This is a genomic window from Streptomyces sp. NBC_00663, from assembly GCF_036226885.1.
Lineage (GTDB): Bacteria > Actinomycetota > Actinomycetes > Streptomycetales > Streptomycetaceae > Streptomyces.
The window spans coordinates 1,420,373-1,477,209 of the sequence record NZ_CP109027.1; the positions used below are offsets into that span (position 1 = coordinate 1,420,373).

Annotated in this window: 49 protein-coding genes, 1 pseudogene and 1 riboswitch (2 of these 51 running past the window's edge); of the genes and pseudogenes, 12 read left to right on the top strand and 38 right to left on the bottom strand. The window is 70.9% G+C overall.

Features of this window, described 5'->3' with window-relative positions; genetic code table 11:
* Positions 1-208, bottom strand: the beginning of a protein-coding gene (locus tag OG866_RS06490) for a M23 family metallopeptidase (RefSeq protein WP_329332469.1). Its footprint begins 749 nt before the window's first position; the window shows 208 of its 957 coding nt (coding positions 1-208); the start codon lies at positions 206-208; the stop codon falls past the left edge of the window.
* A gap of 2 nt (positions 209-210) precedes the next feature.
* A riboswitch (cyclic di-AMP (ydaO/yuaA leader) is annotated at positions 211-381 on the bottom strand.
* A 306-nt stretch (positions 382-687) separates the two neighbouring features.
* Entirely contained in the window at positions 688-2,760 is a 2,073-nt protein-coding gene (locus OG866_RS06495) for an alpha-galactosidase (protein ID WP_329332470.1), read from the bottom strand.
* Between the two features lie 178 nt (positions 2,761-2,938).
* Here OG866_RS06495 and OG866_RS06500 point away from each other — a divergent pair, with 178 nt between their 5' ends.
* Positions 2,939-3,736 (top strand): tyrosine-protein phosphatase, encoded by a 798-nt coding sequence (locus OG866_RS06500; protein ID WP_329332471.1) that lies wholly within the window; start codon positions 2,939-2,941, stop codon positions 3,734-3,736.
* A 4-nt stretch (positions 3,737-3,740) separates the two neighbouring features.
* Here the strand turns inward: OG866_RS06500 and OG866_RS06505 are convergent, their stop codons facing one another.
* The 20 genes from OG866_RS06505 to OG866_RS06600 all read right to left on the bottom strand — a co-directional run bounded on the left by OG866_RS06505 (position 3,741) and on the right by OG866_RS06600 (position 24,844).
* Positions 3,741-3,863: a DUF6126 family protein gene (locus tag OG866_RS06505; protein ID WP_329332472.1), complete on the bottom strand. Its 123-nt coding sequence runs from the start codon at positions 3,861-3,863 to the stop codon at positions 3,741-3,743.
* Positions 3,860-4,471 (bottom strand): helix-turn-helix domain-containing protein, encoded by a 612-nt coding sequence (locus OG866_RS06510; RefSeq protein WP_329332473.1) that lies wholly within the window; start codon positions 4,469-4,471, stop codon positions 3,860-3,862. The genes OG866_RS06505 and OG866_RS06510 overlap by 4 nt, the downstream gene beginning before the upstream one ends.
* Positions 4,472-4,560: 89 nt before the next feature.
* Positions 4,561-5,946 (bottom strand): aspartate aminotransferase family protein, encoded by a 1,386-nt coding sequence (locus OG866_RS06515; protein WP_329332474.1) that lies wholly within the window; start codon positions 5,944-5,946, stop codon positions 4,561-4,563.
* Positions 5,943-7,931, bottom strand: coding sequence for a 1-deoxy-D-xylulose-5-phosphate synthase (gene dxs, locus OG866_RS06520; RefSeq protein ID WP_329332475.1), 1,989 nt, complete (start codon positions 7,929-7,931; stop codon positions 5,943-5,945). The genes OG866_RS06515 and dxs overlap by 4 nt, the downstream gene beginning before the upstream one ends.
* Before the next feature lie 27 nt (positions 7,932-7,958).
* The gene (ispG, locus tag OG866_RS06525) at positions 7,959-9,116 is read right to left on the bottom strand and encodes a flavodoxin-dependent (E)-4-hydroxy-3-methylbut-2-enyl-diphosphate synthase (RefSeq protein ID WP_329332476.1); all 1,158 of its coding nucleotides are present in this window, start codon (positions 9,114-9,116) and stop codon (positions 7,959-7,961) included.
* Positions 9,117-9,120: 4 nt separating this feature from the next.
* Positions 9,121-10,143 (bottom strand): adenosyl-hopene transferase HpnH, encoded by a 1,023-nt coding sequence (gene hpnH, locus OG866_RS06530; protein ID WP_329332477.1) that lies wholly within the window; start codon positions 10,141-10,143, stop codon positions 9,121-9,123.
* Positions 10,144-10,148: 5 nt separating this feature from the next.
* Positions 10,149-10,790, bottom strand: coding sequence for a phosphorylase family protein (locus OG866_RS06535; protein ID WP_329332478.1), 642 nt, complete (start codon positions 10,788-10,790; stop codon positions 10,149-10,151).
* A gap of 1 nt (position 10,791) precedes the next feature.
* Positions 10,792-12,783 (bottom strand): squalene--hopene cyclase, encoded by a 1,992-nt coding sequence (gene shc, locus OG866_RS06540; protein WP_329332479.1) that lies wholly within the window; start codon positions 12,781-12,783, stop codon positions 10,792-10,794.
* 120 nt (positions 12,784-12,903) lie between these two features.
* Positions 12,904-13,971, bottom strand: coding sequence for a polyprenyl synthetase family protein (locus OG866_RS06545; RefSeq protein ID WP_329332480.1), 1,068 nt, complete (start codon positions 13,969-13,971; stop codon positions 12,904-12,906).
* 62 nt (positions 13,972-14,033) lie between these two features.
* Positions 14,034-15,428 carry a hydroxysqualene dehydroxylase HpnE gene (gene hpnE / locus OG866_RS06550; RefSeq protein ID WP_329332481.1) on the bottom strand — a complete coding sequence of 465 codons (1,395 nt, stop codon included), beginning with the start codon at positions 15,426-15,428 and terminating at the stop codon, positions 14,034-14,036.
* On the bottom strand, positions 15,425-15,565 hold the full coding sequence (locus OG866_RS06555; RefSeq protein WP_329332482.1) for a DUF6380 family protein: 141 nt from the start codon (positions 15,563-15,565) through the stop codon (positions 15,425-15,427). Before OG866_RS06555 ends, hpnE begins: the two co-directional genes overlap by 4 nt.
* Entirely contained in the window at positions 15,565-16,515 is a 951-nt protein-coding gene (gene hpnD, locus OG866_RS06560; RefSeq protein WP_329332483.1) for a presqualene diphosphate synthase HpnD, read from the bottom strand. The genes OG866_RS06555 and hpnD overlap by 1 nt, the downstream gene beginning before the upstream one ends.
* Positions 16,512-17,414: a squalene synthase HpnC gene (hpnC, locus tag OG866_RS06565; protein ID WP_329332484.1), complete on the bottom strand. Its 903-nt coding sequence runs from the start codon at positions 17,412-17,414 to the stop codon at positions 16,512-16,514. The genes hpnD and hpnC overlap by 4 nt, the downstream gene beginning before the upstream one ends.
* A gap of 384 nt (positions 17,415-17,798) precedes the next feature.
* A complete protein-coding gene (locus tag OG866_RS06570) occupies positions 17,799-18,590 on the bottom strand; it encodes an ABC transporter ATP-binding protein (protein ID WP_329332485.1) in 792 nt (263 codons plus the stop codon).
* Entirely contained in the window at positions 18,583-19,518 is a 936-nt protein-coding gene (locus tag OG866_RS06575) for an ABC transporter permease (RefSeq protein ID WP_329332486.1), read from the bottom strand. Before OG866_RS06575 ends, OG866_RS06570 begins: the two co-directional genes overlap by 8 nt.
* A gap of 96 nt (positions 19,519-19,614) precedes the next feature.
* The gene (locus OG866_RS06580) at positions 19,615-20,499 is read right to left on the bottom strand and encodes a glycosyltransferase family 2 protein (protein ID WP_329332487.1); all 885 of its coding nucleotides are present in this window, start codon (positions 20,497-20,499) and stop codon (positions 19,615-19,617) included.
* Positions 20,496-21,275, bottom strand: coding sequence for a CDP-alcohol phosphatidyltransferase family protein (locus OG866_RS06585; RefSeq protein ID WP_329332488.1), 780 nt, complete (start codon positions 21,273-21,275; stop codon positions 20,496-20,498). The genes OG866_RS06580 and OG866_RS06585 overlap by 4 nt, the downstream gene beginning before the upstream one ends.
* The gene (locus tag OG866_RS06590; RefSeq protein WP_329332489.1) at positions 21,253-22,314 is read right to left on the bottom strand and encodes an iron-containing alcohol dehydrogenase family protein; all 1,062 of its coding nucleotides are present in this window, start codon (positions 22,312-22,314) and stop codon (positions 21,253-21,255) included. The genes OG866_RS06585 and OG866_RS06590 overlap by 23 nt, the downstream gene beginning before the upstream one ends.
* On the bottom strand, positions 22,302-23,054 hold the full coding sequence (locus OG866_RS06595; protein ID WP_329332490.1) for a phosphocholine cytidylyltransferase family protein: 753 nt from the start codon (positions 23,052-23,054) through the stop codon (positions 22,302-22,304). The genes OG866_RS06590 and OG866_RS06595 overlap by 13 nt, the downstream gene beginning before the upstream one ends.
* Complete coding sequence (locus OG866_RS06600) at positions 23,051-24,844, bottom strand: DUF5941 domain-containing protein (RefSeq protein ID WP_329332491.1); 1,794 nt, start codon at positions 24,842-24,844, stop codon at positions 23,051-23,053. The genes OG866_RS06595 and OG866_RS06600 overlap by 4 nt, the downstream gene beginning before the upstream one ends.
* Positions 24,845-25,122: 278 nt before the next feature.
* Here OG866_RS06600 and galE point away from each other — a divergent pair, with 278 nt between their 5' ends.
* The 3 genes from galE to idi all read left to right on the top strand — a co-directional run bounded on the left by galE (position 25,123) and on the right by idi (position 27,940).
* Positions 25,123-26,088, top strand: a complete 966-nt coding sequence (gene galE, locus OG866_RS06605) for a UDP-glucose 4-epimerase GalE (protein ID WP_329332492.1) — start codon at positions 25,123-25,125, stop codon at positions 26,086-26,088.
* 133 nt (positions 26,089-26,221) lie between these two features.
* Positions 26,222-27,157, top strand: coding sequence for a cation diffusion facilitator family transporter (locus OG866_RS06610; RefSeq protein WP_329332493.1), 936 nt, complete (start codon positions 26,222-26,224; stop codon positions 27,155-27,157).
* Positions 27,158-27,346: 189 nt separating this feature from the next.
* On the top strand, positions 27,347-27,940 hold the full coding sequence (gene idi / locus OG866_RS06615) for an isopentenyl-diphosphate Delta-isomerase (RefSeq protein WP_329332494.1): 594 nt from the start codon (positions 27,347-27,349) through the stop codon (positions 27,938-27,940).
* Between the two features lie 7 nt (positions 27,941-27,947).
* Here the strand turns inward: idi and OG866_RS06620 are convergent, their stop codons facing one another.
* Positions 27,948-28,436, bottom strand: coding sequence for an ATP-binding protein (locus tag OG866_RS06620; RefSeq protein WP_329343955.1), 489 nt, complete (start codon positions 28,434-28,436; stop codon positions 27,948-27,950).
* A 174-nt stretch (positions 28,437-28,610) separates the two neighbouring features.
* The gene (locus OG866_RS06625) at positions 28,611-29,264 is read right to left on the bottom strand and encodes an HdeD family acid-resistance protein (RefSeq protein ID WP_329343957.1); all 654 of its coding nucleotides are present in this window, start codon (positions 29,262-29,264) and stop codon (positions 28,611-28,613) included.
* A gap of 66 nt (positions 29,265-29,330) precedes the next feature.
* Here OG866_RS06625 and OG866_RS06630 point away from each other — a divergent pair, with 66 nt between their 5' ends.
* A complete protein-coding gene (locus tag OG866_RS06630; RefSeq protein WP_329332495.1) occupies positions 29,331-30,080 on the top strand; it encodes an enoyl-CoA hydratase/isomerase family protein in 750 nt (249 codons plus the stop codon).
* A 20-nt stretch (positions 30,081-30,100) separates the two neighbouring features.
* Here OG866_RS06630 and OG866_RS06635 read toward each other — a convergent pair whose 3' ends face one another.
* Both OG866_RS06635 and OG866_RS06640 read right to left on the bottom strand, forming a co-directional pair.
* Positions 30,101-30,736 carry a DJ-1/PfpI family protein gene (locus OG866_RS06635; RefSeq protein ID WP_329332496.1) on the bottom strand — a complete coding sequence of 212 codons (636 nt, stop codon included), beginning with the start codon at positions 30,734-30,736 and terminating at the stop codon, positions 30,101-30,103.
* Positions 30,737-30,752: 16 nt separating this feature from the next.
* Positions 30,753-31,712 carry a GlxA family transcriptional regulator gene (locus OG866_RS06640; protein WP_329332497.1) on the bottom strand — a complete coding sequence of 320 codons (960 nt, stop codon included), beginning with the start codon at positions 31,710-31,712 and terminating at the stop codon, positions 30,753-30,755.
* 128 nt (positions 31,713-31,840) lie between these two features.
* Between OG866_RS06640 and OG866_RS06645 the strand changes: the two genes are divergently transcribed.
* The 3 genes from OG866_RS06645 (at position 31,841) to OG866_RS06655 (ending at position 35,374) form a co-directional block, all read left to right on the top strand.
* Positions 31,841-32,710 carry an SCO6745 family protein gene (locus OG866_RS06645; protein WP_329332498.1) on the top strand — a complete coding sequence of 290 codons (870 nt, stop codon included), beginning with the start codon at positions 31,841-31,843 and terminating at the stop codon, positions 32,708-32,710.
* Between the two features lie 94 nt (positions 32,711-32,804).
* On the top strand, positions 32,805-32,936 hold the full coding sequence (locus tag OG866_RS06650) for an LPFR motif small protein (RefSeq protein ID WP_329343959.1): 132 nt from the start codon (positions 32,805-32,807) through the stop codon (positions 32,934-32,936).
* Between the two features lie 80 nt (positions 32,937-33,016).
* Positions 33,017-35,374 carry a Tex family protein gene (locus OG866_RS06655; RefSeq protein WP_329332499.1) on the top strand — a complete coding sequence of 786 codons (2,358 nt, stop codon included), beginning with the start codon at positions 33,017-33,019 and terminating at the stop codon, positions 35,372-35,374.
* Positions 35,375-35,430: 56 nt separating this feature from the next.
* Here OG866_RS06655 and OG866_RS06660 read toward each other — a convergent pair whose 3' ends face one another.
* Positions 35,431-37,074, bottom strand: coding sequence for an ABC-F family ATP-binding cassette domain-containing protein (locus OG866_RS06660; protein WP_329332500.1), 1,644 nt, complete (start codon positions 37,072-37,074; stop codon positions 35,431-35,433).
* 48 nt (positions 37,075-37,122) lie between these two features.
* Complete coding sequence (locus tag OG866_RS06665) at positions 37,123-38,169, bottom strand: oxidoreductase (RefSeq protein ID WP_329332501.1); 1,047 nt, start codon at positions 38,167-38,169, stop codon at positions 37,123-37,125.
* 66 nt (positions 38,170-38,235) lie between these two features.
* Between OG866_RS06665 and OG866_RS06670 the strand changes: the two genes are divergently transcribed.
* Positions 38,236-39,186: an FAD-dependent oxidoreductase gene (locus OG866_RS06670; protein ID WP_329332502.1), complete on the top strand. Its 951-nt coding sequence runs from the start codon at positions 38,236-38,238 to the stop codon at positions 39,184-39,186.
* 102 nt (positions 39,187-39,288) lie between these two features.
* On the opposite strand, the gene OG866_RS06675 is transcribed toward OG866_RS06670, so the two are convergent.
* Positions 39,289-41,013: a BCCT family transporter gene (locus OG866_RS06675; protein WP_443063500.1), complete on the bottom strand. Its 1,725-nt coding sequence runs from the start codon at positions 41,011-41,013 to the stop codon at positions 39,289-39,291.
* Between the two features lie 83 nt (positions 41,014-41,096).
* Positions 41,097-43,043, bottom strand: a complete 1,947-nt coding sequence (locus tag OG866_RS06680) for a Xaa-Pro dipeptidyl-peptidase (protein ID WP_329332503.1) — start codon at positions 43,041-43,043, stop codon at positions 41,097-41,099.
* A gap of 182 nt (positions 43,044-43,225) precedes the next feature.
* Between OG866_RS06680 and OG866_RS06685 the strand changes: the two genes are divergently transcribed.
* Entirely contained in the window at positions 43,226-44,719 is a 1,494-nt protein-coding gene (locus tag OG866_RS06685; protein WP_329332504.1) for a M1 family metallopeptidase, read from the top strand.
* Between the two features lie 203 nt (positions 44,720-44,922).
* Positions 44,923-45,828, top strand: a complete 906-nt coding sequence (locus OG866_RS06690) for an arginase family protein (RefSeq protein WP_329332505.1) — start codon at positions 44,923-44,925, stop codon at positions 45,826-45,828.
* Positions 45,829-45,930: 102 nt separating this feature from the next.
* On the opposite strand, the gene OG866_RS06695 is transcribed toward OG866_RS06690, so the two are convergent.
* Together OG866_RS06695 and OG866_RS06700 are read right to left on the bottom strand one after the other, a co-directional pair.
* Positions 45,931-46,410 (bottom strand): macro domain-containing protein, encoded by a 480-nt coding sequence (locus OG866_RS06695; protein WP_329332506.1) that lies wholly within the window; start codon positions 46,408-46,410, stop codon positions 45,931-45,933.
* A gap of 40 nt (positions 46,411-46,450) precedes the next feature.
* Positions 46,451-47,908 (bottom strand): amino acid permease, encoded by a 1,458-nt coding sequence (locus OG866_RS06700; RefSeq protein WP_329332507.1) that lies wholly within the window; start codon positions 47,906-47,908, stop codon positions 46,451-46,453.
* Between the two features lie 225 nt (positions 47,909-48,133).
* Here OG866_RS06700 and OG866_RS06705 point away from each other — a divergent pair, with 225 nt between their 5' ends.
* Positions 48,134-48,865 (top strand): MerR family transcriptional regulator, encoded by a 732-nt coding sequence (locus OG866_RS06705; protein WP_329332508.1) that lies wholly within the window; start codon positions 48,134-48,136, stop codon positions 48,863-48,865.
* Here OG866_RS06705 and OG866_RS06710 read toward each other — a convergent pair.
* The 6 genes and pseudogenes from OG866_RS06710 to OG866_RS06735 all read right to left on the bottom strand — a co-directional run.
* Positions 48,866-49,360: pseudogene (locus OG866_RS06710) on the bottom strand (SDR family oxidoreductase); the annotation flags it as partial.
* 73 nt (positions 49,361-49,433) lie between these two features.
* On the bottom strand, positions 49,434-51,062 hold the full coding sequence (locus OG866_RS06715) for a thiamine pyrophosphate-binding protein (RefSeq protein ID WP_329332510.1): 1,629 nt from the start codon (positions 51,060-51,062) through the stop codon (positions 49,434-49,436).
* Between the two features lie 181 nt (positions 51,063-51,243).
* Positions 51,244-53,421, bottom strand: a complete 2,178-nt coding sequence (locus OG866_RS06720; protein ID WP_329332511.1) for a 3-hydroxyacyl-CoA dehydrogenase NAD-binding domain-containing protein — start codon at positions 53,419-53,421, stop codon at positions 51,244-51,246.
* Positions 53,422-53,464: 43 nt separating this feature from the next.
* On the bottom strand, positions 53,465-54,679 hold the full coding sequence (locus OG866_RS06725; RefSeq protein WP_329332512.1) for an acetyl-CoA C-acetyltransferase: 1,215 nt from the start codon (positions 54,677-54,679) through the stop codon (positions 53,465-53,467).
* Positions 54,680-54,713: 34 nt separating this feature from the next.
* On the bottom strand, positions 54,714-55,856 hold the full coding sequence (locus OG866_RS06730) for an acyl-CoA dehydrogenase family protein (protein WP_329332513.1): 1,143 nt from the start codon (positions 55,854-55,856) through the stop codon (positions 54,714-54,716).
* 124 nt (positions 55,857-55,980) lie between these two features.
* A protein-coding gene (locus OG866_RS06735; protein WP_329332514.1) for a CaiB/BaiF CoA transferase family protein crosses the window boundary here: on the bottom strand, positions 55,981-56,837 show its 3' portion. It continues 283 nt past the right edge of the window; 857 of the gene's 1,140 nt are visible here — the last part of the coding sequence; its start codon lies off the right edge, out of view; it ends in the stop codon at positions 55,981-55,983.

Consider the following 56,837-nt stretch of genomic DNA (forward strand, 5'->3'; position numbering starts at 1 on the left):
CCTTCTCGGTGGCCGTCTTCTCGACCACCGGAAGGGACTGGGCGGCCTTTTCCGAAACCGACTGCGAGACGGACTGCGGGGTGGCCGCGTGGGCGCCGGCGGCACCCATCAGAGGCAGGGCGAGTGCGGCGCCACCGGTACCGGCGACGGCGATCGAGCGGGTGAGGCGCTGGGACCTCGGGCGGCGGTGCTTACCCTTCGCGGGCATGGCGAATTCCTCTCCGGCGCCTACGAGGTGAGCTGTCGGGTGCGGACTGGAGATGCCCGGACGCACCGAGGTGCGCCTTAACCCCAAGCCTGTTCCGGAAGACCGGCCCAGGCATTCGTACCTGTGGGTCCCCCGCTCCTGCCGTTCACGGGTGAGTTGCGCGGATTCCGGGCGGCGGCAGGATTGGGCGTCCGTCCGGATTGGTGGCGAACGTAAGCGAGGAAGACGCAAAGGGACAAGTAAGGGGTTCCAGGACGATTGCATTCCTCTTGATCCGCTGTGAATTTCCCGGTCACCCTCCGTGCATTGGTGCCACTTCCCGAAAGGCAAACCCCAGCATTTGAAGGCGCATTACGTGAACATGACGGACGACGCAGGGTCACCGATATGACGCTCCTCACGTGCCGTTTACACAGCTCCCCTTATTCCAGAGCGAGTTGGAATGAAGGCCACGGAAGACGCCAATTCGGACAGAAAGCTCAGATGCGACGCAGTCGGAGAACTGCCGCATCCAGATCGCCCCGCAATCCCACCCGCAGCCCGTGATGCTGCAATACGGCACCTCTGAGAATTTCGCCCGTTTCACGGCATTCATACGACGCCGTCGGGTCGAGGCCCCGCAGGCGCAGCGCCGGGACGGGTTCGCCGTAGTGCTGCGCCTGAAGCCAGGCGAGGACGACGGTCTCGTCCCCGAGGACGTACTGCACGGCGCTCAGTCCGCCGCTCGGGGCCCGCAGCCGGTACTGCTCGCCGCGTTGCACGAGGGGCCGGATGTCCTTGTAGAGCTCCACCCAGTCGCGGGCCTCGGCGAGCTCCTCCTCGGTCCACTGCGTGAGGTCGCCGCCGACGCCGAGCACACCGGCCATGGCGCTGACGAAGCGGAAGCGCAGCGAGCTGACCCGGCCGTTGAGCATGGCGTTCGGACTGTCGGTGACCCAGGCCGCCATCGCGCGCGCGGGGTGGAGCTGGCTGAAGCCGTGCTGGATCGAGAGCCGGTCGAGGGGGTCGGTGTTGTCGGAGGTCCACACCTGGTCCGTGCGGCTCATCACGCCGAGGTCGATCCGGCCGCCGCCACCTGAGCAGGACTCGAAGGCGACGCCGGGGTGCGCGGCCCGCAGCCGGTCCAACAGGGCGTAGAAGGCGTGCACATGGTCGACCCAGAGCCGCTGCGGGTAGGACTCGCTCGGCCAGCCCGCATCCGTGAAGCAGCGGTTGAAGTCCCACTTCACATAGTCGATCGGGGCGCTGGACAGCAGGGCGTCGAGCTGCCCCCAGAGGTACTCCTGGACGTCCTCGCGCGCGAGGTTGAGGACGAGCTGGTTGCGCAGTTCCGTCCGCTTTCGTCCCGGTTGGAACTGCACCCAGTCCGGGTGTGCCCGGTACAGGTCGCTGTCGGGGTTGACCATCTCGGGCTCGACCCAGATGCCGAACTGCATGCCGAGGGCGTGCACGGATTCGGCGAGGGGCTTCAGGCCGCCCGGGAAGCGGTCGCGGTTGACCGTCCAGTCGCCGAGTCCGGCGCGGTCGCTGGTACGGGCGCCGAACCAGCCGTCGTCGACCACGAACAACTCGACGCCGATGGCCGCGGCCCGCCGCGCGAGGGCTTCCTGCTGCTCCTCCGAGATGTCGAACTCGGTGGCCTCCCAGGAGTTGAACAGCACCGGCCGGTCCTGCTCCGCGTCCGGGATGACGTAGGCCCGCTGGTAGGCGTGCCACGCGCGACTGGCGCCGCCGAACCCGCCCTCGCTCCACAGACCGGCGAAGACGGGCGTGGTGAACGACTCGCCCGCCACGAGGCGCAGCAGCCCCGAGTCGTCGTATCCGGCACCGCCGGTGATCTGCACGCGCGCGTCGGGGAGCTGGGCCACCGCGATCCGCCAGGAGCCGGACCAGCCGAGGGCGCAGCCGTAGACCTCGCCGCGCTCCTCGGTGGCGTCGGAGTCGAGGGCGACCCAGGGCAGGTGCTGGTGGCCGGTGTGGCCGCGGCGGCTGCCGATGACCTTCTCACCGTAGGTGAGGGGGGAGCGTACGAGCCGGGACTCGGCGGCCCAGCGGCCGTGCAGCTGGGAGAGCCGCCAGTCCTCACGGTCGGGCAGGGTCCAGGTGGCGGAGTCCGCGCGGAGCAGCTCCAGGGCGTCCGCTCCCTGGTTCTCCAGGGTCGTCCAGCGCTCCACCACATCGCCGCGCATCCGGTAGTGCAGCGTAATGACGAGCCCACCGTCCCGGAACCGCAGCCGCAGCTCCTCGGCGTCGGTCTCGTACGTCTCGAAGCTCCACTCGGTGCCACGGCCCGCGTCGGTGCGCACCGACAGCGCGGGCCGGACGAAGCGGGGGCCGCCCTCGACCGGGTACTCCTCGCGTCCGTCGAGCGGGGACTCGAAGGGCCAGTAGTCGGGCAGCGGACGGACCGCGAGGGCCTCGGCGTCGGCCAGCGTGATCGCCGGCCCCCAGTGCAGATGCAGCAGCTCGTCGGCCTCGGTGAGGTGGACGGCGTAGCTGCTGGCGGGCCCGGTCAGGAGCCAGGTGCGGCCGTTGGGGGCGATCTCCAGCATGGAACCTCACAGATGCGAACAGGGTCGAACAGTGGTACTCAAGTACCAACATCATCAAGGGCCGGGGGCCCTGGATGCAACGCCTGTGGACAACTCATTGCCCCAGGAACCCATGTCGTATCGTCGGAGGGTGCCCGTCGGCGAGCCGCGGCGACGGCGCCGACTGCGAGGAGCCCCCGTGACGCAGCAGATCCCGTCGACCGAACCCGAGCTGACCGGAGTCCGCAACTTCCGTGACGTGGGCGGTCTGCCGACCGAGGACGGCCGGCGGGTGCGGTACGGGGTGCTGTTCCGCAGCGGCCATCTCGCACACGCCACCGACGAGGACGCCGCGTTCCTGGACTCCCTGGGCCTGCACACGATCTTCGACTTCCGCAACGCGTCGGACCAGAAGCTGGAGGGCCCCGACGTCGAGCTGGCGGGTGTGCGCAATGTGAACCTGCCGCTGAGCGACCCGGCGGACGGCTCCGAGTTCTGGAAGATGGTCCGGGACGGCGAGATCGAGCAGCTGCGCGAGATCCTCGGCGACAACAAGGCGGCGAACCGGATGATCGCCTCCTACCGGAAGATCGTGAAGGAGCGCACCGCCGAGCACGCGCGCGTGCTGCACTCCCTCGCCGAGGACAGCGTGCCCGCGCTGATGCACTGCGCGGCGGGCAAGGACCGCGCGGGCCTGTCGATAGCGGTGACCCTGCTGGCGCTCGGTGTGGAGCGGGAGGCGATCGTCGCCGACTACCTGGAGTCCAACGCCAAGCACCGTCGCTACAAGGTGCACCGCAGCAGCAGCTCGGCCGCCGCGTACTCCCCCGAGGTCATGGAGCTGCTCGCGCCGCTCTTCGACGCGCGCGCCGAATATCTGCGGGCCGCCTTCGAGACCATCGAGGAGACCTGGGGCGACGTCGACACCTATCTGGAGCAGGGTCTCGGCGTCACCCCGGAGATCCGGGAGCGGCTGCGCGAGCGCCTGCTCGACTGACGCTTCACTGCCCGGCGCCCACCTCGAAGAGCAGGTAGACGAAGGCCGCGAACACATGCCCGGCGGCGATGTAGATGATCAGCCGTACCCACAGGGCTCGCGGGAACTTCTCCTCCATGTCGGTCATGGCGTCTCTCCAGGGGTGGGGCCCAGGCACAGGGTGGCCGTGGGGCTCTGCAACAGGGTGTGGACGAACAGCAGCTCGGTCCCGTCGGGGTCCTGGGCCGCGAGGCGGTGCGGGGTGAGCGAGTCGAAGTGCGCGCTGTCGCCCGGGCCGAGAAGGTGCGTCGCGTCCCCGAGGCGGAGCCTGAGTCGGCCGCGCAGGACGTACAGCCACTCCTCGCCGGGATGCACGCGCACGATGTCGCCCTGTGAGCCGTACGGCACCTGCACCCGCAGCGCCTGCATGCCGCGCCCGGCCGCACCGGCCTGCCAGTAGGTCCAGCCGCCCGCGGCGGTCGGTTCCATGTCGGCGGCGCGCACCACGGCGTCCCGCTCGGCGACCGTCTCGCCGAGCAGTTCGGAGACGGTCGTACCGTAGATACGGGCGAGCGCGAGCAGCATCGGCAGCGAGGGCTGGCGCTGCCCGGTCTCCAGCCGGGACAGATGCGCGGGCGAGAGCCCGGCGGCCCGGGCGGCGGCCTCCAGGGTGAGGGAGGCGCGGCGCCGCAGCGCACGCAGTTGCGGTGCGACGGCGGGCAGGGCGTCGGCCGCCTCTGATTCCGGAGAGCTCATGCTCTCCATTCAGCCGGATGCTTGCCTCCAGGGCAATTTTCTTGCCTCAGAGGCAAACCGGCGAGGCAAACCGCTGTCTCCTCCAAGGGCTACCTGTTGGCCACCGCCTGCTTCACCAGCGTCTTGCCGAAATCCCACATCAGCCCGCCCCCACCATGGGCGTCATCCATGATCTCCGTGAAGGCCTCGACGAACCGGTCCACCTCCCGCTCCCCCACGGTCAGCGGCGGGATCAGCTTGATCACCTCCAGGTGGTCGCCGGAGACCTGGGTGAGGATCCGGTGCCGCTGGAGCAGCGGTACGACGACCATCTGGGCGAACAGGCCCTTGCGCGCGGCCTGGAGCATGGTCCAACGGCTGCGCAGCCCGAGCGACTTGGGCCGCCCGAACTCGATGCCGACCATGAGACCCCGGCCGCGGACGTCGGCGAGCAGCTCGTACTTGTCGACGAGCGCCCCGAGCCGGGACTTGAGCAGCTCGCCGGTCACCCGGGCGTTGGCGACGATCTGCTCGTTCTCCATCACGGACAGGACCGCCAGGCCCGCCGCCATGGCCTGCGCGTTGGAGCCGAAGCTCGCCGAGTGGACCAGGACGCGGTCGATCGACGAGTAGACCTTCTTGAAGATCCAGTCCTTGCCGAGCGTGGCGCCCACCGGGACGTACCCGCCGGACAGTGCCTTGGCGACGCACACCAGGTCGGGCTCGACGCCGTCCTCGTGCTGGTAGGCGTAGAAGTCGCCGGTCCGCCCGAGGCCCGTCTGCACCTCGTCCGCGATGAGGAGCGCCTTGTGCCTGTGGAGCAGCTCCTGGGCGGCGCGCAGATAGCCGGGCGGGGTCTCGTGGACGCCCTTGCCCTGGATCGGCTCGACGATCAGGGCGGCGACGTCGCCCTTCTTCAACTCCCTTGCCAGGGCGTCGAGATCACCGAGGGGTACGGCCGTGTCGGGCAGCAGCGGGGCGAAGCCGTCGCGGAAGCCGTCCTCGCCGTTGACCGACAGGGAGCCGGTGGTGAGCCCGTGGAAGGCGTGCTCGCAGTAGAGGACGCGGGGCTTGCCGGTGGCGCGGCGGGCGAACTTCAGGGCGGTCTCCACCGCCTCGGTGCCGCTGTTGCCGAAGAACACCCGGTCCAGATGCGGGCTGTACGCGAGCAGCTTCTCCGCCAGCAGCCCGGGCAGCGGCTGGCAGTCGAAGCGGGTGAGGTCGGCGAGCTGGGCGTCGAGGACGTCGTGCAGCGCCTTGCGGACGACGGGGTGATGGCGGCCCAGGCCCATCACCCCGAACCCGGCGAGCATGTCCAGGTAGTCGTTGCCGTCCGCGTCCCAGAAGTAGGCGCCCTCGGCCCGCTCGTAGACCTTGTCGAAACCGATGGTGTGCAACATGCGCGGGAGCTGGTGGTTCAGGTACTTGGTGTGCAGTTCGTAGCGCTCGGCTCCGCGCTCGGCGAGGAGTCTGCCGAGATCGAACTCGGTGGTCATTCGGGTTTCTCCTTGACTGGGCCGTCGGCCTGTTCGGTACGGGCCAGCGCGTCCTCGGCCTCCTTGACGGCCAGCGCGTCCTCCGCCTCCTTGACCGCCAGCGTCTCCTCGGCCTCCTTGACGGCGAGGCTCGCGCTGATCCGGCCGGCGACCTCGACCGGGGTGAGCCCGATGTCGGCGAGCACCTCGCCCCGTTTGGCGTGCGCGAGGAACTGCTCCGGAATCCCGAACCGCCGTACCGGTACGTCGACTTCGGCGTCCCCCAGCGCCAGCGCGACCGCCGCGCCGACGCCGGCCGCACGGCTGTTGTCCTCGACGACGGCCACCAGACGGTGTCCGGCGGCGAGGCCGGGCAGCGCCGGGTCGACGGGCTTGATCCAACGCGGGTCGACGACCGTGCAGTTGATGCCACGGGCCTCCAGCAGCTCGGCCGCCTGGAGGCAGACGGGTGCCATGACGCCGACGGCGACGAGGAGGACGTCCGGCTCCCCCGCGCCGCGGTGCAGGACGTCCATGCCGCCCACGTGGTCGACCGCCTCGATCGACGGCCCGACGGCCTCCTTCGGGAAGCGCACCAGCGTCGGCGCGTCGTCCACCGCGACGGCCTCCCTGAGCTGCGCCCGCAGCTGGTCGGCGTCGCGCGGCGCGGCGATCCGCAGCCCCGGCACGACCTGGAGGATCGACATGTCCCACATCCCGTTGTGGGAGGCCCCGTCGACACCCGTGACGCCCGCCCGGTCCAGGACGAAGGTCACCCCGCAGCGATGCAGGGCGACATCCATCAGCAACTGGTCGAAGGCACGGTTGAGGAAGGTCGCGTACACGGCGACGACGGGATGCAGTCCGCCGGTCGCGAGCCCGGCCGCCGACACGGCCGCGTGCTGCTCGGCGATGCCGACGTCCCACACCCGGTCCGGGAAGCGTTCGGCGAACTTGCCGAGTCCCACCGGGTGCAGCATGGCCGCCGTGATCGCCACGACGTCCTCCCGCTCCTCCCCGATCCTGACGATCTCGTCGCCGAACACCGAGGTCCAGGACGGCCCGTTGGAGGGGGCGAGGGGCTCGCAGGTGAGTGGGTCCATCACACCGACGGTGTGGAAGTGGTCCTCCTCGTGGGCGAGGGCGGGTTCGTAGCCGCGCCCCTTCTCCGTGAGGCAGTGGATGAGCACCGGCCCGTGGAAGCGTTTCGCCCGCCGCAGTGCCGACTCGACGGCCCCGATGTCGTGTCCGTCGATCGGGCCGACGTACTTGAGGCCCAGGTCCTCGAAGAGCCCCTGCGGCGCGAAGGCGTCCTTGAAGCCCTTCTTCGCGCCGTGGAGTGCCTCGTAGACGGTGGTGCCGATGACAGGGGTGCGCTGGAGGACGTTCTTCCCCCAGGCCAGCACCCGTTCGTAGCTGTCGGTCGTGCGCAGGGTGGCCAGGTGGTTGGCGAGGCCGCCGATGGTCGGCGCGTAGGAGCGCTCGTTGTCGTTGACGACGATGATCAGCGGCCGGTCCTTGGCGGCCGCGATGTTGTTCAGCGCCTCCCAGGCCATACCGCCGGTGAGTGCGCCATCGCCGATGACCGCGACCACGTGGCCCTTCTCGCCCTGCACCTGGCGGGCCTTGGCGAGTCCGTCGGCCCAGCCGAGCGCGGTGGAGGCGTGGCTGTTCTCGACGATGTCGTGCTCGGACTCCTCGCGCGAGGGGTAGCCGGACAGACCGCCCTTGCCGCGCAGCTTGGAGAAGTCCTGACGCCCTGTCAGGATCTTGTGCACATAGCTCTGATGGCCGGTGTCCCACACGATGCGGTCGACCGGCGACTCGAAGACCCGGTGGAGCGCGATGGAGAGTTCCACCACCCCCAGGTTGGGCCCGAGGTGTCCGCCGGTCCTGGCGACCGAGTGCACCAGGAACTCTCTGATCTCTTCGGACAGTTCACCGAGTTCCGCCTCGGACAGCGCCTTAAGGTCGCGTGGTCCCCGGATGTTCTCCAGAATGGTCACGCTCGGGCCCCCTTCGGTCCGTGCTGTTCAACTCACGGTGACGGCCGGCTCCCCCGACGCGACGCCGTCCTGCTCCATCTGTTCGGCGATCTTCATCGCCTCCTCGATGAGGGTCTCCACGATCTTCGACTCGGGCACGGTCTTGATGACCTCGCCCTTCACGAAGATCTGCCCCTTGCCGTTGCCGGAGGCGACCCCGAGGTCGGCCTCCCGCGCCTCGCCGGGACCGTTGACCACACAACCCATCACGGCTACCCGCAGGGGCACTTCCATGCCCTCCAGGCCCGCCGTGACCTCGTCGGCCAGCTTGTAGACGTCGACCTGGGCGCGCCCGCAGGACGGACACGACACGATCTCCAGCCGGCGTTGCCTGAGGTTCAGCGACTCCAGGATCTGGATGCCGACCTTGACCTCCTCGGCGGGCGGCGCGGACAGCGACACCCGGATGGTGTCGCCGATCCCCCGCGACAACAGCGCCCCGAAGGCGACCGCCGACTTGATCGTCCCCTGGAAGGCGGGACCGGCCTCGGTGACCCCGAGATGCAGCGGGTAGTCGCACTGCTCGGCGAGCAGTTGGTACGCCGCCACCATCACCACGGGGTCGTTGTGCTTGACGGAGATCTTGATGTCCCGGAACCCGTGCTCCTCGAAGAGCGACGCCTCCCACAACGCCGATTCGACCAGCGCCTCCGGCGTCGCCCTGCCGTGCTTCTCCAGCAACCGCCGGTCCAGCGAACCGGCGTTGACCCCGATCCGGATCGGCGTGCCGTGATCGCGGGCGGCCCGCGCGATCTCCTTGACCTGGTCGTCGAACTTCTTGATGTTGCCGGGGTTGACCCGTACGGCAGCGCAGCCGGCCTCGATCGCCGCGAACACGTACTTGGGCTGGAAGTGGATGTCGGCGATCACCGGGATCTGCGACTTGCGGGCGATGGTGGCCAGCGCGTCCGCGTCGTCCTGCGTGGGGCAGGCGACGCGGACGATCTGGCAGCCGGACGCGGTGAGTTCGGCGATCTGCTGGAGCGTGGCGCCGATGTCGGAGGTGCGCGTCGTCGTCATGGACTGCACCGACACCGGGGCCCCGCCCCCGACCGCCACCGGCCCGACCTGGATCCGCCGCGACTGGCGTCGCTCGGCGATCGGCCGGACCGGCATCTCGGGGACGCCGAGGGAGACGGCGGTCATGACCTCACTCCCGGTTTCCGGAGACCGTCTCGCGCATGGCGCGCAGCGACTCCTTGAGCGAGCCCATGGTGGCGAGGACGGCGGTGGGCTCGTAGCCGCAGTGCGCCATGCAGTTGGCGCAGCGCGGGTCCTTGCCGCGGCCGTACTTGTCCCAGTCGGTCTCCTCGATGAGTTCGCGGTACGTCGGGACGTAGCCGTCGCTCATCAGGTAGCAGGGGCGCTGCCAGCCGAACAGGGAGTAGTTCGGGATCGCCCAGGCGGTGCACGGGAAGTCGACCTTGCCCTCCAGGAAGTCCAGGAAGAGCGGGGAGTGGTTGAGCCGCCACTTCTTGCGGTTGCCGCCCGCGAAGGCCTTCTTGAAGAGCTCGCGGGTCTGCTCCACGCCGAGGAAGTGCTCCTGGTCGGGGGCCTTCTCGTAGGCGTAGGCGGGCGAGATCATCATCTCGTCGACGTGCAGGTCGTCGTTGAGGAAGTTGAGCACCTCGATGATGGTCTGCGGGGTGTCGGTGTTGAAGAAGGTCGAGTTGGTGGTGACCCGGAAGCCGCGCTTCTTGGCCTCCTTGATCGCCTCGACGGCCTCGTCGAACACCCCTTCCTTGGCCACGGACTCGTCGTGCCGCTCACGCAGCCCGTCGATGTGCACGGCGAAGGCGAAGTAGGGCGAGGGCTTGAACTTGTCCATCTTCTTGCGCAGCAGCATGGCGTTGGTGCAGAGGAAGACATACTTCTTCTTCGCCACCAACTGCCGCACGATCTCGTCGATCTGAGGGTGCATCAGCGGCTCACCGCCGGCGATGGACACCATCGGCGCACCGGACTCGAGCACCGCCCCGACGGCCTGCGCCACCGGCATGCGCTGCTTGAGGACGCCCGCTGGATGCTGGATCTTGCCGCAGCCCTCACACTTCAGGTTGCACGCGAAGAGGGGTTCCAGCTCCACGATGAGCGGGAACTTGTCCCGCTTGCGGAGCTTCTGTTCGGCCAAGTATGTAGCGACCTTGATGGACTGACGCAGCGGCATGGCCATCTGGCTCACCTCCTGGGGAGCAGCAAGGAACGGTGCCATTCGTAGAAAGCGGGAAGGACGGAACGAAGGACGCGGAAGGCTGATATTCCACCGCGCACCGTGCCGATCCGGACGAGTTCATGTTCTGGAGCGTCCACGACCACCCGGACGGCCGCAACGGGGCGTGGGCCCGCGCGTACGGCGCTGTGGAGCGTGGCGGCGGACTCCATGTCGACGGCGATCGCGCCGGTCGCGAGCAGGTCGGACCGTTCATGGCCGCGTACGACGTGATCGGAGCCGGTGAGCGGCCCGGTGTGGACGGTTCGTCCGGGTACGGCCCGTACCAGCTCCTTGACGAGTAGGTCGGTGCCCACGCACGGAACGGTTCCCGCCGGTCCCCGGGTTTCTTCGGCGACGACGAGGTCGCCCGGGTGCATGCCGGGCGCGAGCCCGGCGCAGAAGCCGGTGGCGAGCACGGCGGCCTCGGCGAGCGCCGGGTCGGCCAGGGCCCGGGTGACGGCCCGCTCGGCCGCCCTGGGGCCCATGCCGGTCCGGAGCACGGTCACCGGCCCGTCTGCGCCGCTCCGGTCGCCGCTGCGCAGGGCCAGCCGCTCGATACCGAGCGCGCAGGCGATCAGCAGCGGGGCCGGGGCGGGCGGGGTGCTCATCTCATGCCTCCCCCGCCTGGGAGAACGGTTCTCCATGGACGTAGCGGCCGAGTGCCGTGAGCGGGAAGACCTGTCGGTAGAGGTGGTAGTTGATGGAGAAGTCCCACGGGAAGCCGGTGCCGGTGAAGTAGGGCTCGTCCCAGGAGCCGTCCGCCCGTTGGGTGGCGGCGAGCCACTCGACGCCCCGCTCCACGGCCTTGGAGTCCTTCTCGCCGGCGGCCAGCAGGGCCATCAGCGCCCAGGCCGTCTGTGAGGCGGTGGAGGCCCCTCGGCCGCTCCATTCCTTGACGTGCCGGTAGGAGCGCAGATCCTCGCCCCAGCCTCCGTCGTCGTTCTGGACGGTCTCCAGCCAGGTCACGGCCCGCCGGATCGCCGGGTGTGCGGCGGGGATGCCCGCGGCCACCAGGGCCGGGACGACGGACCCGGTGCCGTAGACGTAGTTGACGCCCCAGCGTCCGAACCACGAGCCGTTCGGCTCCTGTTCGGCGAGCAGCCACTCGATTCCGCGCCGGGTGCGCGGGTCGTGGGCGAGCCCCTCGACGGCCAGCATCTCCACCACATGGGCGGTGACGTCGGCGGACGGCGGGTCGATGACCTCGCCGAAGTCGCAGAACGGCAGCCGGTTGGGGAAGGGGCTGGTGTTGTCGACGTCGAAGGCGCCCCACGCCCCGTTCTTGGACTGCATCCCGAGGTTCCAGCGCACTCCGCGTCCGATGGCCTTCTCCACCCGCTCCGGGTCGTGGTGCCGGACGCGGCGCAGGGCGAGGACGACCTCGGCGGTGTCGTCGATGTCGGGGTAGTTGTCGTTGTGGAACTCGAACGCCCAGCCGCCTGGCGGCAGTTGGGGCCGCTTCACGGCCCAGTCGCCGGGCCGGACGATCTCCTCGCCCAGCATCCAGTCCGCCGCCTTGACGAGCTGCGGATGGTCGGGGGCCACCCCGGCGTCGGCGAGCGCGATGGTCGCCAGGCAGGTGTCCCACACCGGCGACTGACAGGCCTCGATCATCCGGGATCCGTCCTCGCGCCAGATCGCGAAACGGTCCAGGGACTCCAACCCGGCCCGCATGACCGGGTGTTCGAGGTCGTAGCCGAGCAGGTGCAGGGCGATCACCGAGTACACGGCGGGCGGCTGGATGCCGCCCCAGCAGCCGTCGTTCTCCTGCCGCTCGATGATCCAGCGGGCGGCGGTGTTCATGGCCGCCCTGCGCAGTCTGCGGGGCACGACCTTGCGCACCTGGTGCAGCGCCTTGTCCAGCCGCTGGAAGGCACCGTCCCAACTGGCCGTCGGCGCCAGGGGCTTGACCGGGTTGGGGTGCGCCGGGTCGGTGTGCAGCTCGTCCAGCGTGAAGGGCGCGGGCCGCACCGGACGCTTCGCGGAGACGATCGTCAGCGGGACGATGGTCTGCCGGGCCCAGCAGCCGAAGTCGTAGATGTTGAGCGGCATCCACTTGGGGAAGTAGATGAGCTCGGGCGGCAGTTCGGGCAGGTCCTCCCACTTCCACCAGCCGAACAGGGCGAGCCAGATCCGGGTGAAGACCCGGGCGGCGGCGATACCGCCCTGCTCACGGATCCACGCGGACGCCTTCGCCATGTGCGGCGCCTCGGGCGCGTCCCCGGCCAGCCGCAGGGCGACGTACGCCTCGACGGTGGTGGAGAGTTCGCCGGGCCCGCCGTAGAAGGAGGCCCAGGTGCCGTCCTCGCGCTGCTCGCCGCGGATGAACAGAGCGGCGGCCCGGGTGGTGGACTCGTCGCGGATGCCCAGGAACTGGCGGAGCAGCAGATCCTCGGCGTCCATGGTGACGTTGGTCTCCAGGTCGCCCTTCCACCAGCCCTGGGCGTCCTGCCGCGCCAGCAGGTGATCGGTGGCGCGCTGCATGGCGAACGCGGCGGCTTCGCGCACCCCGGCCGCCACGGGGATGTTGATGTCGGTTTCGCTGGCCGCGGCAGCGCGGGGCGGCAGGGCCCCGGTGCTTCCGTCGGTCGTCGCTGTCATGGCTTCCCCTTCGTGCAGTGTGCAAATGGTGCTCTGCTGTGGGTCCGCCGTCGGCCGGTGCCCTGATGGTGCTTTCGGCACCGGCCGGCGACTACGCGAGGGCTATTCGACCGATAGTGATCATCTCTTTCGTACGACGACGAAGTCGGCGAGCGCCGTGAACTGATCCCGTACCCGGTCGGGCATGTCGACGGCGTTCAGGGCCTCGATGGCGATGGCGTGCTGACGGCGTGCCTCCTCGGCCGTCCAGTCCCGGCCGCCGGCCTCCTCGATGAGGGCGGCGCGGGCCGCGAACTCCTCCTCGGAGAAGTTCTCGAAGTCGCTGCTCTTGGCGTCGGCGGCGAGGATCTCGCCGAGCCGTTCGGCGGCGGGACCGTCCGCCGCGAGCGCGGCCACGACCGGCAGGGACTTCTTGCGCTGGCGCAGGTCGCTCCAGGTCTGCTTGCCGGTGGAGACCGGGTCGCCCCAGATACCGAGGAGGTCGTCCACGGCCTGGAAGGCGAGGCCCAGGTGGTAGCCGTACTTCTCCAGGGTGTCGGCGGTGCGGTCGTCCGCGCCGCCGAGCACGGCGCCGATGGAGCTGGCGCAGGCCAGCAGGGCGCCGGTCTTGTTGCCCTCCATCTCCAGGCACTCCTCGACGCTGACGCGGTCGCGGTGCTCGTAGGAGATGTCCTGGGCCTGTCCGTCGATGAGGGCCCGGGTGGCGGTGGTCAGCCGGCGGGTGGCGCGGCCGGCCTCGACGGTGCCGAGCTCCAGCAGGACCTCGTTGGCGAGGGCGAACATGGCGTCGCCGACGAGGATGGCCTGGGCGGGGCCGTGCACCTTCCAGACGGTGTCGCGGTGCCGACGCTGCTCGTCGCCGTCCATCAGGTCGTCGTGCAGAAGCGAGAAGTTGTGGACCAGTTCCACGGCGACGGCGCCGGGGATGCCGACCTCGGGGGCCGCGCCGGTGATCTCCGCGGAGAGCACCGCGAGCGCGGGGCGCACGGCCTTGCCGCCGTCGCCGGCCGTCGGGTTGCCCGCGGCGTCGATCCAGCCGAAGTGGTAGGCGGAAACGGTGTCCATGGGAGCGGCCAGGCGGTCGATCGCCGCCCGCAGTACCGGTGTCGCCAGGGTCCGGCCGCGCTCCAGCAGCGCGGTCACGTCCACCGCCTCGGCAGCCGTCGAGGCCGGGGGCACAGTGGGCACAGTCTCTCCTCTTGTTGCGGTACCGGGGGTGCGGGGACCTGCCGCGCCATGCTGGTCGAGCATCAGGCCGCCTCCTCGACGTCGAAGAGGTGACTCGGGCGGGGCCGGCCCAGGGCGCTCAGCGCGGCGTCCGCCGCCTTCACACCGCTGCGGACCGCACTCTCCATGGTCGCGGGCCACCCCGTGGCGGTCCACGCTCCGGCCAGGTAGAGGCCGGGTGCTCTGGTACGGGCGCCGGGCCGCAGCCGTCCGACGCCGGGGGCGGGATCGAACGTCGCCGTGCGCTCCCTGGTGACGAAGAAGTCCCTCACCTCGGCACCGCGGGTGCCGGGCAGCAGCCGCTCGAGCTCCGGGAGGTACCGCTCCCGCAGTACGGCGACGGGCTCGTCGATCTCGTCCTGCGCCGCCGACTGCGACAGCGCGAGGTACTGGCCCGCACGCAGTCCGGAGGCGTCGGTGCGGTCGAAGACCCACTGGACCGGGGTGCCGAGGGCCGCGAAGAACGGCTTGTGCAGCACCTTGCGGTCGTAGACGACATGCACGTTGAGGATCGGCGCGGTGCCGATCCGCAGAAGATTTTCCGGTGCGTCCAGCGCGCCCTCGGGCAGCAGGTCATGGGCCTCGCGCTGGGGTACGGCGAGGACGACCGAGTCCGCCCGCAGCGTCTCGCCGGGAACCTCTACCCGCCAAGTCCCGTTCTCGTCAGTGGAGATGGAGGTGACGCGTGTACGGACCTCGGTACGGACGCCCGCGGAGTCGAGCGCCTTGCGGGCCAGCCGGTCGTGCAGTTCACCCAGCGGGACGTGCGCCCATCCGATGTCGGCCGCGCCCGGGTCGGACAGCAGACCGGTCTTGAACACCATCGCGGCGAGCGCCAGCGAGGCATCGCCCGCGACCGCGTTGAGGGTGGCGACCCCGACCAGGTCCCACAGGGCCTCGACGGCACGCGCCGACTGACCGTGCGCGGTCAGCCAGCTGCCGAAGTCCTGCGCGTCCAGGTTCGGATCGGCGAGGTCGAGCCCCTTGAGCGCGAGCGCGGCCCGCCCCACCCTGGCCCGGTCGGCGAGCGGGAGATGCGGGTACGTGGCGAGGCTGCGCCCCAGATGCAGGGGCACCGGCAGCGCGTCGCGCCGCAGTCTGCCGAGCCGTCGTCCCTCGGGCTTGTCGACGTCGAGTACGGGCACGTCGAGACGATCCTGCAACGGCGCCAGCGCTGCCCCCTCGATCCGGTCGAGGAACCAGCGGTAGGCGGTGCAGCAGCGCAGATAGACGTGCTGTCCGTTGTCTACGGTCAGTTCGCCGCGCTGGAAGGAGAAGGCGAGCCCGCCGAGGCGGGGCCGGCCTTCGAGCAGGGTGACACGGACACCCGCGTCGGCGAGAGCGAGCGCGGCGGTGATGCCGGCGAGCCCGCCGCCGATCACGACGGCGTCCCGCCCGGACTGATGGCCGTCGGTCATCGTGCACCCTCCCCTGCGCGGCCGCCGTGGTGATTGAACGGTGCACGGCCGGCCGTCGCAGTCAGGGACGCCACGCCCTGCCGGAGGGTTGCCTGCCGCTTTCCCCTGGCGGCATCACCTTGGACCGTTCTGTCCATCAGGCGCGCCTCCTGACGGTCCCGCGCGTCACATGCCGGGCGTCCAGACCCGACAGTCCGCGTACGGCGACGTACGCCTTCTCCCGCCCGGGCAGCGCGACCCGGCCGCGCAGCACGGCCTCCGGGTCGCGCTCGATGCGGTCCAGGAGGCGGCGGTAGATCCCGGCCATGGCGGCGACACAGGCGCCGCTGCGCCGGTCGAGCATGGGGAGGAGCCGGTAGCCCTCGGCGAAAAGGGCGCGGGCCCGTCGCACTTCGAAGTGCACGAGGCCCGCGAAGTCGGAGCCCTCCGGTGGTTTCGGCCCGTTGAACCCGGCCGAGCAGCCGAACTTCGCGAGGTCGTCGGCGGGCAGATAGGTGCGTCCACCCAGGGCGTCCTCCCGGACGTCTCTGAGGATGTTGGTGAGCTGAAGCGCGAGCCCGAGCGTGTCGGCATACTCGGGCGCGCGCTCGACGCCGCGCGCCCCCGGTTCGGTACCGAACACCCCGAGCGAGAGCCGTCCGATGGCGCCCGCGACACAGCGGCAGTAGACCTTCAGGTCGTCCCAGGTCTCGTAGGTCTCGCCGCGGACGTCCATCAGGACGCCGTCGATCAGCTCGTCCAGGCCGTCCAGCGGGATCGGGAAGGCGGTGGCGGCGTGGGTCAGGGCGACCGCGACCGGGTCGGTGTCGTCCTCGTCGACCTCGCCGTCACGGACCCGGGCCAGCATCGCCCGGGTGTCCTCGAGCCTGGCGGCCTTGACGTCCGGCGGCAGGGTGCCGTCGCCGATGTCGTCGACGCGGCGCGAGAAGGCGTACAACGCCGACATCGCGCGGCGCCTGGACATCGGCAGCAGCCTGATGCCGTACGCGAAGTTCCGTGCCTGCTGTCCGGTCACGGCCTCGCAGTAGCTGTAGGCGGCGAGTACCGGTGCGGACACGCGTGGTTCGGCCTCCACGGTCCGGATCACCCCTCTCCTCGCAGAGTCACGCCCACCTCGCGCAGCAGCTGGAGCTTGCCGGGCTTGGGTGGGCCGGGAAGTACGTCGTATTCGGCGGCGGCGATCGCGCGGATCGCCGCCCTTCCCCCCGCCACGAACCCTGCGAGCAGCAGCTTCAACCTGCCGTGGACGCTACCCACCAGGGGGGCGCCTTCATTCAGGAGAGTGCGGGCGCGTTCTGCTTCGTGGGCGACCAGTGCGCGCACCGATGCGCCCGCGGTCCTCGTGGCGAGATCCGCCTCCTGGACATGGAAGCGTTTCATGTCCTCGGCGGGCAGGTAGATACGGTCGCGGGCGAGGTCCTCGGCCACGTCCTGGAGGTGTTCGACGATCTGGAGCGCCGTGCAGATCGCGTCCGAGAGCCGGATCCGCTCCGGGGTCGAGGTGCCGGTGACGCCGAGCACCAGGCGTCCCACGGGGTTGGCCGACAGTTCGCAGTAGGCGAGCAGGTCGTCGTAGGTCTCGTACCGCTTGACCAGCTGGTCCTGGCGGTTCGCGGCGATCAGGCCGCGGAAGGGCTCGGGGGGCAGCGACCGGCGGCGGACCGTGGGCTGTAGGCGGCGCAGCAGCGGGTGGCGGGGTGCTCCGGTGAAGACCCGGTCGAGGTCGGCCTCGAAGGCGTCCAGCATCTCCAGACGGTCCTCGGCCTTCGCGGCGGAGACGCCGAGGAGGCGGGCGTCGGCGCCGCCGGGGGCGAGGTCACCGTCGCCGATGTCGTCGACGAGGCGGGCGAAGCCGTAGACGGCCATGAGGTCGGTGCGCCAGGCCCGGGGCAGGAAGAAGGGGGCCACGGGGAAGTTCTCACCCGCGGCCTTGTCCAGCGTGCCGCGCTCCGGATCCGAAGCGCGTGCCGTGTCGGTTCCCGTCACCGCGGACTGCCCGGGGCGGGGACGGCACATGCGTTGAGCTGGGGAGTTTCCGTAGCCATAGCCGTCACATCTCCCGTTCTACACCGCCGACCCAATACACACTATTTCGGACACGCCGCCCGGCCTTCCGTGCGGCGGCCCTGACAGAGGGTGTCGGGCATTATCGCCCCACTTGCCGCGATTCGGGACCGGTACAGCTTACGTTGTACAGCTCAGCAAGGATCGTCGGGGTCTCCTGCGCATCACAAGAACACACCGATTGACTTCAAGATTCCTGCGGGGTACCGAAGTTGACGTTTCCTTTGCAGACGCGGGGCCCCGCCGGAGCAGTTCCGGCGGGGCCCCGCGAAGCGTCGTGGGCCGATACGCCGAGGCCCTCGTGGACTACTTGCCCGTGAACTTCTCGTACTCCTTGAGGACCTCGTCGGTCGGGCCGTCCATGCGCAGCTCACCACGCTCCAGCCACAGCACCCGGTCGCAGGTGTCACGGATCGACTTGTTGTTGTGGCTGACCAGGAACACCGTGCCGGCTTCCTTGCGCAGTTCCCGGATGCGCGCCTCGGAGCGCTTCTGGAACTTGCGGTCGCCGGTGGCCAGGGCCTCGTCGATCATCAGGACGTCGTGGTCCTTGGCGGCCGCGATGGAGAAGCGCAGGCGGGCCGCCATACCGGAGGAGTAGGTGCGCATGGGCAGGGTGATGAAGTCGCCCTTCTCGTTGATGCCCGAGAAGTCGACGATCTCCTGGTAGCGCTCCTTGATCTGCTCCCGGGACATGCCCATGGCGAGCCCGCCCAATATGACGTTCCGCTCGCCGGTGAGGTCGTTCATGAGCGCCGCGTTGACGCCGAGCAGCGAGGGCTGACCGTCGGTGTAGACCTTGCCGCTCTCGGCGGGCAGCAGACCGGCGATGGCGCGCAGCAGGGTGGACTTGCCGGAGCCGTTGGAGCCGATCAGGCCGATGGCCTCGCCGCGGTAGGCGACGAAGGAGACTCCGCGCACGGCGTGCACCTTGCGCACCCCGCGCTCCTCGCCGCGCTTGACGATGCGGCTGAGGGCGGCGGTGGCGCTGCCCTTGCCGGACTTGGCGCCGTTGACGCGGTAGACGATGTGCAGCTCGTCCGCGATGACGGTGGGACGCGGGTCCCGGGGGGCGGTCTTCTGCTCGGTGTCAGCCACGGCCGTACCTCTCTTCCGCCTTCCAGAAGTAGACGAATCCGAAGGCCCCGGCGAGCAGCGCCCAGCCCAGTGCGAAGAACCACACGTGCGGGGGCAGGTAATCGGAGCCGTAGCCGTCGATCAGCGCGAAGCGGATCAGGTCCATGTAGATGGCGGCGGGGTTCCATTGCAGGACCTCGGTGACCCAGCCCGGCATGTCCTTGTCGGCGAGCATGGCCGGGATGCTGAACATCACGCCGGACGCGTACATCCAGGTGCGCAGCACGAACGGCATCAGCTGGGCGAGGTCGGGGGTCTTGCTGCCCATGCGGGCGAAGGTCAGCGCGAGGCCGGTGTTGAACACGAAGTGCAGGACCAGCGCGGGCAGGACCAGCAGCCAGGACAGACCCGGGTAGCTGCCGAACGCCACCATGATCACGACCAGCACGATCATCGAGTACAGCAGCTGTTGGAGCTGCTGGAGCGCGAACGAGATCGGCAGGGACGCCCGCGGGAAGTGCAGCGCCCGCACCAGGCCCAGGTTGCCGGAGATCGCGCGCACGCCCGCGAGGACCGAGCTCTGGGTGAAGGTGAAGACGAACACACCAGTCACCAGGAACGGCACGTAGATGTCGTGCGGGATGCCCTTCCGGGCGCCCAGCAGCAGGCCGAAGATGAAGAAGTAGACCAGCGCGTTGAGCAGCGGGGTGGCCACCTGCCACAGCTGGCCGAGCTTGGCCTGGCTGTACTGGGCGGTCAGCTTCGCCCGCGAGAACGCGAGGATGAAGTGACGCCGGTCCCAGAGCTGGCGGACGTACTCGACGAGCGAGGGGCGGGCACCGCTCACGGACAGCCCGTACTTGGCGGCGAGCTGTGCCGCCGTGAGGCCCTCGTCGGGCGACGGGGGCGCGGTCACCGCGACTCCGCCGTCATGCGTTGTCTCACTCACTGGTGGAAACTTTCGTCTTCGAGATGCGCAGCCTGTGCGGGCTTGGGCATGAGCCAGGGCCGGGTGTCGGCCCGGCCGCTCTCCGGTTCGAGCTTGTCAGATGACCGGGGGCCGGCCCAGTCGGGTCAGCCGCCACACGGTACGCCACTTCATGGGCTTGCGTGGGCCGCACGCAGTGGTCCAGCCTTCCCGGAATCCGCCGAACCATGCCTTGAGCGCGGGCCGCGAGGGGCGGCGCAGCAGGGTGAGCAGCAGCCAGACCCCGAGGTAGACCGGGACCAGGAGCGCGGGCAGGTTGCGGCGGGCGAGCCAGACCCGGTTGCGGGCGACCATGCGGTGGTAGACCGCGTGCCGCGAGGGCGCGGTCGTCGGGTGGTACAGCACCATGTCGGACCGGTAGTCGATCATCCAGCCCGCGTCGAGGGCCCGCCATGCCAGGTCGGTTTCCTCGTGCGCGTAGAAGAACTCGTCCGGCAGGCCGCCGACTTCGGCGAAGACCTTGGTGCGGACGGCGTTGGCGCCGCCGAGGAAGGTGGTCACGCGCGAGGAGCGCATGGGGTCGGCGGCGCGCAGCCGGGGGACGTGGCGGCGCTGGGTGACGCCGGTGTCCGGGTCGGCGATGCGGAAGCTGATGATGCCGAGCTTCGGGTCCTCGGCGAACGCCGTACGGCACAGCTCGGCGGTGTCGTGGTTGGCGAGGAGGCCGTCGTCGTCGAGGAAGAGCAAGATGTCCACGTCGCGACCGCTGGGGCCGAAGGCCTCGATACCGACGTTGCGCCCGCCGGGGATGCCGAGGTTCTCGGGCAGCTCGATGGTGCGGACGCCCGCGGGGACGTCCGGAACGGGCGAGCCGTTACCGACGACGACCACCTCGACGCGGTCGCCGTCCTGCTTGGCGACCGAGTCGAGCAGGGCACGGAGCTCATCGGGCCGGTTGCCCATCGTGATGATGACGACGCCGACCTTCATGGGGGCGCTCACTTGAGCCTGCTCGACGCGAGGATGGACACCAGGTGCAGCAGGGTCTGGAGCAGCGCGATACCGGCCAGTACCGCGACGCCGAGCCGGGAGAAGAACAGGTCACCGCGGACGTTGTCCACGATGGCGAGGACCAGGATCAGCAGGGACGCCTCGATGCCGAGGATGAGGCGGTGGAACTTCAGCAGGGACGCGGCCTTGCGGGCCAGCGCCATGCCGGAGGAGCGCATCTCGGCCGCCGACTCCTGGACCGGCGGCTTGCCGGTCTGGTGCCGGGCGACGCCGACGAGGTCGGTCTCCGCCTTGATCAGGATGGCGCCGAGCGCGGCGAGGGTGCCGAGGAACGCCCACAGCCAGTCGATACGGCCGCTGCCGAACAGGTCGGCCGCGCGCAGACCGAAGCCGACGAGGACGGCGGCGTCGGTCAGATAGGCGCCGACCCGGTCGAGGTAGACGCCGTTGAGCGAGTACTGCTTCTTCCAGCGGGCGATCTCGCCGTCGACGCAGTCGAGGAGCAGATACATCTGCACGCAGACCACACCGAGCACGGCCCCCGGGATCCCCGGCACGATCAGTGCCGGGGCCGCGAGGACGCCGAAGACGGTCATCAGGTACGTGAGCTGGTTGGGCGTGACCCTGGTGTTCACCAGGTAGCGGTCCACCCGCAGGGACACCTCGCGCATGTAGAGGCGCCCCATCCAGTGCTCACCGCTGCGCCGGTCCTTCACCCCTGCGGGGTGCACGACCGGACGGAGTTCAGCTACCGATGGTCTTGACATAGTCGACGTAGAGATCCTTGATCTGGTCGGTCTTGAGGTCGAGGTGTTCGAGGATCGTGTACCGGCCGGGCCGGGTCTCCGGAGCGAACTCCACGGCGCGGACGAACTCGTCCACCGAGAAGCCGATCTCCTCCGGCAGTACCGGCAGGCCGTGCCGGCGCAGTACCGAGGCCATGTACGCCGACTCCTCGTGCGCACCCCGCAGGAACATCGCGAAGGTGGCGCCCAGGCCGCACTGCTCACCGTGGGCGGCGGCGCGCTTGGGGAAGAGCAGGTCGAAGGCGTGGTTGATCTCGTGGCAGGCGCCGGAGGACGGGCGGGAGTCGCCCGAGACCGACATCGCGATACCGCTGAGCACGAGCGCCTCGGCGAGCACCTGGAGGAAGTCGGTGTCCCCTATGCCGCCGGGGTGCCTGAGCACGGCCTCGCCGGCCTGGCGGGCGATCGAGGCGGCGAGGCCGTCGATCTTCTCGCCCTTGACGCGGTTGGCCAGCTCCCAGTCCGCGATCGCGGAGATGTTGGAGACGGCGTCGCCGATCCCGGCCCGCACGAAGCGGGACGGGGCCTCATGGATGACGTCGAGGTCGATGACGACCGCGATCGGGTTCGGCACACCGTAGGAGCCGCGGCCCGCGTCGTTGTCGAGGGTCGCGACCGGCGAGCACAGGCCGTCGTGCGCGAGGTTCGTCGGCACGGCGACCAGCGGCAGGCCGACGCGCGCCGCGGCGAACTTGGCGCAGTCGATGATCTTGCCGCCGCCGAGGCCCACGACCGCGTCGTAGTGGCCGGCCTTTATGTCACTGGCCAGCCGGACGGCGTCGTCGAGGGTGCCGCCACCGACCTCGTACCAGGTGGCGCCGGGCAGCGAGGGCTCCAGCCGCTTGCGCAGCTTGGCGCCGGAACCGCCGCTGACGGCGACGGCGAGCCTGCCGGAGTGCGAGATGCGCTCGTCGGCGAGGACGCCGACCAGGTCGTCGAGGGCACCCGGGCGGATGTCGACGACGACCGGCGCGGGGATGAGCCGGGTCAGTAGAGGCACGCGATCTCCCGTCCGCGGGCGAGATCGTCGTGGTTGTCGATCTCCACCCACTTGACGTCGCCGATCGGCGCCACGTCGATCCTGAAGCCGCGGTTCACCAGTTCCTGGTACCCGTGCTCGTAGAACTGCTGCGGGTCGGTCTCCCAGACCGTCTTCAGCGCGTCGACCAGTTCGGGGGCGGCGTCGCCCTCGATGAGCGTGACGCCGATGTACTCGCCGGTGGCCTCGGCGGGGTCCATCAGCTTGGTGATCTTCGTCATGCCCTTCCCGGGGTCGACGACGACCTTCATCTCCTCGTCCGCGAGGGACTTCACGGTGTCGAGGGCGAGGATGATGCGCTTGCCCTCACCGCGGGCGGCGAGCAGCGTCTTCTCGACGGAGACCGGGTGGACGGTGTCGCCGTTGGCGAGGATCACGCCGTCCTTGAGGGCGTCACGGCCGCACCACAGGGAGTACGCGTTGTTCCACTCCTCGGCCTTGTCGTTGTCGATGAGCGTGAGCTTGAGGCCGTACTTGGCCTCAAGGGCCTCCTTGCGCGCGTACACGGCCTCCTTGCGGTAGCCGACGATGATCGCGACCTCGGTCAGCCCGATCTCCGCGAAGTTGCCGAGAGTGAGGTCGAGAACCGTGGGTTCGCCCTCTATGCCCGCGGGGCCCACCGGCACCAGAGCCTTGGGAAGGCTGTCGGTGTAGGGGCGCAGACGCCGTCCGGCGCCGGCCGCCAGCACGAGGCCGATCATGCGGGTTCTCCTTCATCGTGTACGGCGGGCGCCCCGGAGGACACCCAGAAGCGGATGCTCTCGACGAGCACCACGAGGGCGACGGCCACGGCCAGAGCCGTGAGCGCGACCTTGAACTGCGAGGCGGTGAGCACCGCGGCCAGGACGGCGACGAGCAGCGTCCGCCCCTCGTGCCCCCCGATGGCGCGCACCAGCCAGGCCGGGGACGCGCCGGCGTTGCCGCGGATGCGGTACACCGTGTCGTAGTGATGGTAGGCGACCGCCGCCACCAGCCCGAAAGCCGCAGGAAGGGCTCCGTTCACGTCCGCCTTGGCCGCCAGCACCAGGACGGTGCAGTACTCGGCCGCCCGGAAGAAGGGCGGAACCAGCCAGTCGAGGGCGCCCTTGAGGGGGCGGGCGACGGCTTCGGCCGACAGCAGGACGTAGAGCCCGGCGAGCAGCACGACGTACCAGGAGGAGCCCCAGGCCCAGGCGGCCAGGACCACGGCGACCGCGCCGGCGGCGGCGCTGAACGGGGCGGTCCCGCGGGCCGCACCGGGCAGGAAGCGTGCGACGCCCTCGGCCAGCGGCCCGCTGTCCGTGAGGTCGGCCAGCGCCTGCGCGGCCCGGTCCGTGCGCTTGGCCTTGCGCGTCAGCGACCGCAGCACCCGGCCCGCCGTGGTGTACGTCGCCGCGAACGCGCAGCCGATGAGCAGTGCGTAGAAGGTGATGCGAGGCGTGGTCAGCGCCGTGAGGACCGCGATCATCGCCCAGCGCTCACCGATCGGGAGCACGATCATGCGCCGTACCCACACCGTCCAGCCGACGCTGTCGAGCTTGTCGGAGAGGGCGGCGGTGGGGCTGGTGTTGGCGGTGGCGTCGTGGTTGGCCTCGTTGAAGGAGAAGTCGACGACGTGCCGGCAGGTCTGGAGGATCATCGCGCCCAGCGCCAGCGCCCAGACGTCGTCGCCGCCCCTGGCGGCTCCCAGCGCCAGTCCGGCGTAGTAGGCGTACTCCTTGGCCCGGTCGAAGGTGGCGTCCAGCCAGGCGCCGAGCGTGGAGTACTGGAGGGAGTAGCGGGCGAGCTGGCCGTCGGTGCAGTCCAGGACGAAGGAGAAGATCAGCAGCAGACCGGCCGCGACGAACCCGGCCCGGGTGCCCGTCGCCGCGCAGCTCGCGGCGATCAGCGCGGTGATGAGCGAGGCGGTGGTGACCTGGTTCGGGGTCAGCCCCCGGCGGGCGCACCAGCGGGCGATGTAGCGGGAGTACGGGCTGATGCAGTATGTGGTGAAGAAGCCGTCGCGGGACTTCACGGCCGACTTCAGGCGTACGGCTTCGTCGTCGACGGCGGCGACGGACTGCCGTGCCTCGTTGCGGGCCTGCGGGTCGGCCGGGACCACGGCGACGAGGCTGCCGAGCTCGGGGTGGTGGACGCCGGCGTCGTCCGCGTCCAGCGCGGTGACGATCCGGTCGGCGAGGCTGTCCACGACGAGTGCCGTACCGCCGCCCGCGCTGTTCTCCCGGGCCATCGCGCGGGTCAGGGCCTGGCGGCCGGCCGGCTGGGCCGTGACGGCGCCGGGGATCGCGGCGAGCGGGAAGCGCGGGTCGGTCAGGCCGAGGCGCAGGGCGTGCAGATGGCCGACGAAACCGGCGTCGACGACGGCGACCCGCTGGTCACCGGGCACCTGGGCGAGCAGTGTCTCGGTCTCGGCGGCATCGGAGGCGGTCCGGACGTCGAAGCCGAGGGACCGCAGATCGCCCTCGATCGACGATCCGGGGACCGGCTGACCGGTGAGGATGGCGGTCGACAACCGAACTCACTCCCTGGGTGCCGACGTCTGCACGCCGGCGAGTACACGGTGGGGGCGCCCCTTACCGGTGACGGCCGGGCGGCATGTCGGCAGAGGCTATCGGATGCCGGGAAGCCCGCGTTCACCGCCCGTTCACGGGCCGATCCACGGCGGCTCCCCCGGCCTTTGCCGCGATCATCATGGGTGATCGCGGGCCTCGCCCACAAACCGCGTCCCGCGGGATCGGGCATCCGGGACAAAGCGTCGGCCGTCCTCGCCTCGGCATAGGGTGGGCGACCATGACATGGCTGATCACAGGCGGAGCGGGATACATAGGGGCCCATGTGGCGCGGGCCATGACGGAGGCCGGGGAGCGCGTCCTCGCGCTGGACGACCTGTCGGCCGGGGTTCCCGCGCGGCTGCCGGCGGACGTGCCGCTCGTGCGGGGGTCGTCGCTCGACGCCGGGCTGCTGAAGCGGGTGCTGGCCGAGCACGAGGTGACCGGCGTGCTGCACCTGGCCGCGCGCAAGCAGGTCGCCGAGTCGGTGGCGCAGCCGACGCGCTACTACCAGGAGAACGTCGGCGGTCTGGCGACGCTCCTTGAGGCGGTCGCCGAGGCCGGGGTCGGTCGGTTCGTGTTCTCCTCGTCGGCGGCCGTCTACGGCAATCCCGACGCGGGGCTGATCACGGAGGACACTCCGTGCGCCCCGGTGAACCCCTACGGCGAGACCAAGCTCACCGGGGAGTGGCTGGTCCGGGCGGCGGGACAGGCGCACGGGATCTCCACCGTGTGTCTGCGGTACTTCAACGTGGCGGGGGCCGCGGCCCCCGAGCTGGCGGACACGGGCGTCTTCAACATCGTGCCGATGGTCTTCGACCGGCTCACCCGCGACGAGGCCCCGCGGATCTTCGGTGACGACTACCCGACGCCGGACGGCACCTGCGTCCGCGACTACATCCATGTCGCCGACCTGGCCGAGGCGCATCTCGCGGCGGCACGACGGGTCGGGGACCACGACGGTGACCTGACCGTCAACATCGGCCGCGGCGAAGGTGTCTCCGTTCGGGAGTTGGTCACGGTCATCGGCGAGGTCACCGGCGACCGCCGGGAGCCCGTCGTGGAGCCCCGGCGTCCCGGCGACGCCCCGGTCTCGGTCGCCTCGGCCGAGCTGGCCGCCCGGGAGCTCGGCTGGACCGCCCGGCGCGGGGTGCGGGAGATGATCGAGTCGGCGTGGGCCGGCTGGCGGCTGCACCACGGCCAGTGAACTGGGGCTGCCCTGACCTGCGATTCGTTTACGCAGGTCAGGGCACATGACAACGGTGTTCAGTGCCGCGTTGCCGGATACCCCCCACCCGTAGTTCACTGTGAAGCCGGGCAGATCACAGGAGGCGGCTTCCATGGGGGCTGGGCACGATCACGGCCACGCGCACGCGCCGGCCGGCGGTACGGCGACCGCGGCGTACCGCGGCAGGCTGCGGGTGGCGTTGTCGATCACGCTCACCGTCATGGTGGTCGAGATCGTCGGCGGCATCCTCGCGGACTCCCTCGCACTGGTCGCGGACGCGGCGCACATGGCGACGGACGCGCTGGGCCTCGGCATGGCGCTGATGGCGATCCACTTCGCGAGCCTCCCGCCGAGCGGGACACGCACCTTCGGGTACGCCCGCGCCGAGATCCTCGCCGCCCTCGCCAACTGTCTGCTGCTGCTGGGCGTCGGCGGCTACGTCCTCTACGAGGCGATCCAGCGGTTCGTCACCCCGGTCCCCACCGAGGGCGGGCTGACCATCGTGTTCGGCGCGATCGGCCTGGTCGCGAACATGATCTCGCTGTCCCTGCTGATGCGGGGCCAGAAGCACAGCCTGAACGTCCGCGGCGCTTTCCTGGAGGTCGCGGCGGACGCCCTCGGCTCGGCCGCGGTGATCATCTCGGCGGTGGTGATCCTCACCACGGGCTGGCAGGCCGCCGACCCGATCGCCTCGCTCCTCATCGGCCTGATGATCGTGCCCCGCACCTGGAAGCTGCTGCGCGAGACCCTCGAGGTGCTCCTGGAGGCGGCGCCCAGGGACGTCGACATGGACGAGGTGCGGGCGCACATCCTGGCCCTGGACGGCGTCGAGGACGTCCATGACCTGCACGCCTGGACCATCACCTCCGGGATGCCGGTGCTCTCCGCGCACGTGGTGGTGGGCTCCGAGGCCCTGAACGCGATCGGGCACGAGAAGATGCTCCACGAGCTCCAGGGCTGCCTGGGCGACCACTTCGACGTGGAGCACTGCACCTTCCAGCTGGAGCCGGGCGGGCACGCGGAGCACGAGGCCCGGCTGTGCCACTGAGAGTCCGGTACGTCCACTAAATCCTCCCTGGGGCGGAATGCAGCGATCCGGCGCGAGGCGGCGTCCTCAACCTCACAGTGCGCCACCCCGGACGGTTCCCCGTCCGCCGCGCCGGGCACGATCAACGGCCGGGAGTGTCGTATCCGTACGGCACACTTGGGGCGCGTAAGACCGATGCGAAGGATGGGTATGCCGATCACACCTGCCACCGCGACGCACAGCTCGTCGAACGGCACCGCTGACCCGATTCTGCTGGAACTGGTCGACGAGGACGGCGTCACGATCGGCACCGCGGAGAAGCTCGCCGCCCATCAGCCACCCGGGCAGCTGCACCGCGCCTTCTCGGTGTTCCTCTTCGACGAGCAGGGCCGTCTGCTGCTCCAGCAGCGGGCGCTGGGCAAGTACCACTCCCCCGGTGTGTGGTCCAACACCTGCTGCGGCCACCCCTACCCGGGCGAGGCGCCCTTCGCGGCGGCGGCCCGGCGGACGTACGAGGAGCTGGGCGCGTCCCCGTCGCTCCTCGCGGAGGCGGGGACCGTGCGCTACAACCACCCGGACCCGGAGTCTGGCCTGGTGGAGCAGGAGTACAACCACCTCTTCGTCGGGATGGTGCAGGCGCCGCTGCGGCCGGACGCGGAGGAGGTCGGCGCGACGGCCTTCGTGACCCCGGCCGAGCTCGCCGAGCGCCACGCGCGCGACACCTTCTCGGCTTGGTTCATGACGGTCCTGGACGCGGCCCGCCCGGCGGTCCGGGAACTGACCGGCCCGGGCGTCGGCTGGTAGCAGGGCGCTAGAGCACAGGCATCGAAGCGAGCGGCAGGGCGGCCCAGATCACCTTGCCGCCGTTCGCCGTGTGTTCGACGTCGCAGACGCCGCCCGCCTCGCGCGTGACCTCCCGCACCAGCAGCAGCCCGCGGCCACCGGTCTGTCCGTGGTCGGCCTCCAGGGCGGTCGGCCGGTAGGGGTGGTTGTCCTCGACGGACACCCGCACCCACTCGGCGCCGACGGCGACCTCCACGGCGAGCATCGGCGACAGCAGGGCCGCGTGCCGCACCGCGTTGGTGACTAGCTCGGAGACGATCAGCAGGAGCCCCTGCACGAGATCGTCCGAGACCGGTACTCCCTGCCGCAGCAGCAGGTCCCGTACGGCGTGCCGCGCCTGCGGGACCGAGGCGTCCACGGCGGGGGCGGTGAACCGCCAGACGCCCTCGTAAGGCAGCGGGTCCGGGTCCGTGCCGCCTGGTGGACGTGGGCCTGACCCACGCCCGCGGTTCTCCATCGTCCGGTCGCCACCCTCGCGCTCGATTGTCACCACACGACGAGTGTTGGTAACGCGTCGCTCCGCTCCGGATGACTGAACAGAAGTCAGCGAATATCGAGCGTTTGTGATCACCGGCGGCGGCCACCGTCCCGTGCAGGACCGTTTCTGTCCGGGTGGTGCCGCGTTCGCGAACTATTCGGGTTGTACGGGTTTGGTGGGCGCCTCGCCCGATTCGCTCCGTGTGTCGTCCTCGGCGGCGAGCCGGTCGGAGACCATGCCGACGATGCGCCGGCCGCCGTAGCCGGTGGCGATCAGACCGAGGCCGTCGAAGAGCAGCGCGAGCGAGAAGAAGCAGCCGATGACGTACTTGCTGCTGCTCGGCCAGGAGGCCAGCACGAGGATGCCGAGGAGCAGACCGAAGGCGCCCTGCACCAGCGTCCAGCCGAACTGCGGCCCCCGCACCACCAGGCTGCCGGCCAGCCGGAACACCCCACCGGTGAGGAAGAGCAGCGCGGCGAACATGGTCAGCGCCGCGGCCGCGGCCTCGGGCCGGCTGATGACGACCACGCCGGCCGCGATGTTCAGGGCGGCGACGACCACGCCGAGCCAGAAGAAGTTGGTGCCGCGCGCCTGGATCGCGTGCAGCAGGCCCACGACGCCGCCGATGAGCAGCAGCCAGCCGAACAGGATCATCGAGGTGAGCGTGGCCACCCCGGTGTAGATCAGCCCCACGAGTCCCGCGAGGACCAGGATCACGCCGAGTGCGGCCAGCCAGCCGAAGCCCCGGCTCAGCTTCGCGGTCTCGTCCGTGCGCCTGCCGGCGTTGCCCTTGCCGTCCCTGGCCATCGGCACCTCCTCGCGCGGGAGCCCCTCCCCGATCGTACGGTCGGCGGGTCCGGTTAGCATCCGGCCATGGAGCCCCAGTTGCAGCACGGCGTGACCGACTCGGTCGCCACCGTCGTCATCCACCACCCGGCCAAGCGCAACGCCATGACGGCCGCGATGTGGCGGTCGCTGCCGCCGCTGCTCGACACGCTGGCCGCCGATCCGGACGTACGGGCGCTGGTGCTGACCGGCGAGGGCGGCACGTTCTGCGCCGGAGCCGACATCTCCACGCTGCGCGGGTCACCGGAGGAGGCGCAGGGCCTTGCGGTCGCCGCCGAGGAGGCGCTCGCCGCTTTCCCGAAGCCGACGGTGGCCGCGATCCGGGGGCACTGCGTGGGCGGCGGCTCCCAGCTCGCGGCGGCCTGCGATCTGCGGTTCGCGGAGCAGGGCTCTCTGTTCGGGGTGACACCGGCGAAGCTGGGGATCGTGTATCCGGCGTCCTCCACACGGCGGTTGGTGGCGCTGGTGGGGCCGTCCGCCGCCAAGTACCTGCTGTTCTCGGGCGAGTTGATCGACGCGGAGCGGGCGCTGCGCACCGGCCTCGTGGACGAGGTGCTGCCGGAGGGCGAACTGGACAAGCGGGTCGCCGAGTTCACCCGGATCCTGGTGTCCCGCTCGCAGTTGACGCAGGCGGCGGCGAAGGAGTTCGCGGGCGGGCTGACGGACCGGGACGGTCACTGGACCGAGCAGGCGCGCGGCAGCGGCGACACCGCGGAGGGCGTCGCCGCGTTCCTGGAGCGCAGGCAGCCGCGCTTCACCTGGACCACGTCCGGTTGAGCCCCGCGTCAGGACGGGACCTACGTCAGGAGGAAGCGGCTCCTGGTGCGGAACTCCTCGACGAGGTGGGCCGGGGCCTTCTCCGGTGAGCCGGCGTCGTAGGGCGGCTGCGGGTCGTACTCGGTCAACAGCTGTACGGCCTGGGCGTGTTCGTCGCCGGCGAGCCGGCCGAGCAGGGTGAGCCCCATGTCGATGCCGGAGGAGACGCCGGCCGCGGTGACGTACTTGCCGTCGAAGACGACCCGCTCCCCGGTCGGCTCGGCGCCGAACTGCTTCAGGAAGTCCAGGGCCAGCCAGTGGGAGGTCGCGCGCCGGCCCTCCAGCAATCCGGCGGCGGCCAGCAGCAGGGACCCGGTGCACACGGACGTCGTCCAGGTGCTGGTGGCGTCGGCGGCGCGGAGCCAGTCGAGCAGCACCGGGTTCTCCATCTGCGGGGTCTGCCCGGGCCCTCCGGGCACGACGACGATGTCCGGGTTCGGCACCTCGGCGAGGGTCTTGTCGGCGGTGATGGCGAGGTTCCCGGTGTCGGTGCGGTGCGGGCCGGTGCGCTCGGCGACGAAGACGGTCTCCGCGTCGGGGAGGCGGCCGAGGGTCTCGTAGGGTCCGACCGCGTCGAGGGCGGTGAAGCGGTCGAAGAGGAGGATGGCGATCTGCACGGTCGGTGTGGTCCCTTCAGTGGGCCGGTACCGGGTGGAACCGGCGGCGGTACTCGGCCGGTGAGGCGCCGAGTGTTCTGACGAAGGCGCGGCGCATGGCCTCGGGGGTGCCGTAGCCGCTGGCCCGGGAGATCTCCTCGACGCCGTCGGTGGAGTCCTCCAGCAGGCGCCGGGCGTGTTCGAGACGGACCCGGTCGACATAGCGGCCGGGGGTCGTGCCGGTCTCGGCCTGGAAGGCGCGGGCGAAGTGGCGCGGGGAGAGCCGGGCGCGGGCGGCGAGGGACTCGACGGTGAGGTCGGCGCCCGGGTGCTCGCTGATCCACCGCTGGACCTCGCGCAGCGGCTCGCGCCGCGCCGTCTGCACAGCCAACTGGGCGCTGAACTGGGCCTGGTTGCCGGGCCTGCGGAGGAAGACGACCAGATAGCGGGCGATCGTCAGCGCCACGTCCCGGTCCAGGTCCTCCTCGACCAGTGCGAGGGCGAGGTCGATGCCCGAGGTGACGCCGGCGGAGGTGGCGACGCTGCCGTCCCGGATGTAGATCGGGTCGGGCTCGACGTCGACGGCGGGGTGATCGCGGGCGAGCGTGTCGCTGTACGCCCAGTGGGTCGTGACGCGGTGGCCGTCCAGGAGGCCCGCCTCGGCGAGCAGGATCGCCCCGGTGCACACCGAGACCAGCCGCTCGGCCCGCGGCCCGTTCGCGCGCAGCCAGTCGGTCAGGAGCGGGTCGGGGCGGCGGGTCCCCTGCCCGCCCGGGACGAGCAGGGTGTGCGGGGCGGGCGCGTCGGGCAGGGCCAGATCCGGTACGACGGTCAGGCCGCTGGAGGTGCGCACGGGGGCGCCGTCCAGGGAGGCGGTACGGATGCGGTAGGTGCCCGGCGTGTGCGTCTCGGCCCCGGCGAACACCTCCAGGGGGCCGGTGACATCGAGGCTCTGCACGTCGTCGAAGAGGACGACGAGGACGGTTCGCTGCGTCATGTCGTCGATTCTTCGCGGCCCGCGATATGGCCGCAATGACGAGCACCCCACCTTTCCTGCCACGGTCCGCCGCACAGAGGCCGCCACCCCAATGGGCTACGTACCAAGCGGTTGGTAACCTGCCGGGCATGACTTCTGCCGCCCTTGAGCCGCGGTCCGGCCGCCGCTGCCACAACGTGCTCAACTCCCTGCACGCCACCTCCTACTTCGCCCCAGAGCTGGGCACCGAACTGGCGGGGATCGGGATCACGCACCCCCGGGCCGTCAACTTCGCGGTGCGGGCCGCCGCGATGGGCCGGGTGGGCGCCGGAACGGTCACGGCGGCCTTCTACAACTACCGGCACGAGCTGGTGGCCCGGCATGTCCCCGCGGTGTGGGAGACCGCCTCACCGGAGGCCGTCCTCGCGGCACGCACGCGTGCCGTGGACGCGTCCCTGCGGCGGCTGCTGGGCGAGGACGCGGTCACGTCCCCGGAGATCGCGGAGGCCGCGGAGCTCGCGCTGCGGGCCGCCGAGGCCGGTTCGCGCAGCGCCCGGCCGCTGTACGCGGCCCACGCGGACCTGCCGGTGCCCGAGGAGCCGCACCTGGCGTACTTCCACGCCACGACCCTGCTGCGCGAGCACCGGGGCGACGGGCATCTCGCCGCGCTGCTGGCCGCGGGCCTCGACGGTCTGGAGGCCCTGGTGACGCACACCGCGACCGGTCGCGGCATGACCCCGAAGTGGATCTTCACCACACGCGGCTGGACCCAGGAGGACTGGGACGCGGCGATCCGCCGACTCCGGGACCGCGACCTGCTGGACGAGGCCGGCGAGCTCACCGAGCGGGGTGTGGCGCTGCGCGCGGAGATCGAGGACATGACGGACCGCCTGGACCGGGCGCCGTACGAACACCTGGGCGCGCCGGGCGTGGCCCGTCTGACGGAACTCGGCACGGGGTTCGCGCGGGCGGCCATGGCGGCGGGAGCGTATCCGGCGGACCTGATCGGGAAGGGCTGAAGCCGGACCCGGACGAGGGGGCGCATGGCGTGGCACGGGTGAGGTACTCGGGGCCCGTCCGGTCGTCGTGGCCGGACGAGGAGAGGAGATGCTCGTGTTCCGTGCCATCGCAGATGTCCTGCGCCAGATCGCCGGCGCCATCGCCACCGTCGTGACGCTGCCCTTCCGGGCCCTGGCCCGGCTCTTCGGCGGAGCCTCAGGTTCTGCACGCGGTCGCCGCGCCTGATGGCCGCGCCCTGATCCCCCAGTGTCCGTGCCACCTGCCACAATTGCCGCGCAACCTCTGTGAGAAGGCGGTACGGGATCGTGACGACACGCACCCCCATCGGCGTTGGGTCCATCGAAGGAAGGATCGCCGAGGAGCTCGGCGTAAGGGAGCGGCAGGTCAAGGCCGCCGTGGAGCTGCTCGACGGCGGTTCGACGGTGCCCTTCATCGCCCGCTACCGCAAGGAAGCGACCGAGATGCTCGACGACGCGCAGCTGCGCACGCTCGAGGAGCGGCTGCGCTATCTGCGGGAGCTGGAGGAGCGGCGGACCGCGATCCTCGAGTCGGTGCGCGAGCAGGGCAAGCTCACCGAGGAGTTGGAGGCGCGGATCCGCGGCGCCGAGACCAAGGCGCGGCTTGAGGACATCTACCTGCCGTACAAGCCCAAGCGGCGCACCAAGGCGCAGATCGCGCGCGAGGCCGGGCTCGAGCCCCTCGCGGAGGGGCTCCTCGGCGATCCGACGGTCGACCCGCTCGCCGCTGCCGCCGCGTTCGTCGACGCAGACAAGGGCGTCGCCGACCCGCAGGCCGCGCTGGACGGCGCCCGCGCGATCCTCACGGAGCGGTTCTCCGAGGACGCCGACCTGATCGGCGAACTGCGCGAGCGCATGTGGGTGCGTGGGCGCCTGGCCGCGAAGGTGAAGGAAGGCAAGGAGGAGGCGGGCGCCAAGTTCGCCGACTACTTCGACTTCGCCGAGCCGTTCAAGGACCTGCCCTCGCACCGCGTCCTGGCGATGCTGCGCGGCGAGAAGGAGGACGTCCTCGATCTCGTCCTGGAGCCCGAGGAAGCGACCGAGGGGCCTTCGTCGTACGAGGGGATCGTCGCCCACAAGTTCGGCATCACCGACCGTGGCCGCCCCGCCGACAAGTGGCTGAAGGACACCGTCCGTTGGGCCTGGCGCACCCGCATCCTCGTGCACCTCGGCATCGACCTGCGGCTGCGGCTGCGCACGGCCGCCGAGGACGAGGCGGTCGACGTGTTCGCCAAGAACCTCCGCGACCTGCTGCTCGCCGCCCCGGCCGGCACGCGCGCGACGCTGGGCCTCGACCCGGGCTTCCGTACGGGTGTGAAGGTCGCCGTCGTCGACGCCACCGGCAAGGTGGTCGCCACGGACGTCATCTACCCGCACGTCCCGGCCAACAAGTGGGACGAGGCGCTCGCCAAGCTGGCCGTGCTCGCCGCCCGGCACTCGGTCGAGCTGATCGCGATCGGCAACGGCACGGCGTCCCGGGAGACCGACAAGCTCGCCGGTGAACTCATCACCAGGCATCCGGAGTTGAAGCTCACCAAGGTGATGGTGTCCGAGGCGGGCGCGTCCGTGTACTCGGCCTCCGCGTTCGCCTCGCAGGAGCTGCCCGACATGGACGTGTCGCTGCGCGGCGCGGTCTCCATCGCGCGCCGCCTCCAGGACCCGCTCGCCGAGCTGGTGAAGATCGACCCGAAGTCGATCGGTGTCGGCCAGTACCAGCACGACCTGTCCGAGGTGAAGCTGTCGCGTTCACTGGACGCGGTGGTCGAGGACTGTGTGAACGGCGTCGGCGTGGACGTGAACACCGCCTCCGCCCCGCTTCTCTCGCGTGTCTCCGGCATCACCTCCGGGCTCGCCGAGAACATCGTGTCGCACCGCGACACCAACGGGCCGTTCACCTCCCGTACGGAGCTGAAGAAGGTGGCCCGGCTCGGCCCCAAGGCCTACGAGCAGTGCGCGGGCTTCCTCCGCATCCGCGGCGGCGACCCGCTGGACGCGTCCAGCGTGCACCCGGAGGCCTACCCGGTCGTCCGGCGCATGGTGAAGACCTCCGGGCAGGAGGTCGCCTCCCTCATCGGCAACACCGGTGTGCTGCGCTCGCTGCGGCCGCAGGAGTTCGTGGACGAGACGTTCGGTCTGCCCACCGTCACGGACATCCTCAAGGAGCTGGAGAAGCCGGGGCGTGACCCGCGGCCCGCGTTCAAGACGGCCACCTTCAAGGAGGGCGTCGAGAAGATCTCCGACCTCGCTCCCGGGATGGTGCTGGAGGGCGTGGTGACGAACGTGGCGGCCTTCGGGGCGTTCATCGACGTCGGTGTCCACCAGGACGGGCTGGCGCATGTGTCCGCGCTGTCGAAGACGTTCGTGAAGGACCCGCGCGACGTGGTCAAGCCCGGTGACATCGTCAAGGTGAAGGTGCTCGACGTCGACATTCCGCGCAAGCGGATCTCGTTGACGCTGCGGCTCGATGACGAGAAGGCTCCGCAGGGGCCGCAGGGTGCGCAGGGTGGCGGGGGTGAGCGTCGGCAGCGGGGTGGGCGGCCGCCTCAGCAGCGCCAGCAGCGGCAGGCTCCGGCGCCTGCCAACGGGGCGATGGCTGACGCGCTTCGGCGTGCGGGGCTGTTGGATCCGAAGAAGAAGGGGCGGTAGCGGTTGTGGGGGAACTGCGGGCCGGTTGTGGCTGGTCGCGCAGTTCCCCGCGCCCCTCAGGGGGCTTCGCTCACCTTGCCTGCTGAGACCTCCAAGCGGCGGGTCACGCTCACCGCGTCCAGCATTCTGCGGTCGTGGGTGACCAGGAGGAGCGTGCCCTCGTAGGCGTCCAGGGCCTGTTCCAGCTGTTCGATGGCCGGTAGGTCCAGGTGGTTGGTCGGCTCGTCCAGGACCAGGAGGTTGACGCCCCTGCCCTGGAGCAGGGCCAGCGCCGCGCGGGTGCGCTCGCCCGGGGACAAGGTCGCCGCCGAGCGCAGCACGTGGTCCGCCTTCAGGCCGAACTTGGCCAGCAGGGTGCGGACCTCGGCCGGCTCGGTGTCCGGGACGGCCGCCCCGAAGGCGTCCAGCAGCGACTCGTCGCCGTGGAACAGCTTGCGGGCCTGGTCGACCTCTCCGATCAGGACGCCGGAGCCGAGCGAAGCCTGGCCGGCGGTCAGCGGCACCCTGCCCAGCAGTGCGGCCAGCAGGGTCGACTTGCCGGCGCCGTTCGCGCCCGTCACCGCCACACGGTCCGCCCAGTCGAGCTGGAGGGAGACCGGGCCCAGGGTGAAGTCGCCGCGCCGTACCTCCGCGTCGCGCAGGGTCGCCACGACCGACCCCGAGCGGGGCGCCGAGGCGATCTCCATACGCAGTTCCCACTCCTTGCGGGGCTCCTCGACCACGTCGAGGCGTTCGATCATGCGCTGGGTCTGGCGGGCCTTCGCGGCCTGCTTCTCGCTGGCCTCGCTGCGGAACTTGCGGCCGATCTTGTCGTTGTCGTTGTTCGCCTTGCGGCGGGCGTTCTTGACGCCCTTGTCCATCCAGGAGCGCTGCATCTGGGCCCGGTCCTGGAGCGACGCCCTCTTGTCGGCGTACTCCTCGTAGTCGTCGCGGGCGTGCCGGCGGGCCACGTCGCGCTCCTCCAGATAGGCCTCGTAGCCGCCGCCGTAGAGGTTGATCTGCTGCTGGGCGAGGTCGAGTTCGAGGACCTTGGTGACGGTGCGGGTGAGGAACTCGCGGTCGTGGCTGACGACGACGGTGCCGGCGCGCAGACCGCTCACGAAACGTTCCAGGCGCTCCAGGCCGTCGAGGTCGAGGTCGTTGGTGGGCTCGTCGAGGAGGAAGACGTCGTAGCGGGACAGGAGCAGGGAGGCGAGTCCGGCGCGGGCCGCCTGGCCGCCGGACAGGGAGGTCATCGGCTGGTCGAGGTCCACGGTCAGGCCGAGGGAGTCGGCGATCTCCTCGGCGCGTTCGTCGAGGTCCGCGCCGCCGAGGTCGAGCCAGCGCTCCAGGCTGGTGGCGTAGGCGTCGTCGGCGCCGGGCGCGCCGTCGACGAGGGCCTGGGTCGCCTCGTCCATGACGCGCTGGGCCTCGGCGACGCCGGTGCGGCGGGCCAGGAAGGCGCGGATCGTCTCGCCGGGGCGGCGCTCCGGTTCCTGCGGGAGGTGGCCGACGGTGGCGGTCGGCGGGGAGAGGCGCAGCTCGCCCTCCTCCGGTGCGGTCAGCCCGGCGAGCAGCCTGAGCAGGGTGGACTTGCCCGCGCCGTTGGCGCCGACCAGCCCGATGACGTCACCGGGCGCGACGACGAGGTCGAGCCCGGTGAACAGGGAGCGGTCGCCGTGGCCGGCGGCGAGGTTCTTGGCGACGAGGGTGGCAGTCATCAGGGGATCGATTTTAGCGAGGCCGGGCGGCGGGTCTCCCCCGGCGTATCAGCGGCTCCCTCCCGCCGCCCGTCCATGGGCCATCGCCTCCACCAGCACGCTCCCCGACGTCCGGGCCACCACGAAGGCCTCCCCCTTCACCGCCCTCGCGTCCAGGGGGATGCGATGCCGGCCCGCCTCCAGGACGCCGTCGAAGACCTCCTGGGCCTGGGTGCGGAAGAACCGGTCGAGACGGTACGCGGTGAGCCGTACCCGGCAGGGCGAGGTGACCTCGACGCCCGCCTCGCCGTCGGCGGCGACCAGGCGGGTCAGCCGGCGCTGGTCCTCGGGGCTGCGGTCGAGGGCGTGTTCGATCTGGGCGACGAGGAGGGGGACGATCGGGGCGAGTCCGTTCACGTAGGTCACGTCCACGCCGGCGCGGTCGAAGGCGCGGCGCACGGAGGCACGTTCCGCCTCGCCGATCGCCCGGCCGAAGGCGACGGCTCCGTAGCCGCGCAGTTCGTCGGCGGGGACGCCGTCGGCGTCGTGGGCGATGTCGGCGCCGATGCCGATGGCGCGCAGGGCGGCGGCGAGCTTGGCGAGGAGGGCGACGCGGGCGCCGATCAGCAGGACACGGCGGCGTGGGCTCGCGGTGCCGGAGGAGAGCAGGGAGTCGAGGGCCGCGCGGTAGTCGGCGCCGTGGAAGCGGAAGGGGCCGATGCCGTGGTAGCCGTTGAGCTCCAGGTCGGCCTGCTCGTCGGTCTGCCAGGCGAAGTCCCGCCAGATGTAGTCGGCGCCCTCCTTCTCGATGACCGCGGTGACGGCACCGCAGGCGAGGTCCTCGCACTCGGGGCAGCCGTAGATGACATAGCGCCCGCCCGGAAGCGGGGCGTCCGTCTCCAGCAGGAGACTGCGGACCTGGGCGGTGAAGATCGACGGTGGTACGTCCGAGGCGAGTGGGGAGACGGCGTCGAGGTCGGAGAGCTGGAAGAGCAACGGTCGTCCGTCGACGATGAAGTCCACGAAGTCGCGGTGGACTTGGTAGTCACCGTTGACGAGGACGCCACCGGCACGCATCGCCGGTGCCAGGCCGAAGGTCGCGTACTCGGCAGACATGCTGCGAGTATTCCCGCAGCAAGCGCCCTCTGAGCACGGCATGACACATTCCGCTACGTTTCGGTCGTGGACAGTGAGCTGAGCGGCGATGTCGTGGTGGTCGGTGGTGGCGTGATCGGGCTGACGACCGCCGTGGTGCTGGCCGAGCGTGGCCGTCGGGTGCGGGTGTGGACGCGGGACCCGGTCGAGCGGACCACCTCGGCGGTCGCCGGGGCGCTGTGGTGGCCGTACCGGATCAGGCCGGTCGCGTCGGCGCGCGGGTGGGCGCTGCGCTCGCTGGACGTGTACGAGGAGCTGGCGGCGGACCCGGACCGTACCGGCGTACGCATGGTCGAAGGGGTGCTGGGCGAGGAGGAGCTGGACGACGGGTTCGGCTGGCTGACCGCCCGGCTGCCGGGGCTCCGGCCGGTCACCGCCGAGGAGTACGCCGGGACCGGACTGTGGGCACGGCTCCCGCTGGTCGACATGGCGGCGCATCTGCCGTGGCTGAGGCGGCGGTTCGTCGAGGCGGGCGGGGTGGTCGAGACGCGTACGGTGTCCGACCTGGCGGAGGTCGAGGCGCCGGTGGTGGTCAACTGCACGGGGCTCGGTGCGCGTGAGCTGGTGCCGGACGAGTCGATGGTGCCGGTGCGGGGGCAGCTGGTCGTGGTCGAGAACCCGGGCATCCGGACCTGGGTGGTGTCGACGGGCGCCGACGGGGAGCTGGCGTACTTCTTCCCGCAGCCGGGGCGGCTGCTGCTGGGCGGTACGGCAGTCGAGGGCGAGTGGTCCACGCAGCCGGATCCCGCCGTGGCCGAGGCGATCGTAGGGCGGTGTGCGGCGCTGCGGCCGGAGATCGCGGGAGCGCGGGTGCTGGACCACCGGGTGGGGCTGCGGCCGGCGCGGCACGCGGTCCGGCTGGAGCGTGAACTCCTGCCCGGCGGGCGGGTGTTGGTGCACAACTACGGGCACGGCGGCGCGGGCGTGACGGTGGCGTGGGGATGTGCGGAGGAGGCCGCGGGGCTGGCCACAACCTGAATCCGTCCTGGCACGACCGCACCCCGAAAGGGGCGCGGGGCCGTGCCGATGTGCGGCTGCCGCCGCGTGGGCTCGACCAGCCCCCGCCGGCCCGCGGATTCGTCACTGCTGTCGCGGCGGAGCCCAACTGTGGTCGTGGCCCAGTGGGTCGCCCTCCGTCTCGGTGCCCGGGCCCGGGCCGACCTTGATCTCGAACTCGCCGTCGTACTTCCTGTGGCCCTCGATCACGGCGAGCTCGACGGCCTCGGAGCCCATCTCGCCGCGCACGATGACCGGGTCGCGGCGCAGGTCGCGCATGAGGGCGACGCACATGCCGATCATCACCAGGACGAAGGGCGCGGCGGCCAGGATGGTGAGGTTTTGCAGACCGGTGAGGGCGTCGCCCTGGCCGCTGCCGACGAGCAGCATGATGGCGGCGACGGCACCGGTGACGATGCCCCAGAACACCACGACGAACCGGCCGGGTTCGAGGGCGCCCTTCTGGGAGAGCGTGCCCATCACGATGGAGGCGGCGTCGGCTCCCGAGACGAAGAAGATGCCGACCAGGATCATCACCAGCAGGCTGGTGGCGGTGGCGATGGGGAACTCCTGGAGCACGCCGAAGAGTTGGCCCTCGGGGGTGTCCTCGCCGGCGAGCGCGCCGCCCTCCTTCAGCTTCATCGCCGTACCGCCGAAGACGGCGAACCAGATCAGGCTGACCGTGCTGGGGACGAGGATGACGCCGCCGACGAACTGGCGGATGGTCCGGCCGCGGCTGATGCGGGCGATGAACATGCCGACGAAGGGCGTCCAGGAGATCCACCAGGCCCAGTAAAAGACGGTCCAGCTGCCCAGCCAGTCGGCGACGCCCTTGCCGCCGCTCGCCTCGGTGCGGCCGGCGAGCTGGGGCAGGTCGCCGAGGTAGGCGAAGACCGAGGTGGGCAGCAGGTCGAGGACGATGATCGTGGGCCCGGCGATGAACACGAACACGGCGAGGATCAGGGCGAGCACCATGTTGGTGTTGGACAGCCACTGGATGCCCTTCTCGACACCCGAGACGGCCGACGCGACGAAGGCCAGGGTGAGGACGGCGATGATCGCGACGAGCAGACCGGTGCTGACGTCGTCCATCCAGTCCAGCTCCTGGAATCCGGAGCCGATCTGGAGCGCGCCGAGCCCGAGGGAGGCCGCGGAGCCGAAGATGGTGGCGATGATCGCGAGGATGTCGATGACCCGGCCCACGCCGCCCTCTGCGTGCCGCTCCCCGATCAGCGGGGTGAAGACCGCGCTGATGGTCTGGCGCCGGCGCTTGCGGAAGGTGCTGTAGGCGATGGCGAGGCCGACCACCGCGTAGATCGCCCAGGGATGCAGCGTCCAGTGGAAGAGGGTGGTCGCCATTGCCGTCTCCATGCGGTCACCGGAGTCGGCGGGGTCGGTGCCGGGGGGCGGGGCCGTGTAGTGGGCGAGGGGTTCGCTCACGCCGTAGAACATCAGACCGATGCCCATGCCCGCGCTGAACATCATCGCGACCCATGACACGGTGCGGAACTCGGGCTCCTCGCCCTCGGCGCCGAGGTGGATACGGCCGTAGCGGCTGACCGCGAGCCAGAGCGCGAAGACCACGAAGCAGGAGGCGGCCAGCATGAAGGCCCAACCGCCGTTCTTGATCAGGCCGTTGAGCATCTTCGTGGAGACGCTCTCCAGCGAGTCCGTCGCCGTGGAGCCCCAGATCACGAAGGCCACGGTGATGACGGCGGTGACCCCGAACACCACGCGGTCGGTGGTGTGGTCGCGGGGAAGGCCCGAAGAGCCCTCCCCGCCACCCCTTTTCTTCATGTCTTCCGTCATTTGCGGCACCTTCTCCCGAAACCCATGGATACGGCCTACCACAGGTACCGCAAATGGCCCGGTTTTCAACCGCCGATGTCGGATTACTCCGGGACGCGCTGCACGGACCGAGGCGCCTGGACACCGTCGAGTTCCGTGGCCTCCGGTACGGCGGTGGCGGCGCCGTCGGTGGCGTGCGCGAAGGCCGGGGTGCCACCGACCAGCGGGACGCTCGCCTTCGTGCGGGACAGGTCCAGGGTGAGCGTCGGCGTGGTGGACGGGGGGTCGATCAGGTCCTTGTCGGTGCCCGCGACGATCAGGGCGAGCCGGTGACCGGCCGGGACGACATGGTCGGTGGCGGCCAGGTCGAGGGTGATCGTGTACGCCTTGCCCGGAGTGAGCGGGACGCCCTTGCCGGGGTTGGCGTAGGTGCCGAGGTCGGCCCAACCGCGGCTGACGACCTCGTAGTCGACGTCGGCGGTCTTGGCCTGGGTCACCTTGAAGCAGGCGCTGTCGCCGGCGGTGCTGACGCCCCAGCAGGTGCGGTCGGTGAGGGTGCTGATGCCCTCGCCGCTCGCCGCGTAGTCCCGGATGGTGTTCGGGCCGAGGTCCACGAGGACGGCGGAGAGATGGGCCGTGGACGTGGTGGGCGTGGCGGTGACGGTGACCTTCGAGGAGCCGGAGATGCGCAGGTCCTCGGTGAGGGCGCCGGTGGTGAAGCCCGCCTTGTCGGGGGTGGAGGCGTCGATCTGCGCGGCCCAGTCGGTCTCGCTCAGCGCCGGGTTGTCGGTGAAGGTCTCGGTGCCGGTGCCCTTGGTGAGGCCGAGGGTGCCGACGCCGTCTTGGGCGCCCTGGGCGGGGCGCAGGGTGGCGGCGCTGGTGCCGCGCGGGGGCCAGACCTTGGAGGTCACCCACTGGTCGGGGTGGCGTTCGATGTCGGCCATCGGCTCGCGGTCGATGCCGTTGTCGTAGCCGAGGAGTTCATGGTCGAACCAGCGGTGCAGGGTGTCGACCCATTCCGCGCGGCGGAAGTCGAAGGGGTCGACGTGGCCGGTCTGGGAGAGCCAGATCTTGCGCTCGACGCCGTGCTTGGCGAGAGCGTCCCACCACTGGCCGAGGTGCTTCATCCGGACGTTGAGGTCCTGCTGGCCGTGGATGGCGAAGACGCTGGCCTTCACCTTGGCGGCGTTCTTGACGTAGTCCCGCTCGGTCCAGAAGCCGGTCCAGTCGCCGGTGCGCGGAGCGCCGTCGACGATCTTCTGCTGGACGGCGGCGCACTTGGCGCGGGCGTCGGGGCTGTCGACGTAGTCGGAGAGCCAGTCGGGGCCGGAGTCGTAGAGCGGGGCGCCCTGCTGGAAGTAGTAGTCGTACCAGGAGGAGATGGCGCTGATCGGGACGATCGTCCTCAGTCCCTCGACGCCGGTCGCGGCGACGCCGTTGGCTATGGTGCCGTCCCAGCTCTTGCCGATCATGCCGGTTCTGCCGTTGGTCCAGGTGGCCTTGGCCTTTGTGGTGCCCGTACGGCTGGTGTACGCCTTGGCGCGGCCGTTCAGCCAGTCGACGACGGCCTTCGCGGAGAGGATGTCCGAGCGGCCGCCGACGTCCACGCAGCCGTCGGAGCGGTTGGTGCCCGCGAGGTCGACGCCGACGAAGGCGTAGCCGCGGGGCACGAAGTAGTTGTCGTAGAAGAGCGGCATCTGGACGACGTCGCCGTTCGCGTCGTACGTCTTCTTCTGGCTCTCGTTGCCGCGCCCGCAGCAGGAGTAGTACGGGCTGGCGTCCATGATGACCGGAACCTTGCGGCCCTGCCCGGCGGCTTCGCGGGGGCGGACGATGTCGACGGCCACGCGGTCGTGCTTGCCGTCGCCGTCCCCGTCCAGGCCGGTGTCCACCCAGACGGCCTCGCGGACGGCGTTCTCGTAGGAGTAGACGGGTTGGCTCTCACGCGGCGCGGCCTGTGCGGCGGCGGGGGTGAGGAACGTGGCCAGCAGGGCGGCGGTGGCCGCCGTGGCGAGCTGTCTCCAGATCGTGAAGCGCGTGCGTATCGGCATGCGCGGACGGTACAGCGGTCAACTCCCGTGCAAAAGAGGGCCGTTTGACATGAAGGGGGCGTGGGTTCACTCATGACGGCCGAATGGCGATCGTGTGACAGTGGTGGGCGTGGACACCTACGGGCCCACAGGTACTGAATAGGCTCCGAACAGACTTCGTGCCCCTACGACTTGGAGCTTTCGTGCACCGCAGAATCATCGCGCCGGGCGCACTCGCCGCCGCGTCCGTCCTGCTGGCGATCCCGGCATCGGCCGCGAGCTACTCCCCTGGCGCCCCGGGCATCGGCGACCCCTACTACCCGGCCTACGGCAACGGCGGATACGACGTCTCCCACTACGACCTGCGGCTGAAGTACCAGCCGGCGACGGACGAGCTGGAGGGCACGGCGACCCTTCTGGCCCGCACCACACAGGACCTGTCCCGCTTCAACCTGGACTTCCTGCTGGACGTCTCCGAGGTGCGGGTCAACGGCGCGAAGGCGTCGTTCACCACCTCCGGCGAGCACGAGCTGGAGATCACCCCGAAGTCGCCGCTGGCGAAGGGCACTTCGGTGACCGTCGTCGTGCGGTACAGCGGAGTGCCGTCGTCGAAGCAGGCGTACGGCTTCACCAGTTGGCACCGCACTCCGGACGGCGGGGTCGGCGCGAACGAGCCCGAGTCGGCCTGGTGGTGGTTCCCGAGCAACGACCACCCGCTCGACAAAGCGACCTATGACGTGTCCGTCCTGGTACCGGACGGCAGCCAGGCCATCTCCAACGGCACGCTCCAGTCGACGAGTTCACGCCTGGGCTGGACCCGTTACAACTGGCGGTCCGACAAGCCCCAGGCCACCTATCTCGCGACGCTGGCCGTCGGGAAGTTCGACATCACCACGGGGACGACCGAGAGCGGCATTCCGGTCGTCAACGCCTACAGCAAGGACCTCGGCGCCAACGACGGTGCCGCGCGGGCCAGCATCGAGCGGACCGGTGAGGTCGCCGACTGGCTGAGCGGGTACTTCGGGCCGTATCCGTACAACGCCCTCGGCGGGTACGTGCCGAACACCACCACCGGATACGCGCTGGAGACGCAGACCCGGCCGTACTACAGCCCGCGGCAGTTCGCCAACGGCTCCAACGTGTCCGTGGTCGTGCACGAGCTGGCCCACCAGTGGTACGGCGACCTGGTGTCGGTGTCCGGCTGGAAGGACATCTGGATCAACGAGGGCTTCGCGCGGTACGCGCAGTGGCTGTGGTCCGAGCACGAGGACGAGGGGACGGCTCAGGAGCTCGCCGACTACGTGTACGCCTCGCACCCGGCCGACGACCCGTTCTGGACGGTGAAGCCCGGTGACCCGGGTCCGGAGAACCAGTTCGACATCGCCGTCTACGACCGGGGCGCGCTGGCCCTCCAGGCGCTGCGGAACGAGATCGGCGACGACGCGTTCTTCGCGGTCCTGAAGGGCTGGCCGCAGAAGCACGCGTACGGAAACGCGTCCGTCGCCGACTTCCGGACGTACGCGGAGGAGGTGTCCGGGCAGTCGCTGTCGCCGCTGTTCGACACCTGGCTGTTCCAGCCGACGAAACCGGCCGCCCCGGCGGCACGGACCGCCTCGATCGCGGGGGCTTCGGCCGCACCGTTGCAGCCGAGGTCGTGGAAGAAGATCGCGGCGACGAACGACGCGCACGAGCACTGAGCGCTCAGCGCGCAGCGCTCCGCCGGCTGTGCCGACCGTCGCGGTGCGCTGCGTCTGCCCGCTGAGAAGGGGTACTCGGAAGGCGGTGTGGGGCGCCTCGCCGGACGTGGGCGCTGCCGCGCTCCGCGCCCTCCCGCGGTCTACGGTGGGCCCACGTCGCCGGACGCATGGGCCTGCCGGCGCCGCCTGACGAGGGAGTCGGAGTGCGGGACGTCGCGATCATCGAGGCACCGTCCGTGCTGGGGCTGCGGCCGACCGGCGTCGAGGAGCTGCCCCGGGCGCTGCTCGACGCGGGTCTGGCCGACGGTCTGGGCGCGGTGCGGGTGGGCACGGTCGAGCCGGGCCCGTACGACCCGGAACGGGACCCGGAGACCGGGGTGCTCAATCCGGCCGGGATCGCCGAGCACTCCCTACGGCTGGCCGACGCGGTGGGCGAGGCCCTCGACGCCGGGCGGTTCCCGCTGGTGCTGGGCGGCGACTGCACCATCCTGCTCGGCAATCTGCTCACCCTGCGCCGCCGGGGGCGCCATGGGCTGCTGTTTCTCGACGGCCACACCGACTTCTATCTGCCGGAGACGGAGCCGGCCGGCGAGGCGGCCTCGATGGAGCTGGCCCTGGCCACCGGTCGGGGGCCCGCCGCCCTCGCCGATCTGGACGGACTCGGGCCGCTGGTGCGGGACGAGGACGTCGTCGCCCTCGGCTTCCGGGACCAGGCGGAGGCGGCCGTGTTCGGGATGGAGCCGCTGCCGGAGGGACTGCACGCGCTGGACCTCGACCGGGTGCGGGAGCTGGGGGCGGACGAGGCGGCGCGGCACGCGGTGCGGCTGCTGACGGACGGGGCCGCCGAGGCCGGGACCGACGGATCGGGTGGGTTCTGGGTGCATCTCGACGTCGATGTGCTGGACGACGCGGTCATGCCCGCCGTCGACTACCGGCTGGACGGCGGGCTGAGCTGGGAGGAGCTGGAGACCGTCCTGCGCACGGCGCTGTCCGGCGCCGGGGCGGTGGGACTGGACGTCACGATCTTCAACCCGCGCCTCGATCCGGACGGGAGCGCGGCGGCCAGGCTCACGGAGTGCCTGCTACGGGCGTTCGCGGCACAGGGCTGATCCGGCGCTGACCAGGGCTGATCCGGGGGACCAGGGCTGATCCGGGGCTGCCGCCTCGGCCTGCTGCCGGGTGCGGGCGGCGCGTGCCTCCTCGCCGTCCCGTCAGTCGCCGTGGTCGTAGACCGTGACGGCGATCCCCCGTCGTACGAGCCGCTCGGCGATCAGCGGTTCGACGCGGGACCACTTGCCTCCGGCCAACCCGCACCCGATCCGGGGCATGTGGACCGAGGCGCCGAGTTCCGCGGCCTTGCCGGCGAGCCGACCCAGCGCCGTGTCGATCGCCTCGTACCGGACGGGGACGCCCTTGCTGCCCGTGCGGATGCCGCGCTGGCCGACCAGGTTGGCCACCCACACATACGGCTCGACCTGGATGAACTGGGCCGCGCCCAGCCCGAAGTCGTTCGCCGCCCTGCCCCGGTGCCAGGCGCGGTACGCCGCCTCCGGCTCGGGCCAGCGGCGCGAGAGGGCGAGCACGAAGCCCTTTCCCCATCCCCCGATGTCGTTGCAGACATGGGCGATCACCTTGACGCCCTTCACCGACGGAACGGTGGCGTCACCCCGGACGTAAGTGATCTCCGACATGACGCCACCGTAGAGGCCGCCACTGACAACGGCCTCCGGATTACTTCGTGAGGTCGGTCAGCTCCCGGTCCGCTGTCCTCGCCACCCGGTTCCGGACCGCGTACCAGCCGGCGACCAGCATCGCCGCGATCACCGGGATCAGCAGCAGGGTCTTGCGGCCGACCTCGGGGTCGTTCGCCATCATGCCGAGGCAGGCCAGCAGGAAGACGATCGTGGCGATCTCCGTGACCGGGCTGAACGGGAGGCGGAAGGCGGGGCGGGTGACCAGACCGGCCCGCGCGCGGCGGACGAAGATCAGATGGCAGACCATGATGATCACCCAGGTGCTGATGATGCCGAGGGAGGCGACGTTCAGCACGATCTCGAAGGCCTGGCTCGGCATGAGGTAGTTGAGGCCGACGCCGAGCACACAGACCGCGCAGGTGAGCAGGATGCCGCCGTAGGGGACCTGGCTGCGGTTCATGCGGGCGGTGAACCTCGGAGCCGAGCCGGCCGTCGCCATGGAGCGCAGGATGCGGCCCGTTGAGTACAGGCCGGAGTTGAGGGACGACATCGCCGCCGTCAGGACCACCAGGTTCATCACGTCGCCGGCGCCCTCGACGCCGATCTTCGACAGGACCGTGACGAAGGGGCTCTCGTCGGCCGAGTAGACCGAGCCGGGGAGCAGAAGGGCGAGAAGGACGACCGAGCCGACGTAGAACAGGCCCACCCGCCACATGATCGAGTTCACCGCGCGCGGGACGACCTTCTCCGGCTCGGCGGTCTCGCCCGCGGCGACGCCGACCAGTTCCAGGGCCGCGTAAGCGAAGATCACGCCCTGCATGACGAGGACGACGGGCATCAGGCCGTGCGGGAGGACGCCACCGTTGTCGGTGATGACGCTCGGGCCGGGGGTCGTACCGCCCACCTGGTGCTGGGTGGCCAGCAGGAAGATGCCGACGAGCATGAAGCCGACCAGGGTGGCGACCTTGATGATGGCGAACCAGAACTCCATCTCGCCGAAGATCTTCACCGAGATCAGGTTCACGGCGAGGACGACGGCGAGCGCGACGAGCGCCAGCGTCCACTGCGGGATGTCGGTGAACAGGCTCCAGTAGTGCGTGTAGAGCGCGATCGCGGTGATGTCGGCGATCCCGGTCGTCGACCAGTTCAGGAAGTACATCCAGCCGGCGACGTACGCGCCCTTCTCGCCGAGGAACTCGCGCGCGTACGACACGAAGGAACCGGAGGACGGGCGGTAGAGGACGAGCTCGCCGAGGGCCCGGACGACGAAGAAGGCGAAGATCCCGCACACCAGGTAGGCGATCGCGAGCGCCGGGCCGGCGTTGTGGAGGCGTCCTCCGGCGCCGAGGAAGAGACCGGTGCCGATCGCGCCGCCGATGGCGATCATGTTGACGTGGCGGGCCTTGAGGTCCTTGCTGTAGCCGGCGTCACCCGCGTCCGCGGGCGTCCGGGCCACCTCGGTGGCTGTTGCCGTGTCCACGGCGTCCTTGCTCACAGGTCGTACCACTCTCTGGTGCGGGGGCGCCCGGGCGGGTCACGCGCGGGTGTCCTGACGTACGTATGGCCTGTGCGCTCGGTGGAGGCACAGACCAAGGGGCCACCTTCCCCCGAACTCCGCGGCTCACGCGGTGGCGGACCTCACACCGCGGGACATGTCACAAGATCGGGAGGGGTGCTCACGAGGTTTCACAGCACTGGTGAGACAGCGATACTGCTGCACATGACGACCGACACCGCCGACACCGCCGACACCGAGAAGCCGACCCTCACCGTCGATGAACTGGCCGCTCGGGCGGGCGTCACCGTGCGCACGGTCCGCTTCTACAGCACCAAGGGCCTGCTGCCGCCGCCGGTGATCGGTCCGCGCCGGGTGGGGCACTACGGCAGGGACCACCTGGCGCGCCTGGAACTCATCGAGGAGCTCCAGCACCAGGGGATGACGCTGGCCGCGATCGAGCGGTATCTGCGGCAGCTGCCGCCCGACCTGAGCGCGCACGATCTCGCGATCCACCGCGCGGTCGTCGCCTCGTGGGCGCCGGACACCACGGAGACGGCCGACCGGCGGGAGCTGGAGCGGCGGGCGGGGCGGCCGCTGGCCGACGAGGACGTCGAGCGGCTCGCGGCGATGGGCGTCGTCCAGCTGGACGGGGAGGACTTCCGCTTCGACTCGGGGCTGCTGCGGCTCGGCGTCCGCCTCCTCGACGTACCGCTGTCCCAGGAGTCGATCCTGGCCGCGCGGAACGTGCTCGTGGAGCACGCGCGCGTGGCGGCGCACGAGCTGGCGGAGCTGTTCCGCGGCGAGGTGTCCGAGCGGGACACCGAGGACGTGCGGTCGCTGTCGGCCCATATGCACCCGATCGTGGTGCAGGCCCTGCTGACGACGTTCCAGCGGTCGCTGAAGGAGGAGCTCAGTGAGTGGGTGACCGCGTCAGAGGCAGGCGGAGCCTCCTGACAGGTCGGGCGGCTCCTGCGTGCGCTGGACGGCCTGCCGGTCGCGGACGAACGCGAAGCCGCCGTCGGCGCCGACGGTCCGCTCCGCGGTGGCCGTGCGGACCATGGCCGGTGCGATGGCGTTGACGGTGATGTCGTACGGCGCGAGCGCGGCGGCGAGGGCGCGGGTGAAGCCGATCACGCGTCCTGCTGATCGCGGGCGCGCTCGGCGTCGTACGGCGACATCCTCGTGGCCCAGGGGCTGTTCAAGTCCTACGGCGGGGTCCGCGCCCTGGACCGGGTGGGCGTGCGGCTGCGCGGCGGCGAGGTGGACGTTCTCGTGGGTCGCCTCGTGGAGGTCGCCGAGGTAGGGCAGGGCGGCGTCGCGCAACTCTCCTACGGACGGGGCGGATTGTCCGAGGACGAAGAGGCCGAGGCCGACGCGGTAGCTGCCGTCGAGGGTGCGTTCCACCAGGCCGAGGCGGACCGGTTCGCCGATCAGCCGGTGTGCGGTCGGACCGTCCGTCAGGGACCGATGGTGGTGCCCCGCGCGGCCGGGTGACAAGGTGCGGGTGGCGGTGAGTGGCGGATCATTCGCGCAGGGGTACGTCGACCAGGAGCGGCCCCGTCAGATGCGCGGCCCCCGCCACCAGTTCCCGCAGATGTTCGGCGCTCTCGGCCCTGACGGCGTCCACGCCGAAGAAGGCGGCTGCCCGGGTGAAGTCCAGGGCGCCCAGCTCCGTTCCGGGACAGACGCCCTTGCCGCCCATGGCCGTGTAGGTGTCCTGGAGGGTGCGGTAGACGCCGTTGCTCATCACCACGAACAGGACGGGGGCCTGCTGACGTGCGGCGCTCCACAGTCCCTGGAGCCCGAACAGAGTGCTGCCGTCGCCGAGTACGGCCACCACCGGCCGGCCGGGCTCGGCGAGCGCGCGGCCGACGGCGGCGCCGATGCCCCAGCCGAGTCCGCCGCCGACGGTGTGGGTGTAACTGCCGGGGCGTTCGAGTCGTAGGAGACGCCGGAGCAACAGGCCCACGGTGATGGCCTCTTCGACGACGGCGGTATCGGGCGGCAGACCCCGGGCGACGGCGTGGGCGGCGGCCCAGGGGGCGAGGGGGGCCGGTGAATAGGCGGCGCGGGCCGCGGACTCGACGCGGTCGCGGTCGGCGGTGTGCTGTTCGCCGGCCCGCAGGATGCGGCTCTTCGCGGTGTGGTCAGGTACGCGGTCGCGCAGCAGGTCGGCGAGGCGGTGCAGGGACGGGGCGAGGGAGCCGACCAGGCCGGCGTCGGCGGGGAAGTTGCGGCCGATCTCGTCCGGGTCGGAGTCGAGCTGGACGACGGTGAGGCCGGGCGGCAGGGCGGGGCCCGGGGTGTAGTGGTGGGGGGTGAAGGCGTGGGCTCCGGCGATCAGCACCACGTCGTGGGGTTCGAGTGCGGCACGGATGGCGTCGTGGCGGGGCGGCAGCATCCCGGCGTACAGGGGGTGCGTGGTCGGGAAGTTCAGACAGTCGGCCATGGGCTGGTGGTGCACGGTCGCCCCGCAGGCCTCCGCCACCCGGACCAGCGCCCCGACGGCGTCCTCCCGGCCGACGCCGTCCCCGGCGACGATCGCGGGGCGAACGCCGTCGCCGAGCAGGACGGCCGCGCGTTCGATGCCCGGGGCCGGGCCGGGCGGTGGGGTCGGGGTGCGGGCGGGGACCTCGACTTGTGTGTCCTCCGCCAGCACGTCCATGGGGATGGACAGGAACACCGGCCCCGCGGGCGGGCGTACGGCGAGGGCGAAGGCGCGGCGGAGCGCCAGCGGGAGGTCGCGGGCGTGCTGGACGTCGTAGGCCGCTTTCACCGCGGGGGTCGCGAGGGCGACGAGGTCGCCGGAGAGCATCGGGTCCTGCTGGAGGTGGCGGCGGTCCTGCTGGCCCGCGGTGACGACGAGCGGGGTGCGGGAGCGGCGGGTGTTGAGGAGGCCGATGAGGCCGTTGGCGAGGCCGGCGGCGACATGCAGGCTGACGAAGGCGGGCCTGCCGGTGGCGCGGGCGTAGCCGTCGGCCATGGCGACGACGGCGCCCTCGTGCACGCCGAGGACGTACTCGGGGGCGCCCTCGGTCTCCGACAGGGCGGCCAGGAACGGGAGTTCGGTGGTACCGGGGTTGCCGAAGATCCGGTCCACGCCCTCGCCGCGGAGGATGTCCAGGAAGGCGAGGGCGGGGCGGGCTGCCATGGGGGCTCCTCGGTGGGGGCGGGGACCGGGTCACAGGTCAGCGTCTTCGCCGGGGGGCCGGGTGGCAAGGTGGCCGTGTCGCTCAGCGATACGGGTGCCCGCGGCGGTTCAGCCGCTTCGGGTGGGGCGGAGCCCCCAAGGTCAAGGCCGGCCCTGAGGGCGGTACCCCCAGGGCCTCACCTCACGCGTCCGCGAACCGCTCCCCCTTCTCCGCCTTCTCCACCAGCAGCGCCGGCGGTGTGAAGCGGTCTCCGTAGCGTTCGGCGAGTTCACGGGCGCGGGCCACGAAGCCGGGAAGGCCGCCCTCGTAACCGTTGATGTACTGAAGGACTCCGCCGGTCCACCCCGGGAAGCCGATGCCGAGGATGGAGCCGATGTTGGCGTCGGCGACGGACGTCAGGACGCCCTCCTCCAGGAGCTTCACCGTGTCGAGGGCCTCGGAGAAGAGCATGCGTTCCTGCATGTCCTCGAAGGGGATCTCCGCGCCTTCGCGGGTGAAGTGCTCGCGCAGCCCCGGCCACAGTCCGGCGCGCTTGCCGCTGTCGTCGTAGTCGTAGAAGCCCGCGCCGCCGCTGCGTCCCGGGCGGTCGAACTCGTCGACCATACGGTCGATGACGGCCTCGGCGGGGTGCGTCGGCCAGGTGCCGCCCGCTTCCTCGACGGCCCGCTTGGACTCGTTGCGGATCTTGCGCGGGAGGGTGAGCGTCAGCTCGTCCATCAGGGAGAGGACCTTGGCGGGGTAGCCCGCCTGTGCCGCGGCCTGTTCGACCGAGGCGGGCTCGATGCCCTCGCCGACCATGGCGACGCCCTCGTTGATGAAGTGGCCGATGACCCGGGAGGTGAAGAAGCCGCGCGAGTCGTTCACCACGATCGGCGTCTTCTGGATCTGCCGGACCAGGTCGAAGGCGCGGGCCAGCGCCTCCTCCCCCGTCCGCTCGCCCTTGATGATCTCGACGAGCGGCATCTTGTCGACGGGCGAGAAGAAGTGCAGCCCGATGAAGTCGGTCTGGCGCTCCACGCCCTCGGCCAGGGCCGTGATCGGGAGGGTCGAGGTGTTGGAGCACAGCAGCGCGTCGGGCTCGACGATGTGCTGGATCTCCTGGAACACCTTGTGCTTGAGCTCGGGGTTCTCGAAAACGGCCTCGATCACCGCGTCGCAGCCGGCCACGTCCTGCGGGTCGGCCGTGGGGGTGATGCGCGCCAGCAGCGCGTCGGCCTTGTCCTGGGTCGTACGGCCCCTGCCGACCGCCTTCGCGCAGAGCTTCTCGGAGTAGGCCTTGCCCTTGGCCGCGGCCTCCGCCGACACGTCCTTGAGGACGACGTCGATGCCCGCGCGGGCGCACGAGTAGGCGATGCCCGCGCCCATCATCCCGGCGCCGAGAACGGCGACCTTGGTGACCTTGCGCGGTGCGATGCCCTTGGGGCGGTTGGCGCCGGAGTTGACGGCCTGGAGGTCGAAGAAGAACGCCTGGATCATGTTCTTCGAGATCTGGCCCGCGGCCAGTTCGACGAAGTAGCGCGCCTCGATGACCTGAGCCGTCTCGAAGTCGACCTGGGCGCCCTCGACCGCGGCGGCGAGGATGTTGCGCGGCGCCGGGTAGGGGGCGCCGTTGGTCTGCTTGCGCAGGTTGGCCGGGAACGCGGGCAGGTTGGCCGCGAACTTGGGGTTGGCGGGGGTGCCGCCGGGGATGCGGTAGCCCGGCTTGTCCCAGGGCTGCTGCGACTCGGGGTTGGCCTCGATGAACGCGCGTGCCTTGGCGAGCATCTCCTCCTGGGTGGCGGCCACCTCGTGGACCAGGCCGTTGTCCAGGGCGCGCCGCGGGCTGTACTGGGTGCCCTGGAGCAGCACCTTCAGCAGGGCGTCGGTGATGCCGAGGAGGCGGACCGTGCGGGCCACACCGCCGCCGCCCGGGAGGAGACCGAGGGTGACCTCGGGGCAGCCGATCTTGGAGCCCGGCGCGTCGAGGGCGACGCGGTGGTGGCAGGCGAGGGCGATCTCGTAGCCGCCGCCGAGGGCGGCGCCGTTCATCGCGGCGACCACCGGCTTGCCGAGGGTCTCGATGCGGCGCAGGTTCCGCTTGATGGCCAGGCCGCCGTCGAAGAGGTCCTGGGCGGTCTCCGGGGTGACCCGGATGAGGTCGCGCAGGTCGCCGCCGGCGAAGAACGTCTTCTTGGCGGAGGTGAAGATGATGCCGCGGATGGAGTCCTTCTCGGCCTCCAGGCGGTCGGTGATGTACGCGAGGGAGTCGCGGAACGCCTGGTTCATGGTGTTCGCGGACTGGTCGGGGTCGTCGAGGACGAGCGTGACGACGCCGTCGCGGTCCTGCTCCCAGCGGATGGTCGTGGACTGAGTGCTCATGTGGAGGTGCTCCGTGTGATCCGTCGTGTCCGTCGGGAGGGGGTCAGATGCGCTCGACGATGGTGGCGATGCCCATGCCACCGCCCACGCAGAGCGTGGCGAGGCCGTACCGCTTGTCCTGGCGCTCGAGTTCGTCGATCAGCGAGCCGAGGATCATGGCGCCGGTGGCGCCCAGGGGGTGGCCGAGCGCGATGGCGCCGCCGTTGACGTTGACCTTGTCCAGGGACAGGCCCATGTCCCGCACGAAGCGCAGGACGACCGCCGCGAAGGCCTCGTTGATCTCGACGAGGTCGATGTCGTCGATGGTCAGCCCGGCCTTGGCGAGGGCCTTGCGGGTCGCGGGGGCGGGGCCGGTGAGCATGATGGTGGGCTCGGAGCCGGAGACGGCCGCGGAGACGATCCGCGCGCGCGGGGTGAGGCCGTAGCGCTCGCCGACCTCCTTCGAGCCGATGGCGACCAGGGAGGCGCCGTCGACGATGCCGGAGGAGTTGCCCGCGTGGTGGACGTGGTCGATCTTCTCGACCCAGTGGTACTTCTGGAGGGCCACCGCGTCGAAGCCGCCGAGGTCACCGATGTCCGCGAAGGACGGCTTGAGCTTGGCGAGGGAGTCGGCGGTGGTGCCGGGACGCGGGAACTCGTCGTGGTCCAGGACGACGAGGCCGCTGCGGTCCGTGACCGGGACCACGGACCGCTCGAAGCGGCCCTCCTTCATGGCGGTGGCCGCACGCTCCTGCGACAGCGCCGCGTACTCGTCGACGTCCCGCCGTGAGAAGCCCTCGATGGTGGCGATGAGGTCGGCGCCGATGCCCTGCGGCACGAAGTTCACGGCGAGGTTGGTCATCGGGTCGTTGAACCAGGCGCCGCCGTCCGAGGCCATCGGCACTCGGGACATCGACTCGACGCCGCCCGCGAGAACGAGGTCCTCCCAGCCGGAACGGACCTTCATCGCGGCCATGTTGACGGCCTCCAGGCCCGAGGCACAGAAGCGGTTCTCCTGCACGCCCGCGACCGTGTCCGGCAGTCCGGCCGCGACGGCGGCGATGCGGGCGATGTCGGAGCCCTGGTCGCCGACCGGGCCGACCACGCCGAGCACGATGTCGTCGATCGCGGCCGGGTCGAGGCCCGGGAAGCGGTCGCGGATCTCGTGGATGAGTCCGATGACCAGGTCGATGGGCTTGGTGCCGTGCAGGGCGCCGTTCGCCTTGCCACGGCCGCGCGGGGTGCGGATCGCGTCGTACACATACGCTTCGGTGCTCACAGGGTGGCCTTTCGGGGGTGGTCGAGGGTGAGGGTCAGCCCAGCAGGGAACGGCCGATGATCTCCTTCATGATCTCGGTCGTACCGCCGTAGATCGTCTGTATGCGGCCGTCGGTGAAGGCCCGGGCGACCGGATATTCGCTCATGTAGCCGTAGCCGCCGTGCAGTTGCAGACACCGGTCGGCGACCCGCTTCTGTAGTTCGGTCGCCCACCACTTGGCCATGGAGGCGTGGACGGCGTCGAGCTCCCCGTTCGAGTGATCCTCGATGCAGCGGTCGAGGAACGTGCGGGTGACGGCGCACTCGGTGGCCATCTCGGCGATCTCGAACCGGATGTGCTGCTTGGTGGCGAGGGGCCGGCCGAAGGCCTCGCGCTCCTTGACGTACTCCGTGGTGATCTCCAGGAGGTGCTCGGCGGCGGCGATCGCGGCGACGGCGATGCTGAGGCGCTCCTGGGCGAGGTTCGTCATCAGGTGCAGGAACGCGCCGTTGAGCTCGCCGAGGAGGTTCTCCTTGGGCACCCGGACGTCGTGGAAGAACAACTCGGCCGTGTCCTGCGCCTTCTGGCCGATCTTGTCGAGGTTGCGGCCGCGCTCGAAGCCGTCCGTGCCACGCTCGACGACCAGCAGGGACAGGCCGTGGGCGCCGCCCTCCGGGGTGGTCCTCGCGACGACGATCACCAGGTCGGCGAGGATGCCGTTGGAGATGAACGTCTTGGAACCGTTGAGGATCCAGTGGTCGCCGCGGTCCTCCGCGTGCGTGCGGATGCCCTGGAGGTCGGAGCCGGCGCCGGGCTCGGTCATGGCGATGGCGGTGATCAGTGTGCCGTCGCAGAAGCCGGGCAGCCAGCGGCGGCGCTGTTCGTCGGTGGCCAGGCCGGTCAGATAGGGGCCGATGATGTCGTTGTGCAGGCCGAGGGCGAGGCCGGGGGCGCCCGCGCGCGTGAACTCCTCGGCGAGGACCGCGGCGTAGCGGAAATCGGCGGTGCCGCCTCCGCCGTACTCCTCGGGCACGGCGAGTCCGAGCAGGCCCTGCTTGCCGGCCGCGCGCCAGGCGTCGCGGGAGACGATGCCGTCCGTCTCCCACTGCGCGTAGTGCGGCAGCACCTCCCGGTCCAGGAAGGCGCGCACGGTGTCGCGGAACGCGTCGTGCTCGGGGGCGAAGATCTGCCGCTTCATTCCGTGTCGAGGCCTTTCGTGGATTCCTGAGCGGTCATGGACTTCTGACCGCTCATGGGCTTCTGACCGCTCAGGGGCTTGCGGCCGTTCATGGGCTTCTGCCCCTTCATCGGTTGCCGCCCCCTCATCGGTTCTCGTCCTTCACGAGGTCCGGCACGTCCCAGTCGCGCGCCACGTCCTCGGTGTCGGCGCCGGGCTGTGCCGGGCCGCTGCGGACCGTCGTCGGGGTCGCCGAGAAGCGGGGTGCCGGAGCGGGCTGGGTGATACCGCCGTGGTCGGTGAAGGTGCCGCGGGCGGCGAGGTGCGGGTGGTGCGGGGCCTCGGTCAGCGACAGGACCGGCGCCACGCAGGCGTCGGTACCGTCGAAGGCGGCCGTCCATTCGTCCCGGGTACGGGACTTGAAGCGGGCGGCGACGGCCTCGCGCAGTTCGCCCCAGCGGGTCCAGTCCTTGCGGGCCTCGGCGTGCTCGGGGATGCCGAGAACCCGTACGAACTGGTCGTAGAACTGCGGCTCCAGCGCGCCGACGGCCATGTGCCGGCCGTCGGCGGTCTCGTAGGTGCCGTAGTACGGGCAGCCGCCGTCGAGGAGGTTGGCGCCGCGCCGGTCCTGCCAGCCGCCCGCCGCGACCATGCCGTGGATCATCGCGGCGAGGTGGGAGGTGCCGTCGACGATGGCGGCGTCGACGACCTGGCCGACGCCGGTCGCACGCGCGTGGTGGAGGGCGGCGAGGACGCCGACGACGAGGTACAGGGAGCCGCCCGCGTAGTCGCCGAGGAGGTTGGCGGGGACGGCCGGGGGCTGCCCGGGGTCGCCGATCATGCCGAGGGTGCCGGTGAGGGCGATGTAGGCGATGTCGTGCCCGGCGCGCCGGGCGAGCGGCCCGTCCTGACCCCACCCGGTCATACGGCCGTAGACGAGCCCGGCGTTGCGGGCGTGGCAGGCCTCGGGGCCGACGCCGAGCCGCTCGGCGACGCCGGGGC

What these genes read in the sequence shown, in the direction of transcription:
- galE (WP_329332492.1), top strand. Translation starts at nt 25,123, where the DNA reads ATGACATGGCTGATCACAGGCGGAGCGGGATACATAGGGGCCCATGTG.
- hpnH (WP_329332477.1), bottom strand. Translation starts at nt 10,143, where the DNA reads ATGGCCATGCCGCTGCGTCAGTCCATCAAGGTCGCTACATACTTGGCC.
- OG866_RS06665 (WP_329332501.1), bottom strand. Translation starts at nt 38,169, where the DNA reads ATGTCTGCCGAGTACGCGACCTTCGGCCTGGCACCGGCGATGCGTGCC.
- OG866_RS06510 (WP_329332473.1), bottom strand. Translation starts at nt 4,471, where the DNA reads ATGAGCTCTCCGGAATCAGAGGCGGCCGACGCCCTGCCCGCCGTCGCA.
- OG866_RS06535 (WP_329332478.1), bottom strand. Translation starts at nt 10,790, where the DNA reads ATGAGCACCCCGCCCGCCCCGGCCCCGCTGCTGATCGCCTGCGCGCTC.
- OG866_RS06720 (WP_329332511.1), bottom strand. Translation starts at nt 53,421, where the DNA reads ATGAGCACTCAGTCCACGACCATCCGCTGGGAGCAGGACCGCGACGGC.
- ispG (WP_329332476.1), bottom strand. Translation starts at nt 9,116, where the DNA reads ATGACCGCCGTCTCCCTCGGCGTCCCCGAGATGCCGGTCCGGCCGATC.
- OG866_RS06675 (WP_443063500.1), bottom strand. Translation starts at nt 41,013, where the DNA reads ATGACGGAAGACATGAAGAAAAGGGGTGGCGGGGAGGGCTCTTCGGGC.
- OG866_RS06610 (WP_329332493.1), top strand. Translation starts at nt 26,222, where the DNA reads ATGGGGGCTGGGCACGATCACGGCCACGCGCACGCGCCGGCCGGCGGT.
- OG866_RS06645 (WP_329332498.1), top strand. Translation starts at nt 31,841, where the DNA reads ATGACTTCTGCCGCCCTTGAGCCGCGGTCCGGCCGCCGCTGCCACAAC.
- OG866_RS06715 (WP_329332510.1), bottom strand. Translation starts at nt 51,062, where the DNA reads ATGGCAGCCCGCCCCGCCCTCGCCTTCCTGGACATCCTCCGCGGCGAG.
- OG866_RS06625 (WP_329343957.1), bottom strand. Translation starts at nt 29,264, where the DNA reads ATGGCCAGGGACGGCAAGGGCAACGCCGGCAGGCGCACGGACGAGACC.
- shc (WP_329332479.1), bottom strand. Translation starts at nt 12,783, where the DNA reads ATGACAGCGACGACCGACGGAAGCACCGGGGCCCTGCCGCCCCGCGCT.
- OG866_RS06555 (WP_329332482.1), bottom strand. Translation starts at nt 15,565, where the DNA reads ATGGACAGAACGGTCCAAGGTGATGCCGCCAGGGGAAAGCGGCAGGCA.
- OG866_RS06620 (WP_329343955.1), bottom strand. Translation starts at nt 28,436, where the DNA reads ATGGAGAACCGCGGGCGTGGGTCAGGCCCACGTCCACCAGGCGGCACG.
- OG866_RS06585 (WP_329332488.1), bottom strand. Translation starts at nt 21,275, where the DNA reads ATGTCAAGACCATCGGTAGCTGAACTCCGTCCGGTCGTGCACCCCGCA.
- OG866_RS06630 (WP_329332495.1), top strand. Translation starts at nt 29,331, where the DNA reads ATGGAGCCCCAGTTGCAGCACGGCGTGACCGACTCGGTCGCCACCGTC.
- OG866_RS06730 (WP_329332513.1), bottom strand. Translation starts at nt 55,856, where the DNA reads ATGAAGCGGCAGATCTTCGCCCCCGAGCACGACGCGTTCCGCGACACC.
- OG866_RS06505 (WP_329332472.1), bottom strand. Translation starts at nt 3,863, where the DNA reads ATGACCGACATGGAGGAGAAGTTCCCGCGAGCCCTGTGGGTACGGCTG.
- OG866_RS06515 (WP_329332474.1), bottom strand. Translation starts at nt 5,946, where the DNA reads ATGACCACCGAGTTCGATCTCGGCAGACTCCTCGCCGAGCGCGGAGCC.
- OG866_RS06660 (WP_329332500.1), bottom strand. Translation starts at nt 37,074, where the DNA reads ATGACTGCCACCCTCGTCGCCAAGAACCTCGCCGCCGGCCACGGCGAC.
- OG866_RS06495 (WP_329332470.1), bottom strand. Translation starts at nt 2,760, where the DNA reads ATGCTGGAGATCGCCCCCAACGGCCGCACCTGGCTCCTGACCGGGCCC.
- OG866_RS06705 (WP_329332508.1), top strand. Translation starts at nt 48,134, where the DNA reads ATGACGACCGACACCGCCGACACCGCCGACACCGAGAAGCCGACCCTC.
- OG866_RS06595 (WP_329332490.1), bottom strand. Translation starts at nt 23,054, where the DNA reads ATGATCGGCCTCGTGCTGGCGGCCGGCGCCGGACGGCGTCTGCGCCCC.
- OG866_RS06680 (WP_329332503.1), bottom strand. Translation starts at nt 43,043, where the DNA reads ATGCCGATACGCACGCGCTTCACGATCTGGAGACAGCTCGCCACGGCG.
- idi (WP_329332494.1), top strand. Translation starts at nt 27,347, where the DNA reads ATGCCGATCACACCTGCCACCGCGACGCACAGCTCGTCGAACGGCACC.
- OG866_RS06640 (WP_329332497.1), bottom strand. Translation starts at nt 31,712, where the DNA reads ATGACGCAGCGAACCGTCCTCGTCGTCCTCTTCGACGACGTGCAGAGC.
- hpnE (WP_329332481.1), bottom strand. Translation starts at nt 15,428, where the DNA reads ATGACCGACGGCCATCAGTCCGGGCGGGACGCCGTCGTGATCGGCGGC.
- OG866_RS06695 (WP_329332506.1), bottom strand. Translation starts at nt 46,410, where the DNA reads ATGTCGGAGATCACTTACGTCCGGGGTGACGCCACCGTTCCGTCGGTG.